This window comes from Streptococcus cristatus (assembly GCF_003944225.1).
In the GTDB taxonomy this organism is placed as follows: Bacteria; Bacillota; Bacilli; order Lactobacillales; family Streptococcaceae; genus Streptococcus; species Streptococcus cristatus_K.
In genome coordinates, this window is sequence record NZ_RJPN01000005.1 from 57,672 (window position 1) to 115,342 (window position 57,671).

The 57,671-nt window shown below is 43.0% G+C and carries 55 protein-coding genes (2 of these 55 cut by a window edge); 45 read left to right on the forward strand and 10 right to left on the reverse strand.

The genetic code is table 11. From position 1 onward, the window contains the following. The 21 genes from D8797_RS06480 to D8797_RS06580 form a co-directional block, all read left to right on the forward strand. On the forward strand, positions 1-26 hold the 3' portion of the coding sequence (locus tag D8797_RS06480; RefSeq protein WP_125379726.1) for a DUF3272 family protein. The gene continues 166 nt to the left of window position 1, outside the view; only the last 26 of its 192 coding nucleotides appear in the window; the start codon falls outside the window, past its left edge; the stop codon is at positions 24-26. Between the two features lie 210 nt (positions 27-236). Continuing rightward, the gene (gene aroA, locus D8797_RS06485; protein WP_125379727.1) at positions 237-1,520 is read left to right on the forward strand and encodes a 3-phosphoshikimate 1-carboxyvinyltransferase; all 1,284 of its coding nucleotides are present in this window, start codon (positions 237-239) and stop codon (positions 1,518-1,520) included. After that, on the forward strand, positions 1,513-1,989 hold the full coding sequence (locus D8797_RS06490) for a shikimate kinase (protein WP_125379728.1): 477 nt from the start codon (positions 1,513-1,515) through the stop codon (positions 1,987-1,989). Before aroA ends, D8797_RS06490 begins: the two co-directional genes overlap by 8 nt. Continuing rightward, complete coding sequence (gene pheA, locus D8797_RS06495) at positions 1,986-2,834, forward strand: prephenate dehydratase (protein ID WP_125379729.1); 849 nt, start codon at positions 1,986-1,988, stop codon at positions 2,832-2,834. Before D8797_RS06490 ends, pheA begins: the two co-directional genes overlap by 4 nt. Further along, positions 2,831-4,168, forward strand: a complete 1,338-nt coding sequence (locus D8797_RS06500; RefSeq protein WP_125379730.1) for an LCP family protein — start codon at positions 2,831-2,833, stop codon at positions 4,166-4,168. The genes pheA and D8797_RS06500 overlap by 4 nt, the downstream gene beginning before the upstream one ends. A 182-nt stretch (positions 4,169-4,350) precedes the next feature. Further along, positions 4,351-5,709, forward strand: coding sequence for a 23S rRNA (uracil(1939)-C(5))-methyltransferase RlmD (gene rlmD, locus D8797_RS06505; protein ID WP_125379731.1), 1,359 nt, complete (start codon positions 4,351-4,353; stop codon positions 5,707-5,709). 127 nt (positions 5,710-5,836) lie between these two features. Beyond that, on the forward strand, positions 5,837-6,643 hold the full coding sequence (locus D8797_RS06510) for an alpha/beta hydrolase (RefSeq protein WP_125379732.1): 807 nt from the start codon (positions 5,837-5,839) through the stop codon (positions 6,641-6,643). Positions 6,644-6,654: 11 nt separating this feature from the next. Beyond that, on the forward strand, positions 6,655-6,783 hold the full coding sequence (locus tag D8797_RS10420) for an ADP-ribosylglycohydrolase (RefSeq protein WP_080937013.1): 129 nt from the start codon (positions 6,655-6,657) through the stop codon (positions 6,781-6,783). 135 nt (positions 6,784-6,918) lie between these two features. Further along, positions 6,919-7,590 carry a CPBP family intramembrane glutamic endopeptidase gene (locus tag D8797_RS06520; RefSeq protein WP_125379733.1) on the forward strand — a complete coding sequence of 224 codons (672 nt, stop codon included), beginning with the start codon at positions 6,919-6,921 and terminating at the stop codon, positions 7,588-7,590. Between the two features lie 263 nt (positions 7,591-7,853). Beyond that, complete coding sequence (locus tag D8797_RS06525) at positions 7,854-9,620, forward strand: glycoside hydrolase family 13 protein (RefSeq protein WP_125379734.1); 1,767 nt, start codon at positions 7,854-7,856, stop codon at positions 9,618-9,620. 113 nt (positions 9,621-9,733) lie between these two features. After that, positions 9,734-10,045: a hypothetical protein gene (locus D8797_RS06530; RefSeq protein WP_048763436.1), complete on the forward strand. Its 312-nt coding sequence runs from the start codon at positions 9,734-9,736 to the stop codon at positions 10,043-10,045. A 228-nt stretch (positions 10,046-10,273) separates the two neighbouring features. Next, positions 10,274-11,155, forward strand: a complete 882-nt coding sequence (locus D8797_RS06535; RefSeq protein WP_125379735.1) for a DUF4300 family protein — start codon at positions 10,274-10,276, stop codon at positions 11,153-11,155. Between the two features lie 54 nt (positions 11,156-11,209). Beyond that, complete coding sequence (locus tag D8797_RS06540; protein ID WP_125379736.1) at positions 11,210-11,401, forward strand: hypothetical protein; 192 nt, start codon at positions 11,210-11,212, stop codon at positions 11,399-11,401. Further along, the gene (locus D8797_RS06545) at positions 11,394-11,849 is read left to right on the forward strand and encodes a hypothetical protein (RefSeq protein WP_125379737.1); all 456 of its coding nucleotides are present in this window, start codon (positions 11,394-11,396) and stop codon (positions 11,847-11,849) included. Before D8797_RS06540 ends, D8797_RS06545 begins: the two co-directional genes overlap by 8 nt. Before the next feature lie 24 nt (positions 11,850-11,873). Beyond that, positions 11,874-12,623, forward strand: a complete 750-nt coding sequence (locus D8797_RS06550; RefSeq protein ID WP_125379738.1) for a CPBP family intramembrane glutamic endopeptidase — start codon at positions 11,874-11,876, stop codon at positions 12,621-12,623. A gap of 287 nt (positions 12,624-12,910) precedes the next feature. Beyond that, positions 12,911-14,338: an AcpB/EbpR/MafR family transcriptional regulator gene (locus D8797_RS06555; RefSeq protein ID WP_125379739.1), complete on the forward strand. Its 1,428-nt coding sequence runs from the start codon at positions 12,911-12,913 to the stop codon at positions 14,336-14,338. Positions 14,339-14,497: 159 nt separating this feature from the next. Then, a complete protein-coding gene (gene glpK, locus D8797_RS06560; RefSeq protein WP_125379740.1) occupies positions 14,498-16,006 on the forward strand; it encodes a glycerol kinase GlpK in 1,509 nt (502 codons plus the stop codon). Between the two features lie 68 nt (positions 16,007-16,074). Then, the gene (gene glpO, locus D8797_RS06565; RefSeq protein WP_125379741.1) at positions 16,075-17,901 is read left to right on the forward strand and encodes a type 1 glycerol-3-phosphate oxidase; all 1,827 of its coding nucleotides are present in this window, start codon (positions 16,075-16,077) and stop codon (positions 17,899-17,901) included. Between the two features lie 71 nt (positions 17,902-17,972). Then, the gene (locus D8797_RS06570; protein ID WP_125379742.1) at positions 17,973-18,677 is read left to right on the forward strand and encodes an MIP/aquaporin family protein; all 705 of its coding nucleotides are present in this window, start codon (positions 17,973-17,975) and stop codon (positions 18,675-18,677) included. 190 nt (positions 18,678-18,867) lie between these two features. Next, positions 18,868-19,905: a M42 family metallopeptidase gene (locus tag D8797_RS06575; protein ID WP_125379771.1), complete on the forward strand. Its 1,038-nt coding sequence runs from the start codon at positions 18,868-18,870 to the stop codon at positions 19,903-19,905. A gap of 119 nt (positions 19,906-20,024) precedes the next feature. After that, positions 20,025-20,975, forward strand: a complete 951-nt coding sequence (locus D8797_RS06580; RefSeq protein ID WP_260471216.1) for an alpha/beta hydrolase — start codon at positions 20,025-20,027, stop codon at positions 20,973-20,975. A 72-nt stretch (positions 20,976-21,047) separates the two neighbouring features. Here D8797_RS06580 and D8797_RS06585 read toward each other — a convergent pair whose 3' ends face one another. Then, entirely contained in the window at positions 21,048-22,496 is a 1,449-nt protein-coding gene (locus D8797_RS06585; protein ID WP_125379744.1) for an alpha-amylase, read from the reverse strand. A gap of 178 nt (positions 22,497-22,674) precedes the next feature. On the opposite strand from D8797_RS06585, the gene D8797_RS06590 reads away from it, so the two are divergent. From D8797_RS06590 to D8797_RS06605, 4 genes are all read left to right on the forward strand, one after another. Further along, positions 22,675-25,638 (forward strand): CocE/NonD family hydrolase, encoded by a 2,964-nt coding sequence (locus tag D8797_RS06590; protein WP_125379745.1) that lies wholly within the window; start codon positions 22,675-22,677, stop codon positions 25,636-25,638. Positions 25,639-25,762: 124 nt separating this feature from the next. After that, positions 25,763-27,376: a M20/M25/M40 family metallo-hydrolase gene (locus D8797_RS06595; RefSeq protein ID WP_125379746.1), complete on the forward strand. Its 1,614-nt coding sequence runs from the start codon at positions 25,763-25,765 to the stop codon at positions 27,374-27,376. Positions 27,377-27,486: 110 nt separating this feature from the next. Further along, complete coding sequence (locus D8797_RS06600) at positions 27,487-28,230, forward strand: ABC transporter ATP-binding protein (protein WP_045497015.1); 744 nt, start codon at positions 27,487-27,489, stop codon at positions 28,228-28,230. After that, the gene (locus tag D8797_RS06605; RefSeq protein ID WP_125379747.1) at positions 28,220-29,860 is read left to right on the forward strand and encodes a hypothetical protein; all 1,641 of its coding nucleotides are present in this window, start codon (positions 28,220-28,222) and stop codon (positions 29,858-29,860) included. Before D8797_RS06600 ends, D8797_RS06605 begins: the two co-directional genes overlap by 11 nt. A 105-nt stretch (positions 29,861-29,965) precedes the next feature. Here the strand turns inward: D8797_RS06605 and D8797_RS06610 are convergent, their stop codons facing one another. The 3 genes from D8797_RS06610 to D8797_RS06620 all read right to left on the reverse strand — a co-directional run bounded on the left by D8797_RS06610 (position 29,966) and on the right by D8797_RS06620 (position 32,008). After that, positions 29,966-30,724: a CPBP family intramembrane glutamic endopeptidase gene (locus tag D8797_RS06610; RefSeq protein ID WP_221760758.1), complete on the reverse strand. Its 759-nt coding sequence runs from the start codon at positions 30,722-30,724 to the stop codon at positions 29,966-29,968. A gap of 191 nt (positions 30,725-30,915) precedes the next feature. After that, positions 30,916-31,563 (reverse strand): PAQR family membrane homeostasis protein TrhA, encoded by a 648-nt coding sequence (gene trhA / locus D8797_RS06615; RefSeq protein ID WP_048791816.1) that lies wholly within the window; start codon positions 31,561-31,563, stop codon positions 30,916-30,918. Beyond that, on the reverse strand, positions 31,547-32,008 hold the full coding sequence (locus tag D8797_RS06620; protein WP_179856437.1) for a DUF1836 domain-containing protein: 462 nt from the start codon (positions 32,006-32,008) through the stop codon (positions 31,547-31,549). The genes trhA and D8797_RS06620 overlap by 17 nt, the downstream gene beginning before the upstream one ends. Before the next feature lie 155 nt (positions 32,009-32,163). On the opposite strand from D8797_RS06620, the gene yaaA reads away from it, so the two are divergent. Further along, the gene (gene yaaA / locus D8797_RS06625; protein ID WP_125379749.1) at positions 32,164-32,892 is read left to right on the forward strand and encodes a peroxide stress protein YaaA; all 729 of its coding nucleotides are present in this window, start codon (positions 32,164-32,166) and stop codon (positions 32,890-32,892) included. Positions 32,893-33,171: 279 nt separating this feature from the next. Here the strand turns inward: yaaA and D8797_RS06630 are convergent, their stop codons facing one another. The 4 genes from D8797_RS06630 to coaA form a co-directional block, all read right to left on the reverse strand. Then, a complete protein-coding gene (locus tag D8797_RS06630) occupies positions 33,172-33,900 on the reverse strand; it encodes a TraX family protein (protein ID WP_125379750.1) in 729 nt (242 codons plus the stop codon). Positions 33,901-34,201: 301 nt separating this feature from the next. Then, positions 34,202-34,720: a DNA topology modulation protein gene (locus tag D8797_RS06635; protein WP_125379772.1), complete on the reverse strand. Its 519-nt coding sequence runs from the start codon at positions 34,718-34,720 to the stop codon at positions 34,202-34,204. A 67-nt stretch (positions 34,721-34,787) separates the two neighbouring features. Continuing rightward, the gene (gene rpsT / locus D8797_RS06640; protein ID WP_001274000.1) at positions 34,788-35,024 is read right to left on the reverse strand and encodes a 30S ribosomal protein S20; all 237 of its coding nucleotides are present in this window, start codon (positions 35,022-35,024) and stop codon (positions 34,788-34,790) included. A gap of 70 nt (positions 35,025-35,094) precedes the next feature. Continuing rightward, entirely contained in the window at positions 35,095-36,015 is a 921-nt protein-coding gene (gene coaA, locus D8797_RS06645) for a type I pantothenate kinase (protein WP_125379751.1), read from the reverse strand. Between the two features lie 93 nt (positions 36,016-36,108). Here coaA and D8797_RS06650 point away from each other — a divergent pair, with 93 nt between their 5' ends. The 8 genes from D8797_RS06650 to D8797_RS06685 all read left to right on the forward strand — a co-directional run bounded on the left by D8797_RS06650 (position 36,109) and on the right by D8797_RS06685 (position 43,876). Next, positions 36,109-36,696 (forward strand): class I SAM-dependent methyltransferase, encoded by a 588-nt coding sequence (locus D8797_RS06650; RefSeq protein ID WP_125379752.1) that lies wholly within the window; start codon positions 36,109-36,111, stop codon positions 36,694-36,696. Between the two features lie 2 nt (positions 36,697-36,698). Continuing rightward, the gene (locus tag D8797_RS06655) at positions 36,699-37,976 is read left to right on the forward strand and encodes a pyrimidine-nucleoside phosphorylase (RefSeq protein ID WP_125379753.1); all 1,278 of its coding nucleotides are present in this window, start codon (positions 36,699-36,701) and stop codon (positions 37,974-37,976) included. Between the two features lie 17 nt (positions 37,977-37,993). Then, positions 37,994-38,656, forward strand: coding sequence for a deoxyribose-phosphate aldolase (gene deoC, locus D8797_RS06660; protein ID WP_125379754.1), 663 nt, complete (start codon positions 37,994-37,996; stop codon positions 38,654-38,656). Next, a complete protein-coding gene (locus D8797_RS06665; RefSeq protein ID WP_005590143.1) occupies positions 38,643-39,032 on the forward strand; it encodes a cytidine deaminase in 390 nt (129 codons plus the stop codon). Before deoC ends, D8797_RS06665 begins: the two co-directional genes overlap by 14 nt. Before the next feature lie 71 nt (positions 39,033-39,103). Then, positions 39,104-40,159 (forward strand): BMP family lipoprotein, encoded by a 1,056-nt coding sequence (locus D8797_RS06670; RefSeq protein WP_005590144.1) that lies wholly within the window; start codon positions 39,104-39,106, stop codon positions 40,157-40,159. A 136-nt stretch (positions 40,160-40,295) separates the two neighbouring features. Further along, positions 40,296-41,810: an ABC transporter ATP-binding protein gene (locus tag D8797_RS06675; protein ID WP_045497051.1), complete on the forward strand. Its 1,515-nt coding sequence runs from the start codon at positions 40,296-40,298 to the stop codon at positions 41,808-41,810. Between the two features lie 13 nt (positions 41,811-41,823). Continuing rightward, positions 41,824-42,918: an ABC transporter permease gene (locus tag D8797_RS06680; protein ID WP_061422956.1), complete on the forward strand. Its 1,095-nt coding sequence runs from the start codon at positions 41,824-41,826 to the stop codon at positions 42,916-42,918. Position 42,919: 1 nt separating this feature from the next. Beyond that, complete coding sequence (locus tag D8797_RS06685; RefSeq protein ID WP_125379755.1) at positions 42,920-43,876, forward strand: ABC transporter permease; 957 nt, start codon at positions 42,920-42,922, stop codon at positions 43,874-43,876. Positions 43,877-43,977: 101 nt separating this feature from the next. On the opposite strand, the gene D8797_RS06690 is transcribed toward D8797_RS06685, so the two are convergent. Beyond that, positions 43,978-44,910, reverse strand: coding sequence for a polysaccharide deacetylase family protein (locus D8797_RS06690; protein WP_061911261.1), 933 nt, complete (start codon positions 44,908-44,910; stop codon positions 43,978-43,980). 132 nt (positions 44,911-45,042) lie between these two features. Here D8797_RS06690 and D8797_RS06695 point away from each other — a divergent pair, with 132 nt between their 5' ends. From D8797_RS06695 to D8797_RS06730, 8 genes are all read left to right on the forward strand, one after another. Beyond that, the gene (locus D8797_RS06695; RefSeq protein WP_125379756.1) at positions 45,043-46,329 is read left to right on the forward strand and encodes a homoserine dehydrogenase; all 1,287 of its coding nucleotides are present in this window, start codon (positions 45,043-45,045) and stop codon (positions 46,327-46,329) included. A 1-nt stretch (position 46,330) separates the two neighbouring features. Then, the gene (gene thrB, locus D8797_RS06700; protein WP_125379757.1) at positions 46,331-47,197 is read left to right on the forward strand and encodes a homoserine kinase; all 867 of its coding nucleotides are present in this window, start codon (positions 46,331-46,333) and stop codon (positions 47,195-47,197) included. A gap of 165 nt (positions 47,198-47,362) precedes the next feature. After that, on the forward strand, positions 47,363-48,265 hold the full coding sequence (gene murB / locus D8797_RS06705) for a UDP-N-acetylmuramate dehydrogenase (RefSeq protein WP_125379758.1): 903 nt from the start codon (positions 47,363-47,365) through the stop codon (positions 48,263-48,265). A 203-nt stretch (positions 48,266-48,468) separates the two neighbouring features. Next, positions 48,469-49,626 carry an ABC transporter ATP-binding protein gene (locus tag D8797_RS06710; protein ID WP_045497085.1) on the forward strand — a complete coding sequence of 386 codons (1,158 nt, stop codon included), beginning with the start codon at positions 48,469-48,471 and terminating at the stop codon, positions 49,624-49,626. After that, positions 49,607-50,413: an ABC transporter permease gene (locus D8797_RS06715; RefSeq protein WP_048763122.1), complete on the forward strand. Its 807-nt coding sequence runs from the start codon at positions 49,607-49,609 to the stop codon at positions 50,411-50,413. Before D8797_RS06710 ends, D8797_RS06715 begins: the two co-directional genes overlap by 20 nt. Then, a complete protein-coding gene (locus D8797_RS06720; protein WP_005590157.1) occupies positions 50,410-51,183 on the forward strand; it encodes an ABC transporter permease in 774 nt (257 codons plus the stop codon). Before D8797_RS06715 ends, D8797_RS06720 begins: the two co-directional genes overlap by 4 nt. Then, on the forward strand, positions 51,180-52,250 hold the full coding sequence (locus tag D8797_RS06725) for an ABC transporter substrate-binding protein (RefSeq protein WP_005590161.1): 1,071 nt from the start codon (positions 51,180-51,182) through the stop codon (positions 52,248-52,250). The genes D8797_RS06720 and D8797_RS06725 overlap by 4 nt, the downstream gene beginning before the upstream one ends. Before the next feature lie 134 nt (positions 52,251-52,384). After that, positions 52,385-53,536 (forward strand): iron-containing alcohol dehydrogenase, encoded by a 1,152-nt coding sequence (locus D8797_RS06730; RefSeq protein WP_125379759.1) that lies wholly within the window; start codon positions 52,385-52,387, stop codon positions 53,534-53,536. A gap of 113 nt (positions 53,537-53,649) precedes the next feature. On the opposite strand, the gene D8797_RS06735 is transcribed toward D8797_RS06730, so the two are convergent. After that, positions 53,650-54,465 (reverse strand): Cof-type HAD-IIB family hydrolase, encoded by an 816-nt coding sequence (locus D8797_RS06735; protein WP_125379760.1) that lies wholly within the window; start codon positions 54,463-54,465, stop codon positions 53,650-53,652. Positions 54,466-54,602: 137 nt separating this feature from the next. Between D8797_RS06735 and proB the strand changes: the two genes are divergently transcribed. From proB to proC, 3 genes are all read left to right on the forward strand, one after another. Next, the gene (gene proB, locus D8797_RS06740; RefSeq protein WP_125379761.1) at positions 54,603-55,712 is read left to right on the forward strand and encodes a glutamate 5-kinase; all 1,110 of its coding nucleotides are present in this window, start codon (positions 54,603-54,605) and stop codon (positions 55,710-55,712) included. 96 nt (positions 55,713-55,808) lie between these two features. Beyond that, positions 55,809-57,071 carry a glutamate-5-semialdehyde dehydrogenase gene (locus D8797_RS06745; protein ID WP_125379762.1) on the forward strand — a complete coding sequence of 421 codons (1,263 nt, stop codon included), beginning with the start codon at positions 55,809-55,811 and terminating at the stop codon, positions 57,069-57,071. A 2-nt stretch (positions 57,072-57,073) separates the two neighbouring features. Then, positions 57,074-57,671: the 5' portion of a pyrroline-5-carboxylate reductase gene (gene proC / locus D8797_RS06750; RefSeq protein ID WP_125379763.1), read on the forward strand. The gene runs 203 nt beyond the window's last position; the window shows 598 of its 801 coding nt (coding positions 1-598); its start codon is at positions 57,074-57,076; the stop codon falls past the right edge of the window.

Below are 57,671 nucleotides of genomic sequence, written 5' to 3' on the forward strand. Positions count from 1 at the left end.
TTGATAAGCATCTAGGACACAAATAATGGCTAAATCAGAGAATGACTAGAACAAGAATCTAGCACTCTCGTGATTTTGATAAGGAATAAAGGGAGGCTGAGAGACGATTGTCGCAGCCTCTTTTATGATGTATAAAAGTAGAAAGAAGGAAGAAGTCGGAATGAATACAAGAATTTTTTAGAAAATTGCTATTTTTATGATAAAATAGAAGTTAGTAGCAATTGAAAGGGGCATCTATGAAGTTAAGAACAAAGGCAAAAGGCCTGAATGGTCGCATCCGTGTACCAGGCGACAAATCAATCAGTCACCGTTCGATTATGTTTGGGAGCTTGGCCAAGGACCTTACAGTGGTTCACGATATTTTGAGAGGTGAGGATGTCCTTTCTACGATGCAGGTCTTTCGTGATTTAGGCGTCAAGATAGAGGATGATGGAAAGACTGTTAAGATCCACGGTGTTGGGTTTGATGGTCTCAAGGCGCCGCACAATAAATTAGACATGGGAAATTCAGGAACCTCTATCCGCTTGATTTCGGGTGTCTTGGCAGGTCAGGATTTTGCAGCAGAGATGTTTGGGGATGATAGTTTGTCCAAGCGTCCGATGGATCGGGTAACCCTGCCTCTTAGTCAAATGGGTGTGGATATTTGTGGTCAGACAGAACGAGATTTACCGCCACTTCACATCCATGGCCGAAAAGATTTAAAGCCGATCCATTACCAGCTGCCAGTGGCTTCCGCTCAAGTCAAATCAGCCTTGATTTTTGCGGCTTTACAGGCTCAAGGCGAGTCAGTCATTATTGAAAAGGAAATCACCCGTAACCACACAGAGGATATGATTGTTCAATTTGGGGGTCAAATTGAGGTCAAGGGCAAGGAAATTCGTGTGCAGGGTGGTCAGACCTTTACAGGGCAAGAAGTGAGAGTGCCTGGTGATATTTCCAGTGCAGCCTTCTGGCTGGTTGCAGGCTTGATTCTGCCCCATTCCAAAATCGTTCTTGAAAATGTTGGAATCAATGAAACTCGGACAGGGATTCTTGATGTTATCAAGGCAATGGGCGGTAAGATGACCCTTTCGAATATAGATGAGGTGGCTAAATCCGCTACGATTACTGTTGAGACTTCTGAGCTGAAGGGAACGGAGATTGGCGGAGAGATTATTCCGCGCTTGATAGACGAGCTTCCGATTATTGCCCTTTTAGCCACCCAAGCTGAAGGCAGAACGGTGATCCGAGATGCCGAGGAGTTAAAAGTCAAAGAAACCGATCGAATTCAGGTTGTTGCAGATGCTTTAAATAGCATGGGAGCAGCCATTACTCCCACAGCAGATGGCATGATTATCGATGGAAAAACGCCTCTTCATGGCGCAACCGTCAATACATTCGGCGATCATCGTATTGGAATGATGGCAGCCATTGCGGCTCTATTAGTTTCGAATGGTCAGGTGGAGCTGGAGCGGGCAGAGGCTATCAATACCAGCTATCCTAGCTTCTTCTCAGACTTGGAGGACTTGGTGAATGGCTAAGATTTTACTTGGCTTCATGGGAGCGGGAAAATCAACGATTGCGAGAGCCTTGTCAGCAGATTTTCTGGATATGGACGAGCTGATTGTCCAAAAAATCGGTATGTCCATCCAAGAGTATTTTGCTCAATACGGAGAGTCAGCCTTTCGGAAAATTGAAGCTGAAGTTTTGGCTGAGTGTATCCAGCAGGACGTCGTGCTTTCTACGGGAGGCGGTGTTGTCTTGAGTCCCCAAAACCGTGACTTATTAGCTAAAAATCCCCAAAATATTTATCTGAAAGCTGACTTTGAGACCCTCTTTCGTAGGATTGAGGGAGATCAGGAAAATCAGCGTCCCTTGTATCTGACCAAGAGCAAGGCAGATTTGAAGGAGATTTTTGAACAACGGCAGGCTCTCTATAAGGCAGTCGCGACACAGACAATTGACGTGGTAGGAAAAACGCCACAAGAAATTATTGAGGAAATTCAATGAAAGTAGCTTTTTTAGGACCCAAGGGATCTTTTTCCCACCATGTTGCCCAAGAAGCCTTTCCCCAAGCAGACTTGGTGCCTTATCAAAATATCACAGAAGTGATGAAGGCCTATGAAGGGAAAGAGGTGGATTATTCAGTTGTTCCCGTGGAAAATTCGATTGAAGGAAGTGTCCATGAGACCTTGGATTATCTTTTCCATCAGGCTGAGATCCAAGCGGTAGCAGAGATTGTTCAGCCCATTAAGCAGCAGTTATTGGCGACCAGTTTGGACAAGCCCATTGAGAAAGTTTTTTCCCATCCTCAAGCGCTTGCTCAGGGGAAAGGCTATATTCGCCAGCATCATCCAGAAGCAGCGATTGAGATTACAGCTAGTACAGCCTATGCGGCTCGCTTTGTGGCTGAGCATCCTGACCAACCTTTCGCCGCTATTGCACCGCGGACTGCGGCAGTCGAGTATGGTTTGCAAGTGGTGGCTCAGGATATTCAGGAAATGGAGGAAAATTTTACTCGTTTCTGGATTTTAGGACAGACCACTCCCACTCTTAGGCTTGTAAAGCAAGAGGAAAAACAGAGTTTGGCTTTGACTTTACCGGATAATCTGCCCGGTGCTTTGTATAAGGCCTTATCAACCTTTGCTTGGCGTGGCATTGACCTGACAAAGATCGAAAGCCGTCCTCTTAAAACAGCCCTAGGGGAATATTTCTTTATTATAGATATTGATAATGAACGGAAAGAATTAGTGGATTTCGCTTACCAAGAGCTTACTACACTTGGTATCACCTTTAAAATTCTAGGCAGTTATCCCGTTTTTCAAATTCAGGATTATAGATTGGAGCAGAGATGAGAGAAACAGAAAATCTGAGTCGACACGAGCAGTTAAGGCTGGATTATCTCCATACAAACTATTACTATCTTAACGAACATGAAAAAGAGGAGTATAATTACCTCCGCCAAAAGTCGAAAGGACGGTCAGATGTTGCGCAAAAGCCGTCTACCAAGCAGACCGTGCAGGCTTCTCCAGAGGATTCGAAGACGGACTCATCCGGTTTGTTACCCAAATACCCGGGTAAAGGCTCTCTTAGCAGAAGTCAAAAGAATTCCCGTAATTCTTTTAAGCAAGAAACGAAAAAATCAACTCAGAAAACTCCGAGAACCTACAAAAAAATTCGTCCAAAGCGCGTGCTGATGTGGCTCCTGATTTTTGTGCTTCTGGTTGTTTCTGGCATGCTCTTTATGTTTTTCAAAGGCTTAAATACAGCGAGACCAGGAAATCTCAAAGCGGCTGATGTTGAGTACTTTGATGGCCATGATGCTCGAGATGGGATTAATATTCTTGTTTTAGGGACGGATGGCCGAATTGGAGAAAATTCAACGGAGACTCGGACCGATTCAATCATGGTCTTGAACGTTGGCAATAAAGACCATAAAATGAAGTTGGTCAGCTTTATGCGTGATACCTTGATTCATATTGACGGCGTCAGCAATTCCTACACGGAGCCAACTGATGATGATTATTATGATCAAAAGTTGAACGCTGCCTATACTTTGGGTGAACAAGACAATCACCGTGGAGCTGAAGCAGTACGCCAAGCCTTGAAGGACAACTTCGATATTGACATTAAATACTATGCTCTAGTGGACTTTAACACCTTTGCGACTGCGATTGATACCCTCTTTCCAAATGGTGTATTTATGGATGCTAAATTTTCGACCATTGATGGAGAAAAAGTCACAGAAGTGGAAGTTCCAGATGATTTGAACATGAAAGATGGAGTGGTTCCTACTCAAACCATCAAAGTTGGTCGTCAGCATATGGATGGTCGAACGCTCTTAAACTATGCCCGTTTCCGTAAGGACGATGAGGGTGACTTTGGACGGACACGCCGCCAGCAAGAAGTTTTGACTGCTATCATGCAGCAGATAAAAGACCCTACGAAGCTTTTTACAGGATCTGAAGCATTAGGAAAAGTTTTTGCCTTAACCTCAACCAATGTACCTCAGAGTTTTATTTGGTCGCAAGGCTTATCCTTGGTGCTTGATTCACGTAATGGGATAGAGCGCCTCACTATACCAGAACTAGGCGATTGGACGGACACCTATGATATGTATGGTGGTCAAGGACTCTTGATTGATTTTGAAGCCTATAAAGAAAGATTGAAACAAATGGGCTTAAGATAGGGCTCTTATGATATAATGGGAAGTGGCAGATTTTGTCTCTTCCCTTTCTTTTTGGAAAATAGCAGAGCAGAAATGTGAACATCTTTTCCAATAGGAAGAAAGAAATAAACAGTAGAAAATCCTGTGATTCCCTGCTTTAGTATCATTGCAGTTGAGCGCAGGATTGATTAGAAAGTAAAGAAATGTTAAAAAAGAACGATATTATTGAAGTAGAAATTGTAGATCTGAGTCATGAGGGAGCGGGTGTGGCTAAGGTAGACGGCCGCGTCTTTTTCATTGAAAATGCCCTGCCGAGTGAAGTGATTCGCATGCGTGTCCTCAAGGTCAACAAAAAGATCGGCTTTGGCCGTGTTGAGGAATTTGTGAAGAAGTCTGACCAGCGCAATGAGCATGTCGATTTGGCCTATCTGCGGACTGGGATTGCTGATTTGGGACACTTAGCCTACCCAGCCCAGCTGGTTTTTAAAGGCAAGCAAGTGCAGGACTGCATTTATAAAATAGCTGGCATTTCGGACGTAGAAGTGATGGAAACACTGGGCATGGATCAGCCACTGGCCTACCGTAATAAAGCCCAAGTGCCAGTCCGTCGTGTCAATGGACAGCTGGAAACTGGCTTTTTCCGGAAAAATTCCCATGATCTCCTGCCGATTGAGGACTTTTATATTCAGGATCCAGTTATTGACCAAGTCATCGTTTTTGTACGCGACTTGCTACGCCGCTTTGACCTCAAGCCTTACGATGAAAAGGAAGGTACTGGCCTGATCCGCAATCTGGTTGTTCGCCGTGGCCATTATTCGGGTGAAATCATGGTGATTTTGGTGACCAGTCGGCCTAAGATTTTCCGAGTGGAGCAGCTGATTGAGCGTTTGACAGAGGCTTTCCCAGCAATTAAGTCTATCATGCAAAATATCAACGACCAGCCGGGCAATGCTATTTTCGGTCGGGAATTTCGGACACTCTACGGCCAAGATTTCATCACTGATAGCATGTTGGGCAAGCAGTTCCAGATTGCTGCGCCAGCTTTTTACCAAGTCAATACTGAGATGGCAGAAAAGCTGTATCAGACGGCCTTTGACTTTGCTGATTTTAGAAAAGAGGATATTGTGCTGGATGCCTACTCAGGTATTGGCACCATTGGCCTGTCGCTGGCTGACCGAGTCCAGCAGGTCTATGGAGTCGAGGTCATTCCTGAGGCCGTGGAAAATAGTCAGCGCAACGCAGAACTCAACGGTATCACCAATGCTAGCTATGTTTGCGCCCCTGCAGAACAAGCCATCCAAACTTGGCTGGATCAAGGAATCAAGGCGGATGTCATCCTAGTCGATCCACCGCGTAAGGGCTTGACAGAGAGTTTTATCACTTCTAGTGTCAGCATGGAGCCACAGCGGATAGTCTATATCTCCTGCAATCCTGCCACCATGGCGCGTGATATCAAACTTTATCAAGAGTTAGGATATGAGTTGAAGAAAGTCCAGCCGGTGGATCTGTTTCCTCAAACGCACCACGTCGAGTGTGTGAGTTTGTTAGTGAAACGTAGTTAATCCTCAAAAGGTTCACCCAAACCTTTTGAGTCCCACAAACGCATCATGTTGAGGCGGTATCACTGCTTGTACGAGCTGATTAAACAAGGGTGTAGTTAGTGAAAGTCCTACAGTAAGGAGTTTAAACATGAAATTCCATGAATTTGGTGATAAGAATTTGCCTCCTATTTTACTGATACATGGTGGTGGCAGTTCTTGGTGGAATTATCTTCGTCAAGCACGAATCTTGTCAAAAGAATACCGTATTATTCTACCCACTTTGAATGGCCACGGTGAGGAATATCAACTTGATTATGTTTCTACTGAAGATTCTGCTTTGGAGATTCTAGACTATATCAAAGCAAACTGTGGTGGGAAATTGTTTGCAATCGGTGGTGTTTCACTTGGTGGTCAAATTGCCATGGAGCTTTTGTCTTTAGACAGTGAAATTGCTGAGAAGGCCATCATAGATGGAAGCCTCTGTATTCCTCAACCAAGGTTAGCTAAAATCAGCATCTTTCTACTGTCTCTATTTGGTAAACTGATGTTCAATAAATTCTCTTGCAAACTTCAGTTAAGCATGATGAACAAACTCTATCCTAAACTGGCTTTTCCAGAGGAAATAAAAGCTTATTATTTGGAGGATTTGCCAAGGACCCCTGTCAAAACATTGGTGACCATTTACAAAAACTATATGGGATGTTACAAGCTGAAAGATGTGATTTCTGCTAGCAAGGCTCAGGTTCTGTATATCTATGGTGAAAAAGAATTGAATTGTGTGAAAGAATCAGCGAAATTATTTCATCAGCTACATTCAAATACAATTTTGTATGAAGCAAAGGGCTATAATCACGGCTATTTATCAGCTTACCTGCCTTATGAGTGGATTGATTTGGTGGTGCCATTTTTAAAGAGTGACTCATTAGAAATGTGTAACGAATCTGATATGCCATAAGGAGGAAACGTATGCTAGGAGCAATAGTTGGAGACATTGTAGGTTCAGTATACGAATGGAACAATATCAAAACGAAGGATTTTCCTTTATTTCGTGAGGATTGTTTTTTCACGGATGATACGGTAAGTCCGAACCGCTGAGTGTGTAGCTCTACTCGTGAAAGCCTAGGAGACCTTTTGGCGAAAGTTTTTTTAGTCTTGAATTGTGCACTTAATTTGACAATTCAAGACAAAAGAATAACCATGTCGCCCTACTAACGTTAAGGAGAAATATTTATGCTTGATTTTGCTAAAATAGATAAAAAGTCTGTATATACTACAATCATTGGTTTGTTTCTAATGGCAGTATTGTCTTTGACAAAGATAATACCTGAACTTTCTTTATCAGGTCTCACCGTACTGATTGGTACTCTCTTTTTCTTTGTTCTTGAACATTTTGATAAAAAATCACATATAGAATCAGGTTTGCGCTTTAAATCATTTTTCAATGATTTGAAAAAACAAGGGGTAATTCTTTTGGTTTTACTCCCGATAGGAACCGCTGTAGTAACGTTAATTATTGGTGATTTTATATTTAAGGGTGCGTTCACCAGTCATATTGTTGGAAGAACGGATTCTATGTTATCTTTCGATAAAATACCACTCCTTATGGTTCAAGTAATAATTGCGGCTTTAGGAGAAGAAATTGCATGGCGAGGTTTCTTTCTTGGTAAGTCAATGACAATGTTTCCATTTTGGCTTTGTGCTATTGTGTCGTCTTTATTGTTTGCGGTAGCCCATATTGCTAGTGGAAGTTTTGAACTTGTTAGCTATGATGTTTTGATGATTTTTATTGATAGCATCATCTATTCCGTTATTTATAAAAAGACTAAAAATTGTTTGATTACAACTTTATCGCATATTCTAGCCAATACAACAGGTATTGTTTTTCTAATGTTTCATATGTAAAATATCTACTTAACTATGGACTTCACTCTAGGATAGAGACGATAACTGTCGCATACATTTCTTGCGTAATATAGTTCATGTAAGTATAGAGTAAGCTTCTTAAAAAATCTAATTAGTAAAAGCCTTGGCCTCAAGGCTTTTTACTATATCCCCCAACAAACACCTTGCATTCATTTTTTTAAAGTGATATACTAGGGCTAGATTTTGAAATCGTTTGCACAATGTTGCGATGAGTTTATAAAGAGAAATCTAGGAGAGAAAATATGGAATTGTCAGCTATTTATCACAGACCAGAGTCGGAGTATGCTTATCTTTATAAAGATAAGACAATGCACATTCGCATTCGGACGAAAAGGGGAGATATCGAAAGTATAGCCTTGCACTATGGAGATCCTTTTATCTTTATGGAGGATCATTATGAAGACAGCAAGGAAATGGTCAAAGTCACCTCCGATGCTTTGTTTGATTATTGGCAGGTGGAGATTTCAGTTGGTTACGCGCGACTCCAGTATCTCTTTGAGATTAAGGATAAGCAAGGCCAGAGTATCTTGTATGGCGATAAGGGTTGTGTTGAAAACACGCTAGAAAACCTTCATTATGAAGGAAACGGATTTAAAGTTCCTTATATTCATGAGATTGATGCTTGTCATGTTCCTGACTGGGTAGCAGAGACGGTATGGTACCAGATTTTCCCAGAACGCTTTGCTAATGGCAATCCTGAGATTTCACCAGATGGTTCTCTAGCTTGGGATTCGGCAATCACGCCTAAAAGTGAGGATTTCTTTGGTGGAGATTTACAGGGGATTATTGACCATCTGGATTACTTGCAGGAATTGGGCATTACAGGCCTTTATCTCTGTCCAATCTTTGAATCCCCGAGCAATCACAAGTACAATACGACGGATTATTTCGAAATTGACCGTCATTTTGGAGACAAGGAAACCTTCCGTAAACTGGTGGAGCAAGCCCATCAACGTGGCATGAAGGTGATGCTGGACGCTGTTTTTAACCATATCGGAGACCAATCTCCACAGTGGCAGGATGTCCTTAAATACGGCGAAAATTCAGCTTATAAAGACTGGTTCCATGTTCAAGAGTTCCCGGTGACAAAGGATAAGCTTACGAATCCAAGAAAGCTCCCTTACCATACCTTTGCCTTTGAGAGCTATATGCCAAAGCTCAATACGGCCAATCCTCAAGTGAGAGACTATTTGTTGAGCGTTGCGACCTATTGGATTGAAGAGTTTGACATCGATGCTTGGCGCCTGGATGTGGCCAACGAAGTCGACCACCAGTTTTGGCGAGAATTCCGTAAGGCTGTCTTGGCTAAAAAGCCTGACCTTTATATTCTTGGTGAGGTCTGGCACACTTCTCAGCCTTGGCTAAATGGCGATGAATTCCACGCGGTCATGAACTATCCTCTCTCTGATAGTATCAAGGATTATTTCTTGCGTGGGGTTAAAAAGACGCCTCAATTCATCAATGAGATTAATGGTCAGTCCATGTATTACAGACAGCAGATTTCAGAAGTGGTGTTCAATCTTCTGGATTCGCACGATACGGAGCGCATTCTAGCTACTGCCAAAGGAGATGCTCAACTTGTTAAGTCTGCTCTAGCCTGCCTCTTTTTACAAAGGGGAACACCATGTTTCTACTATGGAACTGAGTTAGAATTAGGCGGCGGGCCAGATCCAGATTGTCGTCGTGTGATGCCTTGGGAACGTGTTTCCAGTGACAATGACATGCTCGATTTCATGAAGAAATTGATTCAGCTTCGTAAGAGTGTTTCAGACATTATCCAGCATGGGAAATATAGTCTAGAAGAAATCAAGCCCGATGTGCTGTCTCTGGAATGGGATCATGATGGTCAAAGGGTTCGAGCAATTTTTAACCAATCAACAGAAAATTATCTTGTAGAAAGTGATTCTGTGGATCTAGCAAGTCATTGCCAAATCTCGGACGGGCAACTTCTTATCTTACCAAAAGGCTTTGTAATCTTTGCGGAAGTTTTGGAAACTGCTGCAAATTAATTTTTGGAAATTTGACTGAAAGACTTGTCAGGGTTACTCAAATTTCAAAAACCTAATCTAAGAGCAGTCTATTTAAGAAGAGCAAGTAACTTACTAGAAAAGAGGAGTTCAGAATGGAATTAAAAGATTTTACCGAAAAAGAGCAGGAGCAGATCAAAGAGGGGCTTAGTACAGCTGTCATTAGCGATAAGGAAGCAGCTAAAAAGATTTTGGCCCTTGTGCCACAAGAATGGCTTAAGCGAATTCCTTTCCTTGTGAGAGGGCATGCAACGACCAAGACGGTTGAGCGAGTTGCCAAGCAATATCCAGAACTTTACGCTGTAGCTAAGCAAGCAGGAGAGCTTCCTGAAAAGGAGCGTGAAGAATTGCGCGCTATCATGACAGCTATTTTTGAAGAAAAGATGAACAAGCATAAGATTAAGTAGACTTACCAGTTTATAGCGAGTACATTCTTTAAGTTGGCTACTCTACATTATTCATCTATTCATAAATCAAAGTGACTGCAGTTGATAAAAGTGCAGTCATTTTTTATGACTTAAGGGAGTTTCTATCCAAGATAGATTTTTCCTTTCTGTTTTCCAGTATTTCTTGATATAATAACAAGAGGAATTATTTGTAGATGAATATAGGAAAAATGTAAAAAGGACGAAAGAATGAAGAAAGTAAAAAAGATTATGTTGATGAGTGCCTGCACCTTGGCAATTCTTGGCCTAGCTGCATGTGGGAAGACGCAATCAAACGGCGCTCAAGAGAATCCAACAGTTGGTCAGACTAGCTCGGAAAAATACCCCTGGAAGGCGACTTATTCAAATTTAAATAGTCAAAAAAGTGTCGAAGAAGTTAAGAGTTTACTAGCTGCCGACTTGGATAAAGACAGTGTCGCTAGCTTTGTCAATCTAGTCAATGACTATAACGGTCTTGTTGGCTCGACTGGTTTAACAGGCGATTTCACTAAATTTACCAAAACAGAATATGACGTAGAAAAAATCAATCCTCTATGGCAGGCAAAGAAGGGCGATTTTATCGGAACAAATTGTCGGATCAATACCTATACTTTGCTGAAAAATAGCATCGAAATCCCTCAAATAGCAAAGGACGACGAACTCTTGTTCATAGATAATGATTCGATTGACAAGGGCAAGCTCTTTGATGCTAAGGATAAGGAAGATTTTAATATCCTGTTTTCAAGAGTCAAGACTGAAGCGACTCAAGATGTAAAAGTCCATGCTAAGAAGATGGAGGAATACTTCAAGCAGTTCAAGTTTAGTGAAAAAGCAAGGATGCTTTCAGTCATTGTCCACGATAATCTTGACGGTGATTCTCTCTTTGTAGGGCATGTCGGTGTCTTGGTTCCAGATAAAGACGGCTATCTGTTTGTCGAAAAGCTGACCTTTGAAGAGCCATACCAGGCCATCAAGTTTGCGACCAAGGAAGATGTCTACAAATATTTGCAGACCAAATATAAAGACTACACAGGAGAAGGTTTGGCCAAGCCCTTTATCATGGACAATGATAAGTGGGTAGAGGGGAAATAGAATTTTTAGCCAGTTAAGTTTTATGTAAACTCTAGTTAAGGGAGGGACATAAAAATGGATAAAAAACAGACCTTTTTTTCGATTGCCCTTGTTCTTATCGGTTTTCTACTTGTGGAATCAAGCATCTATATCATACCCTACATTGAAGAATTAAAAGAATTAGAAATAGCTGTTTTTGTAATTGGAATTCTTATTTTACTAGGTGTCATCATCTTATTAGCAAGGACTAAGAGGCATCATGATTAAAGAGCAGTACTCACGAATAAAAGATTTAGAAATTATTTTATGGGAATTTATTGGTCATCAATTAGAGGAATTGTCTGTCTTCAAAGCATTATCTGAGAATTTTCCCTATCTTAATAGAGAAAAACTCGATATGATTGATTCATCCGAAATTCATGATAGCGACGGTCTTACTATCTTAGACTTGCAGCAGAATGGTAGGGAATTATTCATTTGCTTTGAAATGGACTTTCAACTAATGGGCTGGGCATCTGCTAGCAATGACTATGCAGCTTATATACAAGCGAGTCTTGTCGGAAGTTGTCGAATTGATTTGAAGGAAAGGCTCCCTTTCTCTGACAAGAATGTAAATTCTCTCACTAAAGCTCAATTATTGGAATATGGCGAAAAATTGATTTTGGATTTAGAATTCCAATATCGAGATGTTGAAGGTTCTGAACACTATGGATGATGAAACCTTTAAAGGAATTATGATATGAATAGAAAGCAAGCACTGTCTATTTATTTGCTAGGTACCTTTGCTCAACTAATGCTAGTGAGTCTCCTAGTTTGGTTTTTAAGGGCAGGAAGAATGAAAGTTGATTTTACGTCAACAATTGGAATAATTGCTATTGTTTTAGGTGGCTTATCATCTGCTTTTTGGGGCAGTCTTGCCAGTATTGGCTACCATCAATCTAGTTTCAAAAAACTTTTAAAAGATTTTTTTCAAGTCAAAGATAGTCTAGCTAATTATTGTTTGGTCTTAATTTTCTTAGTTCTAGACTTTTTTCCATTTATCTTAGGTGGTAAGATAAATACTCAATCGTTGCTCTTACCAGTGGCGCTCTTTTTCAAGGCTCTTCTTTTTGGCGGAGTTGAAGAAATTGGCTGGCGTTATTTCTTTCAGCCGACCTTGCAGGAAAAAATACCTTATCTATCAGCTACTCTTATTACTTTTTTAGCCTGGTCTAGCTGGCATCTTTTTTACTTCTACATTGAAGGTTCTTTCGGTGTCATTCAGTTACTCCCTTTTCTAGTAGGTCTACTAACCAACTGTTTTATCTTATCGGCTTTGTATCATAAAACACAAAACTTATGGATTTGTGTCATGACTCATGCTTGGATCAATTCCTTGTCTCAGATTTTAGTGAATGAAGATATATGGCTTTCTGTAGTCAGTAAATTACTTATTGTCAGTTTAGCCATCATCATTGCAAGAAAGAAGTATGTAAGGGAGGAAAAATGACAAAATTTATTTCAAAATAATCAGTCGCTATCTGGTATGCATTGATTGCCTCCTTGATGATCTTTTAATAGGGCAAGTTATCCTTTGTTTTTTTTCCAGATGGGAGTAGTACAGAGCCTCTCTCCTTGTATCCTCGCTCACATGGTGATTGATGGTTTAGCTGTTATTATGCTGGTTCAGGTTTCCTTTTTGTTTAGTCTTAGAAAGATGTAGCAGATGAAGCAGATTGCTTCGTCTTTTTTTCTTTTTGTGTTAAGCTAAGATTAGTAAACTGAAAGGGTTTTCGAATGTATCTAGCAGACTTAATGGAAAAGAGTGAAGCGGGGCAGTTTATTGTCCTGTCTTATTTACAGCAGCATTCTACATCCAGTTTGAAGGACGTTATGTATGAAACCGGTTTCTCGAAAGCAACTTTGACCAAGTACATTAGCTTGATTAACGACAAGGCTGCGGACCATCATGCAGCCTTATCCATCCAGCTTCAAGCCGAAACGTTCAGTCTGTCTGTTGGACCGGATACCAAGGGACGGGACATTCGCAGACTCTTTTTGGGCAATGCTGTCAAATACCAGATTTTAAACTACTTGCTCTATCACCAGCAGTTTTTAGCTCACCAGTTAGCACAAGAACTTATGATTAGCGAAGCGACCCTCGGGCGCCATATAGCTGGTCTAAATCAGATTTTATCAGAGTTTGATATTTCTATCCAAAATGGTCGCTTGAAAGGGCCTGAGCACCAGATCCGCTATTTTTATTTCTGCCTCCTTCGCAAGGTCTGGTCCAATCAAGATTGGGGAAAGGAACTTCAAAAATCAGAAAGAAGGCAGGAAGTTGCTGTCTTAGAAGAACTCTGCGGAGCCCAGCTCTCGCAAGGGCAGCGATTGGACTTGGCCCTTTGGGCGCATATCACCCAACAGCGTCTGCGGGTCAATGCCTGCCAATTCCAGAACATTGAGCAGAAGATGCAGGGCTATTTTGAAAATATCTTCTACCAGCGCTTGCATCGCAGAACAAATGATTTCTTTGCCGGACAGCACATCACTCTGAGCCAGGAAGACGGGGAAATGATGATTTTCTTTTCATTTCTGCTTTCTCATCGGATTTTACCTCTGCACACCATGGAGTATATCCTGGGCTTTGGCGGTGAAATTGCCAGCCTGATTACGCAACTGATTCAAGAGATGAAGTCTCAGGACTTACTAGGTGACTACATCGAAGACCAAGTGACCTACGAACTCAGTCAGCTCTGTGCCAGCGTCTTTCTTTTCCGAGGCTATCTCTTGCAAGACAAATACAAGCATGATCTGGAATTGCGCCATCCTTACTTATGGAGCGAAGACGATTATCGACAAGTGGCAGACACTATTTTTAGCAAACTGCCTATTTTTCAGCAGGGAACATCTCTGGATAAGAAAGTTTTGTGGGAATGGCTCCAGCTGATGGAGTACATTGCTGAAAATGACGGCCAAGTCATCAAGATAGGCATGGACTTGACGGATAGCTTTATCGTTGTTTCTAGGATGACAGCCATTTTAAGACGCTATTTAGAGTACAATCGTTTTATTAGCATTGAAGCCTACGACCCAGTTAAAAATTATGACCTCATTATCACCAATAATCCTATTCATCAGACCCAGCAGATTCCCGTTTATTATTTAAAAAATGACTTGGATTTGGAAGATTTGGCTCAAATCCGTCACATGATATTTCATTAAGAAACCTGGAGAAATCTAGGTTTCTTTGTGATTTTCACACAATCTCCTCAAATTTTTTTAAAATTTTAAAAAAATTGATGAACAAGAAAGCGCTTTATTTTATATACTAGTTACTGTAAAGAGGAAATCTCCTCAAGACTTTAACCAGGAGGACAGTACATGTCACAAGAAAAATACATCATGGCCATCGACCAAGGAACAACTAGTTCCCGCGCCATCATCTTTAACAAAAAGGGAGAGAAGGTCAGCTCTAGCCAAAAAGAATTCACTCAGATTTTCCCTCAAGCAGGTTGGGTTGAGCACAATGCCAATGAAATTTGGAACTCTGTTCAGTCAGTAATCGCTGGAGCCTTTATCGAAAGTGGCGTGAAACCAAGTCAAATCGAAGCCATCGGGATTACCAACCAACGTGAAACAACTGTTGTCTGGGATAAGAATACTGGACTTCCTATCTACAATGCTATCGTTTGGCAGTCTCGTCAGACAGCTCCTCTGGCTGAACAGCTGAAAAGCCAAGGCTATGTGGAAAAATTCCATGAAAAGACTGGTTTGATTATTGATGCTTATTTCTCTGCTACCAAGGTTCGCTGGATTTTGGACCATGTAGAGGGAGCGCAAGAAAGAGCTGAAAAGGGCGAATTGCTCTTTGGTACCATTGATACTTGGTTGGTTTGGAAATTGACCGACGGCGCGGCTCATGTGACCGACTACTCAAATGCAGCCCGTACCATGCTCTATAACATAAAGGATCTTAAATGGGACGATGAGATTTTGGAAATCCTTAACATTCCAAAAGCTATGCTTCCAGAAGTTCGTTCTAACTCAGAAATCTATGGTAAAACAGCAGCCTTCCATTTCTACGGTGGGGAAGTGCCAATCTCAGGTATGGCTGGGGACCAACAGGCTGCTCTCTTTGGACAGTTAGCCTTTGAGCCTGGTATGGTCAAGAATACTTATGGAACTGGTTCTTTCATCATCATGAATACTGGTGAAGAGATGCAGCTGTCTGAAAACAACCTCTTGACAACCATTGGCTACGGTATTAACGGAAAAGTTTACTATGCTTTAGAAGGTTCTATCTTCATCGCAGGAAGTGCCATTCAATGGCTGCGCGACGGTCTTCGGATGGTGGAGAGCTCACCAGAATCTGAAAAATATGCTCGTGATTCTCACAATAACGACGAAGTCTATGTCGTACCTGCCTTTACAGGTCTGGGCGCTCCGTATTGGGATCAAAATGCACGTGGTTCTGTCTTCGGCTTGACCCGCGGAACTAGCAAGGAAGACTTCATCAAGGCTACTCTGCAATCCATCGCTTACCAAGTACGTGACATCATCGACACCATGCAGGTGGACGCCAAGACTGCTATTCAAGTCCTCAAAGTCGACGGCGGTGCTGCTATGAATAACTTCCTCATGCAGTTCCAGGCTGACATTCTGGGAATCGATATTGCCCGTGCTAAAAACTTAGAAACGACTGCTCTCGGGGCAGCCTTCCTAGCAGGACTGTCAGTAGGCTACTGGAAAGACTTAGACGAACTCCGCACTCTCAATGAAACTGGAGAACTCTTTGAGCCATCGATGAACGAATCCCGCAAGGAACAACTCTACAAAGGATGGAAAAAAGCCGTTAAGGCAACTCAAGTCTTTGCAGAAATCGACGACTAATACTGATTCATATTTTGATAATCAAGTCAGTAGAAGCATGAAATGACTAAGTTAGAAAGTGTGTAATTATGGAATTTTCAAAGAAAACACGTGAATTATCGATAAAAAAAATGCAGGAACGCACCTTGGACCTTCTGATTATTGGTGGTGGGATTACCGGTGCTGGGGTAGCCTTGCAAGCGGCAGCTAGTGGACTGGAGACCGGTCTGATTGAAATGCAGGACTTTGCAGAAGGGACTTCTAGTCGTTCTACCAAATTGGTCCATGGTGGCCTTCGTTATCTTAAGCAATTCGACGTAGAGGTGGTGTCAGATACAGTTTCTGAGCGTGCTGTGGTACAGCAAATTGCCCCTCATATTCCAAAACCAGATCCAATGTTACTTCCTGTCTACGAAGAAGAGGGCGCTACTTTCAGTCTCTTCCGTCTCAAAGTGGCTATGGATCTCTATGACCTCTTGGCTGGTGTTAACAACACTCCTGCTGCCAACAAGGTCTTGAGTAAGGAAGAAGTGCTAGAACGGGAACCTGAACTCAAGGAGGAAGGCCTGGTCGGCGGCGGTGTCTATCTTGACTTCCGCAACAACGACGCACGCCTCGTGATTGAAAATATAAAACGCGCCAACCAAGACGGTGCCCTCATTGCCAACCACGTCAAGGCAGAAGGCTTCCTCTTTGATGAAGCTGGAAAGATTACGGGCGTTGTTGCGCGTGACCTCTTGACAGATGAAGTCTTTGAAATCAAGGCTCGCCTAGTCATCAACACAACTGGACCTTGGAGTGACAAGGTGCGCAATCTGTCAAATGATGGTGAGCAATACTCACAAATGCGTCCAACCAAGGGAGTTCACTTAGTAGTTGACTCTAGCAAGATCAAGGTTTCTCAGCCAGTCTACTTTGATACAGGCTTGGGAGACGGCCGGATGGTCTTTGTCCTTCCGCGTGAAAATAAAACCTACTTTGGTACGACTGACACCGACTACACTGGCGACCTAGAGCATCCAAAAGTAACACAAGAAGATGTGGATTACCTCTTGGGTATTGTCAATAATCGCTTCCCAGAAGCCAACATCGCGATTGACGATATCGAAAGCAGCTGGGCAGGTCTGCGTCCTCTGATCGCAGGAAACAGCGCGTCTGACTACAACGGCGGAAATAACGGAACCATTAGTGACGAAAGCTTCAATGCACTGATTGCGACTGTTGAGAGCTATTTGGCTAAAGAAAAATCTCGTGAGGATGTCGAAGCGGCTGTTACCAAACTCGAAAGCAGCACTTCTGAAAAACACTTGGATCCATCTGCCGTGTCTCGCGGTTCAAGCTTAGAACGCGATAACAATGGCCTCTTGACCCTTGCTGGTGGTAAGATTACGGACTATCGTAAGATGGCTGAAGGCGCTATGGAGCGTGTCGTTGAAATCCTCAAAGCAGAATTCGACCGTAGCTTCAAGCTCATCAACTCTAAGACCTACCCTGTTTCAGGCGGAGAGCTCAATCCAGCAAATGTGGATTCCGAAATCGAAGCCTTTGCGCAACTCGGTGTATCACGTGGATTGGACAGCAAAGAAGCCTTCTATCTTGCAAACCTTTATGGTTCCAATGCTCCTAAGGTCTTTGCTCTCGCTCACAGCATCGAGCAAGCGCCAGGACTTAGTCTAGCGGATACCTTGTCACTCCACTATGCGATGCGCAATGAGTTGGCACTCAGCCCAGTGGACTTCCTCCTTCGCCGGACAAACCACATGCTCTTTATGCGTGATAGTTTAGATGCGATTGTAGAGCCCGTTCTGGATGAAATGGGTCGATTCTACGACTGGACAGAAGAAGAAAAAGCAGTTTATCGCGATGATGTACAAGCTGCCCTTGCAAATAACGATTTAGCCGAATTGAAAAAATAGAAAATAGAAGAAGAGGTGGCGGATCAGTTCTCCTGTCTAACCCCCCCCTTCTTTTAAATGGAGTAATATAGATGATGAAAGAAATATTTGGTGAATTTTTAGGGACCCTGCTCTTGCTCCTTTTGGGGAATGGCGTCGTTGCAGGCGTGGTGCTTCCCAAAACTAAGAGTCACAATTCTGGCTGGATTGTGATTACCATGGGATGGGGGATTGCCGTTGCCATCGCTGCTTTTGTATCCGGCAACCTTGGACCAGCCCATCTGAACCCAGCCCTAACTATCGGAGTAGCTCTCAAAGGTGATTTGCCTTGGACATCTGTTCTTCCTTACGTCCTTGCTCAGTTTGCAGGTGCTATGGTCGGACAGTTCCTCGTCTTCCTACAGTTCAAACCTCACTATCTGGCTGAAGAAAATCCGGCTAATATCCTTGGGACATTCAGCACTGGCCCAGCTATCAAAGACACCTTCTCGAACCTGATTAGCGAAATCCTTGGAACTTTTGTCCTTGTACTGACTATCTTCGCTCTAGGACTTTATAAGCTGCAAGCAGGCATTGGCACTTTTGCAGTCGGAACACTCATTGTCGGGATTGGCCTCTCACTTGGTGGAACGACTGGTTATGCCCTCAATCCGGCTCGTGACTTAGGACCTCGCATCATGCACAGTCTTCTTCCGATTCCGAATAAAGGAAATGGCGATTGGAGCTATGCTTGGATCCCAGTTGTCGGACCAATCATCGGTGCCGTCCTTGCAGTAGTAGTCTTCTCCCTATTTTAGAATAAAATAAAGCATCCTCTTCTCTAAGATTGATACATGCTTGGAGAAGAGTATTTTTGTATAGATTTTCAAATTTCATCGAAGACTTTGCTAAATCAATCTAAAATCAGGAGAAAAGAGCCAGTCAGGACGATATTTGACAGAGGATTTATGCTATAATTGACAGTATAAATGATCTAAAGGAGTTATGATGAATCAAACTGTTCAATATTTACAAGAATTAACGGCTATCCCTTCTCCAACAGGCTTTACAGCTGAGGTGGCGGATTATCTGGTAAAAACGCTGGAAGAAATGGGCTATGAGCCTGTTCGGACCAATAAAGGCGGCGTTCATGTCGTGGTTAAGGGAGAAAATGATGCCCAGCATCGAGTCGTGACGGCCCATGTGGACACCCTTGGAGCTATTGTACGTGCGGTCAAGTCTGACGGTCGCCTCAAGCTGGATCGGATTGGCGGTTTCCCTTGGAACATGATTGAAGGAGAAAACTGTCTGGTCCATGTGGCCAGCAGTGGCAAGACTATCAGCGGTACTATCCTAGTTCACCAGACTTCCTGCCATGTCTATAAGGACGCTGGGACGGTTGAACGTACTCAGGACAATATGGAAGTCCGTTTGGATGAAAAGGTGACAAGTGAGAAAGAAACGCGGAATTTAGGAATCGAAGTCGGCGATTTTATTTCCTTCGATCCGCGTACCACAGTTACCAAGTCAGGCTTTATCAAGTCTCGCTTTCTGGATGACAAGGTCAGCGCAGCTATTTTGCTCAATCTTTTGCGCGTCTACAAAGAGGAAAAGATTCAGCTGCCAGTGACGACTCATTTTGCTTTTAGCGTCTTTGAGGAAGTCGGCCACGGGGCTAATTCCAGCCTGCCTGAGCAAGCGGTAGAGTATTTGGCGGTTGATATGGGGGCTATGGGTGACGACCAGCAAACAGATGAGTACACAGTTTCCATCTGTGTTAAGGACGCTTCAGGCCCTTATCACTATGGCTTCCGCCAGCATTTGGTAAATTTAGCCAAGAAGCAGGACATTCCTTACAAACTGGACATCTATCCATTTTACGGGTCAGACGCCTCTGCAGCTATGAGCGCAGGAGCAGAAGTCAAGCATGCTCTGCTAGGTGCCGGTATTGAATCCAGCCACTCTTACGAGCGCACGCATATTGATTCAGTAGTCGCGACAGAGCGTATGGTGGATGCTTATCTGAGAAGTGCCTTGGTGGAGTAAGAGTAGGACATTTAGCTTTGAATAAAAGGCAGAAATATGAGTATCCTGTGGGAAGCAGAATGGCTGTTCTTGTTCAATTGGTTAAGTCTTCGTAGATGCTTAAAGATATTTGGAAAGTTATGATGTTCAGGTATTTGAAGAAATTCTTTCTGTGTTTGCTTTTTACAATCATCAGCGCTCTGGTCTTAATCTTTACTTATCATCAAATCTGCCTGACTAAAGAGCAAAAATTGCTTGATAATCTCTCAGGTCGGCTGGTTCAAGTAGATGGCAAAAAAATGAATGTCTATGTAACTGGTCAGGGAGAGCAGACGCTGGTCTTTTTGGCAGGTGGTGGCACAACGTCCCCCTTTCTTGACTTTAAGACCCTCTATTCAAGATTGGAACAAGATTATCGCATAGTTGTGGTGGAGCGCTTAGGTTATGGCTTTAGCGAGGACAGCCAAGGGGATAGCAGAGATATTGACACGGTACTTGCCCAGACGAGGCAGGCTTTGAAAAAGGCTGAAATCACAGGCCCATATACTTTGGTAGCACACTCTATGGCTGGGCTAGAAGCGCTTCATTGGGTTGCAACATATCCAGAAGAAGTCCAAGGCATTATCGGACTGGATATGGCCTTGCCAAGTTCTTATACTGATTTGAGTCTCTATCCATTGGTTTATAAAGGCTTACAAGTGGCTGCTAATCTAGGCTTAAGTCGGATATTTTATGATGCTGACAAGCAGGTTCCCGCTCTTGCGTCTGGTGATTTGACAGCAGAAGAAAAGCAAGTATACAAGGCTCTTTTCTATCGTCGCCCATTGGCAAATGCTGTTTATGAAGAGGTCACCCAGGTCAAACAAAATGCTGAGCTAGTTTCGAGGGAAAAGCTTCCTGAACTGCCGATCTTGCTCTTTTCTTCAAATGGCCAAGGGACTGGCTATAGTCAGGGAGAATGGCAGAGCTTCCAGAAGGATTTTGCAGCAGCGCATTCACAGACAGAGTTAATTCTACTAGACTGCCCTCATTATGTGCATGATTACGCCAGTGATGAGTTGTCTGAAAAAATAAAGCAGTTTCTAAAATAGCAAGTTTTATAGGAGCTTGAAATACGAGAAAACCGAGAGGGAAAAATTCCCTCTCGGTTTTGGATATACAAATTATTTGACAGACCAGACACTGACTGACTTTTCCTCCACTGGAAATTCTCCCCAGCCTTCTTCGTCGATGGTCACGATTTGAGAGCTATTGCCCAGATAATCACTGAATTCTTTACCAGCCCATTCTGAACCGACCAGCATACTTTTGCTGCTGGCTTGGTCATTGCTGACAACAACAGCGATTGGTTGACCACCGTCCTTTCCTTGGCGAGTCCAGCCGATACAGTTGGCATCGTCAAAGTAGTCAGTCTGCTCGCCGTAAGCTAGGTTGAGACGAATATCCAAGAGCTTGTCCAGCACTTCTTGGAAGCTCTCTTGAGCAAATTCTCCACTAATACCATAGTAGTCGCCATAAAAGACGCAAGGCAGTCCCTCCTCTCGTAGCAGGATGAGAGCATAGGCTGCTGGCTTGAACCATTCTTCGACGGTGGACTCCAGAGCTTGACCTCGCTGGGTGTCGTGATTGTCCACGAAGGTCACGGCTGATTCAGGATGATTCTTGGCAAGCGTCTGATCAAAAATCGTCCGTAGGTCAAAGTCTGTCCCAGCTATGCTAGCGTCAAAGAAATTATGGTGGAGCTTGACGTCAACAAGATCAAAGCGGTATTCAATATTTTTTAGATAGTCGTTATTAGCCGTCTCATCGCTATTCCAAAATTCCCCAAAGACATAGAAATCCTCACCGTATTTTGCAGTTATATCGCGGATAAAATTTCTCATGAAGAAGGAGTCAATGTGCTTAACAGCATCTAAACGAAATCCTTGAACGCCTGTTGTTTCGATAAACCAGTAAACCCAGTCGTAGAGGTTTTGAATAACCTCTGGATGCTTGAAGTCAATATCGGCATACATGAGATAGTCATAGTTGCCGTTTTCATTATCCACAAGCTCATCATCTGCCCAGCCTTTATTGTCTCCTTGGATAAGGAAAATACCTGACTTGTTGTTTTTGGCATCATAGTCCGTACCGGTAAAGTGGTACCAATGCCATTCAAAGTCATTGTAGGTTTTATTGCGGCCTGGGAAGACAAACTTAGTCCAGCCTTTGATTTCGAAAGGTTCTGACAAAACCTTTGTTCGGTCGTTAGGATCCACTTCAACGACAGTAAATCGCTCTTTGTAATCCGCAGCTGCCTTGTGATTGAGGACTACATCAGCCATGGGTTCAATGCCATTGGTTTTGAGAGTTTGGATAGCATTTAGGTAGTCTTCCTTAAAACCATATTTGGTGCGGACAGTTCCTTTTTGGTCAAACTCGCCTAGGTCGAAGAGATCATAAACTCCATAGCCGACATCATTTGAGCCTGTTGCTTTGAAAGCTGGCGGCATCCAAATTTTGCGGATGCCTTTTGATGCTAGATGAGGAGCATCCTCCGCCAAGCGATTCCAATGTTGTCCATCATTTGGTAAGTACCATTCAAAATATTGCATTAATGTTTGATTTTCCATACGAGATACCTCACATTCTTGGGATGGGTCTATTTTACCAAAAGAAGAATGATGACACAAACGTTTATACAAGTTAATTTTATATTTTTTGATGATGAGCTAAAACTAGCATTGAATTTAAAACGTTTACATAGTATAATGGACAGGTAATAAACTTAAAAAAGGAAAGGGGTTCTTTATGAGAAAGAAAGGACTAGTTAGGTTACTCTTATCAGTCTCGTTATTTGCGCCTTTGGCCCTAGGCCGGGTTGTTCAAGCCGATGAGGCGAGTCAGGCGAATGTCGAAAGCAAGGAAATTCTTCAAACAGAAGCTGTCGCAAAGCCATCTGAACCGGTATCTTCAGTCCAGCAGCCAGCAGTTTTAGAGGTTGAAAGCAAGGAATCGTCGGTTACTGCAAGACCAGAAAAGCAAGAAGAGGAATCGGTCACTGCTGAAAAACCAGTTGTGGACTCTGAAAAGCCTACTTCATCATTGGAGTCGCCACCTTTAGCTTGGGCTCAAGATGCTAGCTTAGTGCCTTCTGCTGTGCCTGCTAGTGCCAAAGGACAAGACCTGTCTGCTTATACGGGGAGTCTTTCAAATCCAGCTTTAGCTGATAAGGAACTGACCCTGCAGGAAGCAGTCGATGAGCTACTGAAATGGGCAGCTGTCAATGAATCTCAGCTAGGTACCAGTGCCCAAGATAGGGCGAATCTAGCCAAGAGCATGGGAATGATTGACAAAGAGGCTGATTTGACAGCCCGTGTACAGGGAAGTAATCTGCAGGCCATGTATGCAGTTGCTAAGCGCCTGCATGATGCCTATCGTGCCGAAAAGAAAGCACCGCTCTTTTTGAATGGTCGGGCGCAGCCAATTTTCCCATACAGCAGTGGAGCTAAGGAAGATAAAGACTATTCGTATGAGAAAAGCGATATCGTCCGTTTTCCTGTTTATGTTGAAACAGATCATGATACGGATGGAGATGGAAAGCGGGACCTCGTCAAGGCTATCGTACAACTTCCGAAAGCAGTAGCCCAAGGCGATTTTAAGGCTTCGACAATTTTAGAAGCTCGTCCTTACGTTGCAGGGACTTTGGATGAAAACTATGTGACCTTGGAAAGTCTTAATCTGCCGACAAACGGTTCTTATGATATGAAGAGTTTGTACAATAAGCCTGCTAAGCGCCAACCGGTGTCTAGCATGAGCAGTATTGATGCGGCGAAGAAGGCCAAAGCGTCAGATTGGTACTATTATAGCCCTTATGAAGGGATTCATGATTACGAGAATTTGAACTGGTATGATTACTTCCTAGTGCGCGGCTATGCCTTTGTTTCCAGTGCTGGTCTGGGTACTAAGGGTTCAGAAGGCTTCAATACAACTGGATCTGATTTGGAAGTAGAAGCCTTTAAAAATATTGTCGAATGGGTCAACGGTAAACGGACGGCCTACACAGACAGAACTAGCAATATTGAAATCAAGGCTGACTGGGCCAATGGCAAAGTCGGCATGACTGGCCTATCTTGGGCCGGTACGACAACTTTCGGTGTGGCAACAACGGGTGTAGAAGGCCTGAGAACCATCGTTCCAGCTGCTGGAATTGCCAGCTGGTATGATTATTTTAATAGTCAAGGAACAGCCTACAGCAATCCGCCATACAGTGATCTGTCTTGGCTGTCACTCTACGTTTCTACTCGGATGCTTGATCAAGACGATTGGGCTTCAATCTGGAACAAGTATGCTGACTACATCAATCAGCTAAACAAGGACCAAAAAGCTCACGGTCGTAATTATAGCCAAGTTTGGCGGGAACGCGATTATACCCTAAATTCAGGAAAGATAAAGACTAGTGCCCTGCTGGTACATGGCTTAAATGATGATAATGTCAAAACCAAACAATTTGAGCTCATGTATGATGTCTTGAAAAAAGCGGGACAAAACGTGAAACTCTACCTCCACCAAGGAGACCATGTCCATCCAGCAGCTATCTCTCGAGGTTATGGCATTAAAGCCAACAATCAAGATTTCTACGACTTGCTCAATACTTGGTTCTCTCATTATCTTTACGATGTCAAGAACGATGTTAGCAAGCTTCCTGCTGTTTTGTCACAAAATAACTACGATCCAAATAAATGGACGAGCTATGACAATTGGAAAAGCACTAATCGTTTGATTTTGACAGCTAAGTCCAAACGTCTAGAAGAAACCATTTCCAGTGACTATGCGGCTGCTGGGATTGACACTAGCAAGCGAGATGAAACTGTCAGTCAAGGATCTTCTAAGGCTAACATGACATTTATGACAGAAGTCAAAGAAGATACGACTATCAAAGGCCATATTCCAGTTCACTTCAAGGCAGCTTTGGCCAAGGGAAGTAGCAAAAACTTGCAGGTCAATGCACTCTTGGTAGATGTATCAGACCAAGAGTTTGATGTTGTTGGAAATGGTGCTGCTAGTGATGATAGCAAGGCTGGTGACTTCTGGATGGGGAGCAATCTCAGCAATCTGGATGTTAAAAATTTTGCAACAACCAAAACCAAATACAAGGTCATTGCTAAGGGCTGGCTAAACTTAGCCAATCCAGAATCAAGCTATACACCGTCTAGTTCAGAAAAGAGTATTAAGCCCAAAGTCGGCCAATTCCATGATTATACCATGTATTTGCAGCCGAATCTTTACATGGTGAAAAAAGGCCACAAGCTGGCTCTGGTCTTCAATACTTATGATCCTAGCGACCTGACGATTAAGCGTCAATATGCGGTGACTTTCAAGACGGATTCTATAAGTGCGCTAGTACCGACTGTGGAATCTAGTCGGTCACAAAAAGCTGATTATGTAGCAAGTGCCCTTGATACGGAATATGCTAACTTACCTGAAACTCTTGGTAAAAAGCTAGTTGCACCAGAAATCAGAGAAGTTCCAGAATATATCTTTGATAGACAGGAGCCACAACAAGAAGCTCCGTCAGTCGATTCGAGGGTTGGACGTAAAGAAGAGCAGCAAGGAACGACTGACCATGTGCAGCAATTGGCTAGTCAACAAGCTCCAGCTTCCTTGCCAAAAACTGGTAGCCATTCAGAAAAAGGAATGTTCTATCTAGGCTTGGTGCTTCTTGTCAGCACATTCGGCATGTCTGGCCTTGTTAAAAAATATTCTCGTCGTTAGTCATTACAAGATAAAAGCAGCCAAACATTCCTGACTAGGTAAAGATTGGCTGCTTTTGCCTTATCGTCTTTCAGCTGGCCATAGCCTGCAAGTCAGAAGTGCCAGCAATATAGAGGTAGAAAGAATGAAACAGTATATTCAAGATATTTTTGACCAAAGTATGGCGATTGAAAGTTTTACCCATACTAGTTCTGAGCGGAAGATTGAAGCCTTTCTTCAGGAGCGGATAGGAGAGATTCCTTATTTTCAGGAGCATCCTGAGCTGTTTGGCTACTATCAGATTCCGAATGATTTTTATGGCCGTAGTGTTAACTGGGCTCTGGTCAAGCGAGATACGGCTGATACCGTTATTCTTTTTCATCATCATGATACAGTGGATATTGAGGACTTTGGCAGTCTCAAAGACTGGGCTTTTGATAATCAGTACCTCAAAGAAAAATTACCCTCCATTTCTTCAGATTCAGATCTTTTAGCAGATATTGCGTCGGATAAATGGCAGTTCGGTCGGGGATCTTGCGACATGAAAGCGGCTCTGGCCTTGCAGCTAGGAGTGGTGGAAAGATACAGTCAGATACAGTCTGGTCAGGTTAATTTGCTCTATCTGTCGGTCGGAGATGAGGAATCCTATTCCCAAGGCATGCGGGCAGCAACAGCCTTGCTTGCTGAATTGAAGGAGCGCTTCCAACTTCATTACCTTCTGGCTGTGGATTCTGAGCCTTTTGAGAGCCAGTCAGCGGAGGAAAAGGTGCTTCATGTAGGAACAGTCGGCAAGTTGATGCCAGTTGTCGTGACTCAGGGTATCCTTTCGCACATGAAAGAGCCACTCAAGGGGATCAATGCGCTATCCTTGCTGGCCAAGGTTGCTGAAAAAATTGACCTCAATCCGGCTCTATCCGACATGGCCAACGGCGAACGCTCGCCACTGCCATCTTGGTCTTATCTACGTGATTTGAAGGAAAATTACGATGTATCAACAGTGCTGCGTGCTGCTGGCTATTTCAGCGTCCTTTATCTAGAAAAGAGTCCAAGTGAGCTGCTGGCGACCATAAAGAATCTCAGTCAGGAAGCAGTAGATGGCTTTTATCAAAACTACTGTCAGCTTCAGAAAGTCTATCAAGAAAGCAAGCTTGTAGCGAAACCGCGCGTGCTGACCTATCAGGAATTACTGCAAGAATGCCAAGAAAAAATCGGTTTTGAAGGTACCTTGAAGAAAATTTGTGAAGAAGCACAGCAGGCTCTGCAAGAGGGTGCCTCCTATCAGGAAATCAGCATTCAAAATATCCAGAAGGTTTTAGATTTCTACGACCGTAAGGAAGCTTTGGTTGTCTTAGCGATCGCGCCGCCTTACTATCCATCTATGAATTGTCGCCGCTTGTCAGATAGTCCGATTATGATTGATAAGGTCGTTCAACTTTATGGGGATTATCTGGACAAGGAAGCTGGTTGTCAGCTCCAAGTGGATGAATTCTTCATGGGAATCTGTGACCTTAGTTACTGTGCCTTGGAGAAGCCTGCCGCTGAATACCAGGACCTGATTGCCAGTATGCCTGTTCCTGAGAATCTCTATCATCTGGATTTCCCAGAAATTGCGGCCAATCATATCCCCGGCATCAATCTAGGCCCATGGGGGAAAGATTTGCATCAGCTGACTGAGCGTGTCTATGAGCAGGACATGCTGGAAACCATTCCTAATTTCTTACTCTATCTGCTGGAAAATACTCAAGCTTTCAAGGTCTAAAGGATGGTTCTGGCTTATTTTAAAGCAAAATCCGAACTTTTTCGCTCATTTTAAGACAAATAAGTTTTAAGATAGTATAATAAGCTTAAAACATAGTAAAGGAGTTTCTCATGATTGAATTTAGAGATGTTACAAAAGACTATGATGGCAAGCTGGCGCTTAACCACCTGAACCTGACCTTGGAAAGCGGTGAGATTGTCGGTCTCATCGGTCATAATGGAGCGGGTAAGTCAACGACCATTAAATCTTTGGTCAGTGTCATCAATCCGACACAGGGACAAATTTTTGTGGACGGCAAGGAACTATCCAGTAATCGTCTAGAAATCAAGAAAAAAATCGGCTATGTAGCTGATTCTCCTGACCTTTTCTTGCGCCTAACAGCCAATGAATTTTGGGAGCTAGTGGCGACTTCCTACGACATGACCACGGCAGAAGTAGAAGCTCGTTTGGGTGAGCTGCTGGCTATCTTTGACTTTGCTAGTCATCGCTATGAAGTAATTGAGTCGTTTTCACACGGTATGCGGCAGAAGGTCTTTGTCATTGGTGCCCTTTTGTCCGATCCAGATATCTGGGTCTTGGATGAGCCTTTAACGGGCTTGGATCCTCAGGCAGCTTTTGATCTTAAGCAGATGATGCGTGAGCATGCTAACAAGGGCAATACAGTTCTGTTTTCAACCCACGTGTTAGAAGTGGCTGAGCAGCTATGCGACAAGATTGCCATTCTCAAAAAAGGAGAGCTGATATTCTACGGAACGGTTGAAGACCTGAAAGCCCAGCATCCAGACCAGTCCCTCGAAACCATCTATCTAGGTCTGGCTGGCCGCAGAGAAGAGGTGAGTTCAGATGCGCCTTAAAGCGATTAAAAAATTAGTTGATATCAATATTCTTTATGCGATTCAAGCATCGCAGTTGCAACAATACCGCAAGAAGCAAGAAAAAAATCCAGAGGTAAAAGTCAATGTCTCCCTGCAGGCTATTCGAATGTATTTGATTTTGGGTTTGGTCTACTTGTTCTTCTTTGGTATCATGAGTGCTTTCAATCACATGGTGGGCAATCCAGGACATTTTGCCAATATGGTCTCCATATTTGCTGTATTTTCTATGTCGCAGGGCTTCCTCGTTTTCTATAATGTCTTTTATGAAAGCAAGGATTTGCAGTCCTATCGGCCCTATGCCTTTAGTGAGTCAGAAATTATTGTCGGAAAGAGCATCTCTGTTGTCCTGACTCTCTTGATTGCAATTCTGCCCATGTATAGCTATTTCATCGTTCTAGGTCTTCAAGGCGGAAATCCTTTAGTCGGCCTGCCTATGGCCTTGATTTCGATTGTCATTTTAAGCTCGGTTATAACTTTTGTCATTTTGATTTTGGTGCATTTTATCACCAAGACAGCTTTCTTTAGAAAGTATAAGACCATCCTATCCAATGTGATTCTGGGTCTAGTTTCCCTAGGCTCGGTAGGTCTCTATATCTTTATCAATCAAATGAACAGTCGTAGCATCGCCAGCAATACAGTAGCCACACCTTATTTTCCACCAGTTGTAGCCTTTTACGACTTTATCATCAATCCTCTCAGCTTAACTGCGATTTTAGGAATTCTAGCTTGGATTGCCGTGGTGGTTCTGCTCTTCTTGGTGGTTAAGTTCAAGGTTATACCAGAATTTTATGAAGCAGCCTTGATGACAGGAGCAGCAAGTGGCAAACGCGAGCGGGTGCACGATATCAATATGGACGAGGCCAAAAATTTTAAGAAATTCGTCTGGCGCTACCACATTCGGCTGCTGAGTGAAGGTTCGGTCATCTTGCAGGCTCTCTTTATGTCGGCACTGATACCTTACATCATCATTTTTAGTATGGTCATGGGGGCGATCAATGCAGGTCTGGATGTTAGCCCGTTCTTGATTCCACGATTTTTACTTCCGCTTATCTTCCTATCTATGTTTATCGCTACCCTCAATTCGGGTGGGAGTAATCTGACCTCTATTGGTTTATCCTTGGAGCGGGAAAATTTTGATTATCTGAAGGTTTTGCCTTTTGAGCTCAGAAAATATGTTCGTCTCAAATTTTGGTATCTCTTTGCTATTCAGTCCATTCTACCAGTGATTCTTCTTTTGGTGACTAGTCTTATCTTCCATGTTCATTTGGTGACGTTTCTCGTTATGCTGCTGGTTTGGTTTATGGCTAGCCTAGCTTGGAGCGCTTGGGGCTATCATCGGGATTATAAGCATTTGGTGACCAACTGGTCCAATGTCAACGAGCTGATGACTCGAGATAACAGTATGGGTAAGACCCTATTGGCACTAGCCTTTACCATTGGAGTGATTATCGTGATTGGCGTTCTCTATGTGATTTCATACTCCCTGCCGATCATGTTACTTTATCTCCTTTCCCTTCTGCTGATTTTGATTTGTGGACTTGTCTCTTATCTGATCTATCGCTACTATATGAAAAAACTTGATAGTGAGATTGCTAGTTTTAATTGCTAATTGACCATAATAAAAAGCTTAGCAGCGAGGTTACTTGATACCTTGTTTCTAAGCTTTTTAGTTGCGATTTATTCTACAGTTTTTTGTTAGCTGATATTTATCCTTTTAGGAACGCCAATTAATCAGAACGTACATCAAGCTGGAGCCAAACATGTCCGCCAAGGCGTGCATGAGGAAGAAAGGCAGGAGATTCTTGACCTTGTACTTGTAAAGGAAATAGTAAAAGATACCATAGACCACTCCGATAACCAAGGCCCAGAGCATTCCTTGATAAGTATGGAAAGAAATCCGAATGATGGTAGAGTAGGCCAGTGCCCACCACTTATACTTATCCTTGACTGAGGTCATGAGGCCAAGAAAGAAGAATTCTTCATAGAAGCCATTGAGCAGTCCATAGAGGATAGTCATGGGTGTCAAATCAGCAAATTTCCGGAAGATTTCTAGCAAATCTATATAAGACCAGAGAGTTGGATCAAAGTAATTATACTCGCCGCTCAGTGTCGTCACAATGTCACCAAAGAATCCCATTGCTATAAAGATAAGAGGTGTCCAGAGGAGAACCGACCAAGTCAGGCGGATGGGAAGCTGCTTAAAGTCAAAGCGCCGAAGCAATAGATAAAGAATGGTCAAGACCAGCATCAGAAGCTGAAGATTGAAATTGCTTGAGAATGCTGCACCTTCGCTAGCTGTGTTGCTGACCGTTTCAGTAGCTGCTGTCGTCGCTGTTGTTGAAAAACTAGCTAGGTAAAGCTCAGTTGATCGGTAGATGAACTGACCAAACATGAGCAGAGTAATCACAAGAATATCGAACCATTTCAGCTCTTTCAGAGGCTGCGATGGGCGGATTTTTGATAAAATAGTCATTCGTTTTCCTTCCATAACTGGCAGATTCATTTGCCAGAGATCATCTTTTCTATCCTTATCTTAGCAGGGAAAGCTTAAATTTATATTATTTCAAAGCTCTTACTTTTGAGAGGTGGTTAGTGCAGACCTGTTGAAGGCTTGGTTGAAGAGCTGCATTATGCTATAGAAAAAAACTGCTTTGAAAAGCAGTTTTACATGAAATAAACAATTGCTAGGTACTGGAGAGCAGAAGCGGCTAGGATGAAGAGGTGCCAAATCATGTGGAAGTAGGGCTTCTTTTTGGCATAAAAACCAGCGCCGACTGTGTAGCAAAGACCGCCAGCTAGCATAAGACCCCAAAACACTGGTCCAGTTTGTCCGATAATTTGCGGGATGATAAAGATCACCAGCCAACCCATAATTAGATAGAGAGCCAGGCTGAATTTCTCATTGACCTTTTTGGCAAAGATTTTGTAGAGAATACCAAAGATGGTCGTTCCCCACTGAATCGCGATAATCAGATAGCCCCTCCAGTCATTCATGAGTGAAAGGACGACAGGCGTATAGCTGCCCGCGATAGCGATATAAATCATGGAGTGGTCAATAATCCTTAGGATGTATTTGTGGGTAGAGCCGTAGGACATGGAGTGGTAAATGGTAGAAGAAAGAAACATGAGGAAAAGGCTAATGACAAAGATAGAAGTGCCAACAGCAGAAACGAGGCCATGCCCTTCATAACTGTAAATAGCAGAGATGGGCAGGAGAATCAGCATCAAAACAGCTCCGACGGCATGAGTGACAGCATTGGCAATTTCCTCTCCAAAAGAGAGTTGTTTACTGAGTTTAAGCGCGTAGTTCATCGTTATCGGCCTCCTTTTCGGGTACTTGGATAAAAGCAAGGGTTTGTTGGTAGAGTTTTAAGGTCTGACAGGCACTGGCAATAATGGGAGTCACTTCAAGTTTCCGTCCGTTCATATAATCCACAAAGTCATTGTAGAGCTCTTCAGACTGGGTCTCAGCGTTGAGCATATCTAAAGTAGCAGCAATATCTTGAATAGAAAAAACAGTTTTCAAGCTTGTAATGGCAATCAAGCGGGCAACTTGCTGGCGATTGTATTTTTTCTTTAGAGGTTTTTCAAGGTAGGCATGCTTGACATAATTATTGATCATGGATGCCGTCAAGCCTTTGTCGGATGCAGTAAAAGCTGGCTTGCAGACCTTGTTGACGTAGAGCAGGACTTGGTCCAGATACAGGTCAAGAACAGGTAATTCATCCCATCTCGGGAACAGATTTTTCGTTTCCAAATTTCAAACTTTCTAATATCTAGTCTTGATAACTAGATATTATCATTTTTGAAAATTAAAGTCAAGAATAAATCCAATTTGTCCAAAATTTGCTATAATCATGAGTAGGGAAAACAGGAAAATGGACTCTGAATCCAAGATGAGAAAGGTAAAATATGAAGATTTTAATTCCGACTGCCAAAGAAATGAATGAAAATCAGAGCTCGCTGGGGCGCTCCCAGTTGACGCCTAAAAGCAAAATTATAATAGAAGAGTTGTTGCAATTCTCAGCCGAAGAGTTGGAAAAATTATATAAAATCAGTCCGCAAATGGCTGAAATAGAATACCAGCGAATTCAAAACCTGAGCAAGAATGAAGCGGAGACCTATCCAGCCTTGCACTTATTTGACGGGCTTATGTATCGCAATATCAAGCGAAAAGATTGGACACAAGAGGAGAAATCCTACATTCAAGACCATTTGCTTTTAACTTCTAGTCTATATGGGGTCATTCCTGCTCTGAGTCCGATTGCCCCTCACCGGCTGGACTTTTTGGTGGGACTGAAGCCCAATGGTCAAACGCTGAAAACATTTTGGCGGGAAGAGTATACAAAAGCGGTAGCGGATGAAGATATGCTGCTTTCTCTCTTGTCCAGTGAATTTGAGGATGTTTTTGATAAATCCGTCAGAGAGAAGATGCTTCGGTTCAAGTTTTTAGAAGAAAAATCTGGGAAACTTAAAAGTCATTCTACTATTTCTAAAAAAGCGCGTGGGCAGTTTTTGACTGCTTTGATGGAAGCCCAGGTCGATAATCTTAACCAAATCAAACAGCTCTCTTTTGCAGGTTTTGCCTATCGAGCGGATCTTTCAGATGATAAAGAATTAGTTTTTGTAAAAGAAGAATAAGAAAAGGAGGCTGGGACAAAAGTCCGACCTCAAATATAGAAAGCGAACAAAACTAGTTTTCTGGTAATCAGAATTCTACTTTGTTCGCTTTTCGCATTTAATTATAGATTTGAAGGGCTTAATAATTAAGATTTTTAAAAATTGAAATATTTTTGTCCCAAACTCTTTTTTGTAGCAAAGAGACTATTGTCCCAGACTCTTTTACTCTATTATTTAGACTTATCAAAAGAAAAATTAACTTAACAGGTATTCTACTGCAACTTTTAATACATTCATTAACTACATTAGAAATAAGAGAAAGGCAATTCGAAACAGAGACAGGGCGAGCAAATGAAGGGGATAAAACCAGTAAAATACTTTTCCAATATTGGCCCCTTTTTGACCATTGTAGAAAGAGGTCACGAGGAGAAACAGAAGACAGGTAGCAGCCAGATCAGCCAGACCATCATAGGAGAAATTGAAGGCCAAAATTAGGATTTGCACACTGTTCAATGCCAAGACACCGCCAATTTTTCGGAAGATTGGGTCTTTAATCTTTGCAAAGGAATAGATACCAAAAACTCCTCCCGTCAGTCCGCCGTCAGCGATAATGGACAGAGTAAAACAGAGTAGAATAATTAGAACTTTTCTCCAGGTTGCTGTTTGCTGATCACTGTAATAAAGAGCACAGAGCCCCAAAAAGAGAGTAACAACCGTATTTTGCATGATAAAGCCAAGGCCAGTCACCCAGCCCATCAGAGAGAAAGGGATGATACTGATAAGAGCCAGCAGCCCCAATCGTCTCATATACTTGCTCACATCATGACTGTGCCGATAGCCTTCCGCAATACAAAAGGCAAAGACTGGAAAAGCCAAGCGGCCTATTATGTGCATACTATTGGCCAGCCAGTTAGGAGAGAGAATATTCATATTGGTAGCCAGTGGAAAAGATATCCAGGCGATATGGTCAATCAGCATTGCAAGCATAGCAAGCAGTTTCAAACTGCTATTGTCAATCATTTTTTTCATAGGATACTCCTTTTTCCTTTCCTATGATACAAGAAAGAGTTTCTTCTTTCCATTTCTTTAGCTTACATTTCTCTCATTTTTCTTACAATTTTGTAAGTTGGAATTTCACCTTTTTACCTCATCGATGAATACTTCTGATTTTTCTTGACAAATAAGACTGAACGAGGCTGGGACAAAAAGATTTTGATTTTAGGGATTCTTTATTATAAATTTTTAAAATTGATAGATTAGACAAAAAAGTGAACAAGACAGAATTCTGAGTGTCAGATAACTCCGTTTTGTTCGCTTTTTATATTTAAGGTTAGACTTTTGTCCCAGATTCTTTTACATAGTCTGATAATTGCTTTTGATTCTGCAATTCGATAAATTTCTCAGGATAGGTCTGACGAACCTTTTGATAGAGATTTTTAGTCTCTCTTGTCCTGCCATCCCAAAGGATCCAGCGGATGAATTCCCAATCCAGTCTTTCAGTACAGCCAGATGCCATACTCTCTCGTACTTGATTTCGATATTTTAGATAGCGTTTAAAGGCACGATAGAGGCAGTTCCAGCGAGAAAAGTTCATAAAGATAATCTGGTCAGCCTGAGCCATCCTTTCCTCAAAGCGGGCGAAGGAGTAGTTGCCATCGATGACCCAGGATTGTTCTCGCTTGAGGAAATCTGCTAAATCAGCCTTGACTTGGTCATGGCTACGAGTCCGCCAGTTTTCTTCAAACTGAATCGTGTCCAGATGAAGCACAGGAATATGGTGAAAGTGGCCTAACTGCTGGGCTAAGGTTGACTTGCCAGAGCCTGAGTAGCCGATGATAGCAATCTTTATATACATTCTCCTAATTACAGTGAGCAACAAAAAAAGCTCCGTGGAGCTCCTTTGTATGCGCGATGCATTATTTAGCAAGTTTAGCTGAAAGACGTGCTTTATCGCGGCTTGCTTTGTTTTTGTGGATCAAACCTTTTGTTTCTGCTTTATCGATAGCTGAGCTAGCAGCACGGAAAAGTTCTTCAGACGGGTTTGCTTCAAATGCTTTGATTGCAGTACGCATAGCTGATTTTTGAGCTGAGTTTTTTTCGTTTTGTTTAACGTTCAATTCAGCGCGTTTGATAGCTGACTTAATATTTGCCAAGTTATTCACCTCCATTGAAAATACTAACTATCTAATTATATATGAAAAGTTGTGATTTGACAAGTCTAAATTATTTTTTTAGATAGATTTCGTCAATTTCATGATTTCTAGCCTTGTGCAAAATCACTTCGGCCCTATTACGAGTTGGCTCAATATAGTCTAATAGGTTCACCAGATTGATTGTTTCCCAGATATTATGGGCCAGCGCCATGACTTCTTCTTCGGGCTGGGTCGTAAAGCGATGATAGTAGTTATTCGTGTCGTGCTTGGCTAGTGCCAATAATTTTTTAAAGCGATCCAGATACCAAGACTCAATATTTTCGATTTCGGCATCTACGTAGATAGAGAAGTCGAAGAAGTCAGTCATATAAAGGCGTTCATTTTGCGGATTTTGGAAAACATTGATACCTTCCACGATGACAAAGTCAGCTGCCTTAATCTCCTGCTTATCATTTGGGACAATATCATAAATTTCGTGCGAGTAGACGGGAATTTCATAGTTTTGACCATTTTTAATGCGGTCTAAAAAGTCCAGCAAGAGTTCCATATTATAGCTTTCAGGGAAGCCTTTGCGATTTAAAATCCCCGTTTCAATCAGAGTTTGATTAGGATAGAGAAAGCCATCTGTCGTCACTAATTCAACGGTGGCATTTGTAAAAGTCCGTGATAGGAGGATTTGCAATAGGCGGCTAATCGTTGATTTTCCAACGGCAACACTGCCAGATACTCCGATGATAAAGGGTTGCCTTTTACTCTCCTTTTGTAGAAAAATACCTTTTGAAAAGGCGAGATCTTCTTTGGAACGTTTATAAATCTGAATGAGATTTGTCAGAGGAAGATAAACATCTGTTACATCCTGTAGACTGATTTTGTCATTGAAACTCTTGATAGAATTGAGCTCGGACTCAGTGAGCGGTGGATTTTTCTTTCGATGCAGATTCTGCCAAGTTTGGCGGCTGATTTTTTCAAAATGAAGAAATTCGTTTGTCATAAGTTACTCCTATATGATGGATTTTAGTATAACATACTTTTGGAGAAATGAAAACGATTTACAAATCTAGAAAATTTATGATAAAATGATTTTATGACTAAAATGTATTTTGCAGAAAATCCGGATGCCAAACATGACATTCATGAATTAAAAGTGGAATTATTAGGACAACAGATGACCTTTTTAACAGATGCTGGTGTCTTTAGCAAAAAAATGATCGACTATGGCAGTCGAGTGTTGTTGTCTGCCTTGGAATTTAACAAAAAAGAAACGCTGCTGGATGTGGGTTGCGGCTATGGAACGCTGGGCCTGACTCTGGCTAAAGTGCAAGAGCTGGAAGTTACTCTCGTGGATATCAATCAGCGAGCGCTAGACTTGGCTAGAAAGAATGCGGATGCGAACCAAGTATCTGCAGATATTTTCCAGTCCAATGTTTACGAAAATGTGACCGGACAATTTCATCATATTATCAGCAATCCACCGATTCGCGCCGGTAAGCAGGTGGTGCATGAAGTTATTTCAGGTAGCTATGATCACTTGTTAGCGGATGGGGATTTGACGATTGTCATCCAAAAGAAACAAGGGGCTCCTAGTGCTAAAGCCAAGATGGAAGAAGTGTTTGGCAACTGCGAGACTCTCAAGAAGGACAAAGGCTATTATATCCTAAGGAGTGTGAAGTAAAGATGCGGGCAGTTGATATTATTCAAAAGAAACGAGATGGACTAGAATTGTCCAGTCAAGAGATTGAATGGCTGATTGAGGGGTATGTAGCTGGAACAGTGCCAGATTACCAGATGTCTGCCTTTGCTATGGCTGTTTACTTTAAAGGCATGACTACTCGGGAAATTTCAGATTTGACCATGGCCATGGTGGGGACAGGCCAGCAGTTTGACCTGTCAGCTATTTCAGGGATTAAGGTCGACAAGCATTCGACTGGTGGAGTGGGAGATAAGGTTACCTTAATCTTGGCTCCTCTAGTAGCTAGCTTTGGAGTACCCGTTGCTAAGATGAGCGGTCGAGGCTTAGGCCACACGGGCGGTACCATAGACAAGCTCGAGTCTGTCAAGGGCTACCAGGTAGAGCGCAGCCAGGAAGATTTCATCAAGCAAGTTCAGGATATTGGTGTATCCGTCATCGGTCAGTCAGACCAGCTGGTCAAGGCAGACAAGCTTCTCTATGCTCTACGTGATGTGACCGCTACAGTTGATACCATTCCTTTGATTGCCAGTTCGGTTATGAGCAAGAAAATCGCCGCTGGTGCGGATAGCATTTTGCTGGATGTGACCGTCGGTGAAGGTGCCTTTATGAAAAATCTAGAGGATGCCCGTCTCCTAGCCCGTACCATGGTAGATTTAGGCAAGGCTGTCGGACGTAGAACGGTTGCAGTCATTACGGATATGAGCCAACCTTTAGGTACTAGCATTGGCAATCGTTTGGAAATCTTGGAAGCACTGGAAATCCTTCAAGGAAAAGGACGCGAGGATATTACGGAGTTTATCTGCGAGCTCGCTCGGATTATGCTTGATTTGGCAAATGTTGAGAAGTCAGTTTCTGAAATCAGAGAACATTTAACAAATGGAGCAGCATTGAAAAAATTTGAAGAGATGATTGCGGCTCAAGGTGGAGATCTAGAGGACTTGTATCGACCATCCCAAGCGGCTTATGTGGCTGAAGTGAGAGCAGAGCAATCTGGCTTTATCACAGAGCTTCCAGCTATGGAATTTGGCTTGTTTGCGATGAGATTAGGAGCAGGCCGAGCCGTCAAATCTGATAAACTAGATTATGAAACTGGAATTGTGTTCGAAAAGAAGGTTGGAGAAACAGTCGAAATTGGGGAAATTGTCGCAAAAATTTACGCAAATGAAAAAATTTCTCAAGAACTAGTTACAGAATTCCAAAAAAATGTTAGAATAGGTAGTGAAAGCGTTGCAGTAAGCGAGATTGTCGAAGTGATCGCTTAATTCTAGGAGAATCCAACATGAAATTAAACAAATACATTGACCATACGCTTTTGAAAGCTGATGCAAGTAAGGAGCAGATTGAAACCTTAATTGAGGAAGCAAAGAAATACGACTTTGCGAGCGTCTGTGTCAATCCGACTTGGGTGAGTTTTGCTGCGCAAGTATTGAAAGGGACAGATGTTAAAGTCTGTACGGTCATTGGTTTTCCTCTGGGAGCAAATACTCCGGAGCTCAAAGCTTTTGAAACGAGTGATGCCATCCAAAACGGAGCGGATGAAGTCGACATGGTCATCAATATCGGCGCTTTAAAGTCTCGAAACTTTGACTTAGTTGAAAGAGACATTCGAGCTGTTGTGGAAGCTGCTAAAGGAACCTTGGTCAAGGTTATTATTGAAACCTGCCTCTTGACAGATGATGAGAAAGTGAAAGCTTGTCAAATTGCTCAGAAAGCTGGTGCGGATTTTGTCAAGACATCTACTGGTTTCTCAACTGGTGGTGCAACCGTTGAGGACGTAGCTTTGATGCGTAAGACAGTTGGGCCAGATATGGGAGTCAAGGCTTCTGGCGGTGCCCGTTCTTACGAAGATGCACTTGCCTTTATCAAAGCTGGTGCGACTCGCATTGGAGCATCCTCTGGTGTAGCGATTATGGAGGGAGACGTGGCTAATGGCGACTACTAATTTGATTGATTTAGTTGTAGAAACCACGAAGAATGCCTATGTTCCATACTCTCATTTCCCTGTCGGAGCCGTTTTAGTAGCTAAAAATGGACAAGTTTTCACAGGTGTCAATATCGAAAATGCTAGTTTCGGTTTGACCAATTGTGCAGAGCGAACAGCCATTTTCAAAGCTGTTTCTGAAGGCTTTTTAGACTTTGAGGAATTAATTGTTTACGGAGAAACGGAAAAACCGATCTCTCCGTGTGGTGCCTGCCGCCAAGTAATGGCAGAGTTTTTTAATCAGGATTTACCAGTGACTTTGGTCGCTAAAGATAAATCGACGGTCGTGATGACGGTCAAGGAGTTACTTCCATACTCTTTTACAGACTTAACTTGAGTCTGTTGCTGGTCAACTGACCAAAATTAAACTTGCAACTAAGTTGCACATCTTATATAGGAGGTTCAGAAATGAACAAGAAACAATGGCTAGGTCTTGGTCTAGTGTCTGTCGCAGCAATCGGACTTGCTGCATGTGGGAATCGTGCGTCTAAATCAGATAGCTCTAACGCTAAAACTGATTTAAAAGCTGCTATCGTAACCGATACAGGTGGTGTTGATGATAAGTCATTTAACCAATCTGCATGGGAAGGTTTGCAAGCTTGGGGTAAAGAAAATGGCCTTTCAAAAGATAACGGCTATACTTACTTCCAATCAACAGACGAGTCACAATACGCGAACAACCTAAACCAAGCTGCTACGGATGGTTACAACTTAGTATTTGGTATCGGTTTTGCCCTTCGTGATGCCGTTGAATCTGCTGCAAAAGATAATTCAAGTATTAACTACGTTATTATTGACGATGTAATTGAAGGTCAAAAGAATGTTGCTTCAGCAGTCTTTGCAGATAATGAAGCAGCTTACCTTGCTGGTGTTGCAGCTGCAAAAACGACTAAGACAAAACAAGTTGGTTTCATTGGTGGTATAGAAGGAACTGTTATCACACGTTTTGAAAAAGGTTTCGAAGCTGGTGTGAAATCAGTTGATCCATCTATCAAGATTAAAGTGGACTATGCTGGCTCATTTGGCGATGCAGCTAAAGGTAAAACAATTGCTGCTGCTCACTATGCTGGTGGTGCGGATGTTGTTTACCAAGTAGCTGGTGGTACTGGTGCTGGAGTATTTAACGAAGCTAAGTCAATCAACGAAACAAGAAATGAAAATGAAAAAGTTTGGGTACTTGGTGTTGACCGTGACCAGACTGAAGAAGGTAAATACAAATCTAAAGATGGTAAAGAATCTAACTTTGTTTTGGCATCAAGCTTGAAACAAGTTGGTAAGACTGTCCAAGACATTGCTAACCAAACTGCTAAAGGTAAATTCCCAGGTGGTAAAACTACAACCTTTGGTTTGAAAGACGGTGGTGTTGATTTGACAACAACCAACCTTTCTGAAGATGCTAAAAAAGCTGTTGAAGAAGCGAAAGCTAAAATCCTTGACGGTAGCATTACAGTTCCTGATAAATAATTGAATGTTGAGCGATCCGACCTACTAGGGTCGCTCATTTTTAAATTCTGACGCCTTTGCATCGATTAAGCCTACTAGGATAGGAGTCCGAGGAGGTTATATCGACATAAAATGAAATTCTGGAAAGGAAAGAGCCATGACACATGAAAATGTCATTGAAATGCGAGAAATTACCAAGATTTTTGGTGAATTTGTGGCCAATGATAAAATCAATTTGGAACTCCGAAAAGGTGAAATTCACGCTCTTTTAGGAGAAAATGGTGCCGGGAAGTCAACCTTGATGAATATGTTGGCCGGCCTACTTGAGCCGACTAGTGGTGAGATTGTAGTAAACGGAAAGCCAGTTAAGCTGGACTCTCCATCAAAGGCGGCCTCACTTGGTATCGGGATGGTGCATCAGCACTTTATGCTTGTGGAAGCCTTCACTGTTGCTGAAAATATTATTCTTGGAAGTGAGATTACAAAAAATGGTATCTTAGACTTGAAACGCGCTACGCAAGAAATTAAGCGTTTGTCTAAGAAATATGGTTTGTCGGTCGATCCATCTGCCAAGATTGAAGACATTTCCGTCGGAGCACAACAACGGGTTGAAATTTTGAAGACCCTTTACCGTGGTGCAGATATCCTAATCTTTGACGAACCAACAGCTGTTTTGACACCATCTGAGATTGATGAATTGATGAAAATCATGAAAAACTTAGTCAAGGAAGGTAAGTCTATTATTCTTATTACCCACAAGCTGGATGAGATTCGTGCAGTTTCTGACCGAGTGACCGTTATTCGTCGAGGAAAATCGATCGAAACAGTTGAAATTGCTGGTGCAACCAACCAAGACTTGGCGGAAATGATGGTGGGACGTGCCGTTTCCTTCAAGACTGAGAAGAAACCTTCTAATCCGCAAGAGACGGTTCTTTCAATCAAGAATCTTGTCGTTGAAGAAAATCGCGGCGTTCCAGCTGTTAAAGGACTTTCGCTGGATGTTCGTGCTGGTGAGATTGTTGGGATTGCTGGTATTGACGGCAATGGTCAAACCGAGTTGATTCAAGCTATTACAGGACTTAGAAAAGCAAGCTCGGGTGAAATTTTGATCAAGAACCAGTCCGTGATTGGTAAGAAACCACGTCAGATTACAGAGATGAAGGTCAGTCACGTCCCTGAAGACCGCCATCGCGATGGTTTGGTGCTGCAGATGTCCATTTCTGAAAATATTGCTTTGCAGACTTACTACAAAGAGCCGCTTAGCAAAAACGGCATCTTGAATTACAATAATATTTACTCTTACGCGTGCAATCTGATGAAAGAGTTTGACGTGCGGGCAGCTAGCGAGTATGTACCTGCTTCAGCCCTTTCAGGAGGAAACCAGCAGAAGGCTATCATTGCTCGGGAAGTGGATCGTGATCCAGACTTGCTGATTGTCAGTCAGCCAACCCGCGGTCTTGATGTCGGAGCAATTGAGTATATCCATAAACGCTTGATTGAGGAGCGTACTCAAGGTAAGGCAGTTCTTGTTGTCAGCTTTGAGCTAGATGAAATACTCAATCTTTCTGACAGAATCGCCGTTATCCATGATGGCAAGATTCAAGGAATTGTGACTCCAGAGAAAACCAATAAGCAAGAACTTGGTATTCTCATGGCTGGTGGTAAGATTTAGAAGGGAGATTCAAATGTCTAAAAAAACACAGCAGATCGCAGTTCCCTTAATCTCAGTTCTTTTAGGGATTTTATTGGGAGCGATTGTCATGGCTATCTTTGGCTATGACGCCATCTGGGGATATGAATCCCTCTTTAAAACGGCATTCGGTTCTTTGAGAAGTTTGGGTGAAATTTCTCGGGCGATGGGACCTCTAGTTCTCATTGGTCTGGGTTTTGCCGTTGCTAGTCGGGCTGGATTTTTCAATGTTGGACTTCCAGGCCAGGCCTTGGCTGGTTGGATTCTGGCTGGTTGGTTTGCCCTTTCCTTCCCTGACCTACCTCGCCCATTGATGTTGCTAGCAACTGTAGTGATTGCAGCAGTAGCTGGTGGGATTATTGGTGCTATTCCAGGGGTTCTGCGTGCCTATTTAGGAACGAGCGAAGTCATCGTTACGATTATGATGAACTATATCGTCCTCTTCGTTGGAAATGCCTTTATCCGCAGCTTTCCAAAATCTGTGATGCAGAGTGTTGACTCTAGTAAGCGTGTTGGTGCCAATGCTATTTATCAAACAGAATGGCTGAGAAGTTTGACAGCTAACTCTCGGATGAATATTGGTATTTTCTTTGCTTTGATTGCAGTTGTGCTGATCTGGTATATGCTGAAGAAAACAACACTTGGCTTTGAAATCCGCGCTGTAGGGCTGAACCCGAATGCATCTGAATACGCAGGGATGTCTTCTAAACGGACCATTATTTTGTCTATGATTATTTCAGGCGCCCTTGCAGGACTTGGAGGAGTCGTAGAAGGACTGGGTACTTATCAGAACGTCTTTGTACAAGGAAGTTCATTGAGCGTTGGTTTCAATGGTATGGCAGTTAGTCTTTTAGCAGCAAACTCCCCAGTTGGTATCCTTTTTGCGGCTTTCCTCTTTGCGGTTTTAAGTGTCGGTGCGCCAGGTATGAACGTGGCTCAGATTCCGACAGAATTAGTCAATATCGTGACAGCTTCGATTATCTTCTTTGTCAGCGCCCACTACCTGATTGAGCGTCTGACTGGTAAGACAGTCTTTGAATTATTTAAAAACCGTAAGCAAGAAGCTGGTAAAGTGAAAGGGGGAAACTAGGATGAGTATTGTAACGATATTAGGTTTATTAGTATCATCTATGCTGATTTATGCGGCTCCCTTGATTTTCACAAGTATCGGTGGAGCTTATTCGGAGCATGCCGGAGTCGTCAATGTCGGCTTGGAAGGGATCATGGTAATGGGAGCATTTACAGGTGTTCTCTTTAATCTGACTTTCGAAAGTAGTTTTGGCAGCTTGACTCCGTGGCTTTCCTTGATTGCTGCTGGCTTAGTCGGAGTGCTCTTCTCCCTTATCCATGCTGTAGCAACTATTAACTTCCGTGCGGACCACGTTGTTAGTGGTACGGTTCTAAACTTATTAGCACCAGCCTTGGCAGTCTTCCTTGTTAAAGCTATCTACAACAAGGGGCAAACAGACAACATTCAGCGTTCATTTGGTAAATTTAATTTTCCTATTTTGTCTGATATTCCAGTCATAGGAGATATATTCTTCAAACATACAAGTCTGATGGGATATTTGGCCATCGCCTTCTCTTTCCTTGCTTGGTTTATCATGTTTAAGACAAAGTTCGGATTACGCCTTCGCTCAGTTGGAGAACATCCGCAGGCAGCAGATACACTAGGAATCAATGTTTACCTCATGCGCTATTGTGGTGTTATGATTTCTGGTTTGCTCGGCGGTATTGGAGGGGCTATCTATGCTCAGTCAATCTCCGTTAACTTTGCTGTGACAACTATCATAGGTCCAGGATTTATCGCCTTGGCAGCTATGATTTTTGGTAAATGGAGCCCTATCGGTGCTATGTTAGCGAGTCTCTTCTTTGGAGCTTCTCAAAGTTTAGCCGTTATCGGAAACCAGTTGCCTCTTCTTTCAAAAGTGCCAACGGTTTATCTACAGATTGCGCCATACGTTTTGACGATTGCGGTTCTTGCGGCCTTCTTTGGTAAAGCTGTTGCTCCGAAAGCAGACGGTATCAACTATATCAAGTCTAAATAATTTTTTACACTAGTTCTTTGGAACTGGTGTTTTTTGTGATTAGAAGAAGTTGCTATCGGAAATAGAAAAAGCCTGCTTCGTCTGAAGCAAGCTTTCTGAGATTAATTTGTAGCGATTTCGTTTAATAAATCTTCTGCAGTAGTGGTTGGGTTCACTCGAACACGATTGAGCGAGAGTAATCCGTTAGACAGTGAAGCCAGGCCGTTATTGGTCGTCAATCCCATCTTATAACCCAGACTTTCAGCGATCTGCAAGGTCGCATCACTATAGCGGCCAGATGGATAGGCAACAGTCGTCGTCTTCTGTGATAGATTGTCATCTAAAAAGGCTTTAGAATCACGTAGTTCAAGGGTTTGTTGATCAGCAGTAGCAGTTGATAGATCAGGGTGGTTGACGGTATGGTCTTCAAAGGACATTCCCTTTTCCTTCATTTCTTTGATCTCATCTAGCGTCAGCATATCTTCACGGCCAGCTTGGACAAATCCAGTAATGACATTGTTGGTTGCCTTCATCTGGTACTTTTGAAGTAGCGGAAAGGCATTGGTGTAAAAGTCTTTCAAACTATCATCAAAGGTTAGCCAGACTACTTTTTTATTTTCAGGTAGGACATTCTCTGTCAAAGCTTTGTAAGCTTCGTCTGGGGTTAAAGTATAATAACCAGCCTCTTTCAGGGCCTGCAAATGACTTTCAAAAGTAGTTGGATCTACAATCAAACCAGCATTGGCTGCCTCAGAGGGATCCATTACATGGATCGCATGGTACATCAAGATTGGAATCTTAACAGGCTCGTCTTGTTTTACCCACTTGATTTTTGAAGCTTCTTCATTTGTTGAGGTAGAGTCTGGCTTCGAGGTGGATTGCACAGTTTGGTTGCCTGCAGAGGATTGTTTGCTAGGAGAGAACTGAGTCTTCCAAAGATAAATTCCGCCTACGATTAGGGCAAGGAGCAAGAAAAGATTGATAATAGAAAAAAGGAATGCCTTTTTCTTAGCTTTATGTCTTTGCATGCGTCTTCCAATGTGTTTATCTGTCATGGTATCTCCTTCTAATCTCATGAGTTTAAAATTTTTACTTACATTATAACAAATATACAAATAGATTTGTAGGCATTTCTATATATTTTTGTTATAATGTTTTTTATATAAGAAATATTCAAGGAGTTCCTCATGTCTATTAAAATTGCTTTACTTGGTTTTGGAACAGTTGCTAGTGGTGTTCCTTTCTTGTTGAAAGAAAATGGAGAAAAGATTGTTCAGGCTGCTCATTCTGAGATTGAAGTTGCTAAAGTCTTGGTCAAGGATGATGCTGAAAAAGAACGTCTATTGGCAGCTGGAAATGATTATAACTTTGTGACCAATGTGGATGAAATCTTAAATGACGGCGAAATTGCGATTGTAGTGGAGCTGATGGGACGGATTGAACCAGCAAAAACCTTTATCACGCGCGCACTTGAAGCAGGTAAACATGTGGTAACTGCTAATAAAGACTTGCTGGCAGTTCATGGTTCTGAATTGTTAGACATTGCTCAGAAAAATGGCGTTGCTCTTTACTATGAAGCTGCTGTTGCAGGCGGTATTCCTATTTTGCGCACCTTGGTTAATTCATTGGCATCTGACAAGATTACCCGCGTTTTGGGCGTGGTCAATGGAACATCTAATTTCATGATGACCAAGATGGTAGAAGAAGGTTGGTCTTACGAGGATGCTCTTGCAGAAGCGCAACGTTTAGGATTTGCTGAAAGTGACCCGACGAACGACGTTGATGGAATTGACGCAGCCTATAAAATGGTTATCCTCAGCCAATTTGCTTTCGGTATGAACATTAGGTTTGAAGATGTCAGCCACCAAGGTATTCGCAACATCACGCCTGAAGACGTCGCTGTTGCTCAAGATTTGGGCTATGTAGTGAAATTAGTTGGTTCGATTGAGGAAACGCCATCAGGAATCGCTGCGGAAGTGACACCGACTTTTTTGCCAAAAGCGCATCCACTAGCTAGCGTAAACGGCGTAATGAATGCGGTCTTTGTCGAGTCAATCGGTATTGGAGAATCCATGTATTATGGCCCAGGTGCAGGTCAAAAACCAACTGCTACCAGTGTCGTTGCGGATATTGTCCGTATCGTCCGTCGCTTAAATGAAGGCACGATTGGCAAAGCCTTCAATGAATTTAGCCGCGAGCTTGTCTTGGCTAAACCTGAGGATGTTAAGAGCAACTATTATTTCTCTATCTTGGCTCCAGATGCCAAGGGTCAAGTCTTGCATTTGGCTGAAATCTTTAATGCTGAAGAAGTTTCCTTCAAGCAAATTCTGCAAGAAGGTACGGATGGTGAAACAGCACGTGTGGTCATCATCACGCACGCTGTCAGCAAGACTCAGCTAGAAAATGTCGTTGCCAAGCTCCGTGAGGTACCAGAGTTTGAATTACTCAACACCTTTAAAGTATTAGGAGAATAAGATGAAAATTATTGTACCAGCAACCAGTGCCAATATCGGGCCTGGTTTTGACTCAGTTGGTGTTGCAGTCTCCAAATATTTAGAAATCGAAGTCTTGGAAGAAAGTCAGGAGTGGGTTATTGAGCATGACCTCAATCCTCGAATTCCAACGGATAAACGTAATTTACTAATCAAGATTGCCCTGCAATTAGCCCCAGACCTTCAGCCTCATCGCTTAAAAATGACTAGCGATGTTCCGTTGGCGCGGGGTCTCGGCTCTTCTAGCTCTGTTATCGTTGCAGGGATTGAACTGGCCAATCAGTTAGCAAATCTGAACTTATCGGATCATGAAAAGCTAAAAATTGCGACAAAAATCGAAGGGCATCCGGACAATGTCGCACCAGCAATTTATGGAAATCTAGTGATTGCAAGCTCTTTCCAAAATCAAGTTTCAGCTGTCGTGTCAGATTTCCCAGATGTCAGCTTTATCGCTTTTATTCCCGATTATGAGTTGAGAACAGTTGAAAGCCGTCGTGTCTTGCCTAATCGCCTTTCATACAAGGAAGCTGTTGCAGCAAGCTCTGTAGCCAATGTCGCAGTTGCAGCGCTCTTAAAGGGTGATATGAAAACAGCTGGTCGTGCTATCGAATCCGATCGTTTCCATGAGAGATATCGCCAGCCGCTTATCAAAGAATTTTCTGACATTAAATTCTTAGCCAGAAAACAGGGCGCTTTTGCGACTTACATCTCTGGAGCTGGTCCGACTGTTATGGTTTTATCTCCAAAAGACAAGGCTGAACAGATTTATCAGCAAATCAAGGAACAAGACTTTGATGGGGAAGTTTTCCAGTTGCAAGTCGATACTCAGGGTGTACGTGTAGAAAAATAGAAGAGAGTTTGAGGATGACGAACTTGTGGACGCAGTGTTGGTCTACAATCTTCGTTCTCCTCTTTCTTTTTGCTTTGAAAAAGAATCTTTATTTCCCTTAGTCTATCGTAAATATCATTTAATTTTGATATAATAGAGTGTAATTTGTAAAAAAGAGAGTAAGTCATGCAAAACCTAGAAAAATTTTCTGCGGAATTAGAAGGAATCGACATCCGTTTTAATGAACCTTTGAGTCAATACACTTATACGAAGGTAGGCGGAGCTGCCGATTTCTTAGTTTTTCCACGCAACCGTTATGAATTGGCTCGGATTGTCAAGCTAGCCAATCGTGAAAATATTCCTTGGTTGGTGCTTGGAAATTCAAGTAATATCATCGTTCGAGATGGCGGTATTCGAGGCTTTGTCATCATGTTTGACAAGCTAAATAATGTAGCAGTAGACGGCTATACGATTGAGGCAGAGGCTGGTGCCAATCTAACTCAGACTACTCGTATTGCCCTGCATCATAGTTTGACTGGCTTTGAATTTGCCTGTGGCATCCCGGGTAGTGTTGGCGGAGCTGTCTTTATGAATGCTGGCGCTTATGGCGGAGAAATTGCTCATGTGCTTGTTTCTTGCAAGGTCTTGACACCTGTAGGAGAAATTAAGACCTTGGACGCGCGTGATATGCGCTTTGGCTATCGTCATTCACTTATTCAAGAAACTGGCGACATTGTGATTTCAGCTAAGTTTGGTCTGGCACCAGGTGTCCACCAAAACATTCGTCAGGAAATGGAACGTCTGACCTATCTGCGTGAACTCAAGCAGCCTTTGGAATACCCATCATGTGGGTCTGTCTTTAAGCGTCCTCTGGGACATTTTGCTGGTCAGCTCATCAGTGAGGCCGGTTTAAAAGGCTACCGAATCGGTGGTGTAGAGGTTTCAGAAAAGCATGCTGGTTTCATGATTAATGTCGATCATGGCACAGCTAGCGATTATGAAGAGTTGATTGCTCATGTTATTAAAACAGTAGAGGAGCATTCAGGTGTCACTCTGGAACGAGAAGTTCGAATTATTGGAGAAGCATAAGAGTCCGATATGTAATTGTCTGATTGCTTTTCTAAGATTTGTCCAAGTCTTTGGGATAGCCAATATCCATGTGTCATTAGTAAAGGGGGTGAAAGCCTATCGATATCGCAAGTATGCAGGGCCATAGTAGCCCTCGAGAGTTTTTTTGGGTCTGACAGAGCCAAAAATCTGTTAATACATGGAAAAGAAGGAATTTATGCCAATTGAAAAAACCAATTATTGAGTTCAAAAACGTTTCGAAGGTTTTTGAAGACAGTAACACCGTCGTTCTCAAAGATATCAACTTTGAATTAGAAGAAGGAAAATTTTATACGCTTCTAGGGGCTTCTGGCTCTGGGAAGTCAACTATCCTTAATATTATTGCAGGACTGCTAGATGCGACAACGGGAGACATCTTTTTGGATGGTGTTCGCATCAATGACATTCCTACTAATAAGCGGGATATTCACACCGTATTTCAGTCCTACGCCCTTTTCCCGCATATGAATGTTTTTGAGAATGTAGCCTTTCCGTTGCGGTTGCGGAAGGTAGACAAAAAAGAAATTGAAGAACGGGTTACTGAAGTTCTGAAAATGGTTCAGCTGGAAGGATATGAGCGCCGTTCAATTCGGAGACTTTCAGGCGGTCAACGCCAGCGGGTAGCCATTGCTCGTGCCATCATCAATCGGCCACGGGTTGTCCTACTTGACGAGCCTCTTTCTGCGCTAGATTTGAAGTTGCGGACGGATATGCAATATGAGCTCCGTGAACTCCAACAGCGCCTTGGGATCACTTTTGTCTTTGTCACTCACGACCAGGAAGAAGCCCTAGCTATGAGTGACTGGATTTTTGTCATGAATGAAGGGGAGATTGTCCAGTCAGGAACGCCAGTGGATATCTATGATGAACCGATTAACCACTTTGTTGCGACCTTTATCGGAGAATCTAATATCCTGCCAGGTAAGATGATCGAAGACTACTTGGTCGAGTTCAATGGCAAGCGTTTTGAAGCAGTTGACGGAGGCATGCGTCCAAACGAGTCCGTTGAAGTGGTGATTCGCCCAGAGGATTTGCGCATTACTCTGCCTGAAGAAGGAAAACTGCAGGTTAAAGTGGATACCCAGCTTTTCCGCGGGGTTCATTATGAAATCATCGCCTACGATGAGCTCGGAAATGAATGGATGATTCACTCAACCCGCAAGGCCATCGTCGGAGAAGAAATCGGTCTGGACTTTGAGCCAGAGGATATCCATATCATGCGCCTCAATGAAACCGAAGAAGAATTCGATGCTCGGATTGAAGAATACGTAGAAATTGAAGAACAAGAAGCAGGGCTGATCAATGCCATTGAGGAGGAAAGAGATGAAGAAAACAACCTCTAACCTTTTTATGCTTCCATATTTTCTTTGGATTCTGCTCTTTGTCCTAGCTCCAGTGATAATGATTGTCTGGAAATCATTCTTTAATATCGAAGGGCAGTTCACGCTGGAAAACTATCGGATTTATTTCACGTCGCAGAATTTGACCTATCTGAAAATGAGCTTTAACTCGGTATTTTACGCAGGCATCATCACCTTGGTGACCTTGCTCATTTCCTATCCGACTGCTTATTTTTTGACCCAGCTTAAGCATCGCCAGCTTTGGTTGATGCTGATTGTCCTGCCGACTTGGATCAATCTTTTGCTTAAGGCTTACGCCTTTATCGGTATTTTTGGACAAAACGGCTCGGTAAATGAATTTCTGACCTTTATCGGCATTGGTCCCAAGCAGATTCTTTTCACTGACTTTTCTTTTATTTTTGTTGCCAGCTACATTGAGCTGCCCTTTATGATTCTGCCGATTTTCAACGTCTTGGATGATTTGGATCCCAATCTCATCAATGCTAGCTATGACTTGGGTGCCAATCGTTGGCAGACTTTCCGCAATGTCGTCTTTCCGCTTTCAATGAATGGCGTGAGAAGTGGCGTGCAGTCCGTCTTTATTCCTAGTCTCAGCCTCTTCATGCTGACGCGTTTGATCGGTGGAAACCGTGTTATTACGCTGGGAACAGCCATTGAACAGCATTTCTTGACAACGCAAAACTGGGGAATGGGCTCAACCATCGGAGTGGTTCTGATTATTGCCATGCTCTTCACCATGTGGGCAACCAAGGAAAGGAGAGAACGATGAAAAAATTTGCTAATCTCTATTTAGCGATTGTGTTTCTAATCCTCTATCTTCCGATCTTTTATTTGATTGCCTATGCCTTCAATGCTGGCGATGACATGAATAAATTTACTGGCTTTGATCTGGTTCATTTTCAAAAGCTGTTTGAAGATTCGCGCTTGATTTTGATTTTGGCGCAGACATTCTTCTTAGCCTTTCTTTCTTCCCTCATTGCCACGATTATCGGAACTTTCGGTGCTATTTATATTTACCAAGCCCGCAAAAAATATCAGGATGCTTTCTTATCCATCAATAATATTTTGATGGTGGCGCCTGACGTCATGATTGGGGCTAGCTTCCTGATTCTCTTTACCACGGCTAAATTCCAGCTGGGCTTTGTGTCTGTTTTAGCTAGTCACGTTGCCTTTTCAATTCCCATTGTTGTGCTAATGATTTTGCCACGACTGAAAGAAATGAATGACGACATGATTAAGGCTGCTTATGATTTGGGAGCTAGTCAAGTCCAGATGCTCAAGGAAATCATGTTGCCTTATCTGACACCAGCGATCATTGCCGGCTACTTTATGGCTTTCACCTACTCACTAGATGACTTTGCTGTGACCTTCTTTGTAACAGGAAATGGCTTCTCAACTCTTTCTGTAGAAATTTATTCCCGTGCACGGCAAGGAATTTCCTTGGAAATTAATGCTCTGTCTGCTCTGGTCTTTCTCTTTAGTATCGTTTTAGTCATTGGCTATTACTTTATCACGCGTGAGAAGGAGGAAGCAGCATGAAAAAACTCTATTCGTTTTTAGCAGGGATTCTTGCGATTATCCTGATCTTGTGGGGAATTAGCTATCGGATTGAGAGTAAAGCCAATAGCAAGGGCAGTGATAAATTGGTTGTCTATAACTGGGGAGATTATATTGATCCGGAATTGCTGACAGAGTTTACCAAGGAAACAGGCGTGCAGGTGCAGTATGAAACCTTCGATTCCAACGAAGCCATGTACACGAAAATCAAACAAGGTGGCACAACCTACGATATCGCAATCCCCAGCGAGTACATGATTGCCAAGATGATGAAGGAAAACTTGGTGGAGAAATTGGACCATAGCCAGATCAAAGGCTTGGAAAATATTGGTTCAGACTTTTTGGATCAGCCATTTGATCCAGGAAATCAGTATTCCATTCCTTATTTCTGGGGAACGCTGGGCATTGTTTACAATACTAAAATGGTCGAGCACGCGCCTGAGCACTGGAACGATCTCTGGAAGCCAGAATACAGAAACTCCATCATGATGATCGACGGAGCCCGTGAAGTCATGGGGATTGGTCTGAACTCGAATGGTCATAGTCTTAACTCCAAAGATGCTGACCAGCTGCAGGAGGCTGTCGATAAACTCTACACTCTGACGCCCAATATCAAAGCCATCGTCGCTGATGAGATGAAGGGCTACATGATTCAGAATAACGCGGCTATCGGTGTTACCTTCTCTGGTGAAGCTCGTCAAATGCTGGAAGCCAACGAAGATTTGCGCTATGTCGTGCCTACAGAAGCCAGCAACCTTTGGTTTGACAATATCGTTATTCCAAAGACGGTCAAAAATAAAAAAGCTGCCTATCAGTTTATCAATTTCATGTTGAGGCCAGAAAATGCCTATAAAAATGCCCTTTATGTTGGCTACTCAACGCCAAACCTTCCTGCCAAGGCCATGTTGCCAGAAGAAGTGCAGGAAGACGAGGCTTTCTATCCAACCGAAGAAACCATGAAGCATCTGGAAGTCTATCAGCAATTAGGACCAAAATGGCTCGGAACATACAATGACCTCTATCTTCAAGTCAAAATGTATCGCAAATAGCCAAAGAAACCTGAATTTATTCAGGTTTTTTTGTATTTCGACTTGTATAATTCTTTGAAAAGTAGAAGAGAAAGTAGTAAAATTATATTAACATATACAATAGAGCCTTGTGCTCAATTAAGGAGGAAATCATTATGTCAGTTTTCTACGTTCCATCAGTCAATTTGATTGGTAAAGGTGTCATCAATGAATTTGGCGGTCATGTCAAAGAGCTGGGCTTCAAGAAAGCTCTCATCGTTACAGACCACTACATTGCATCCAGTGACATTTTACCAAAAGTCATCAAGCCGCTAGAAGCAGAAGGCATTGAATATGTGGTTTTTGAAGGTGTAGACCCAAATCCATCTTGTAAGAATGTCTACGATGGTTTAGCTACTCTTCAAGAAAATGACTGTGATTTTATCATCAGTGTCGGCGGTGGCTCTCCTCAGGATGCTGCCAGCTGTATTTCCATTATGGCGACAAATGGAGGCAAGCCACAGGATTATGAAGGGCTCCACAAGTCTAAAGAAAAGGGCCTGCCAGTTGTAGCCATCAACTCCACGGCAGGGACTTCTGCTGAAATTACCATCAACTATGTTATCACGGATGAAGAACGCAAGGTTAAGATGGTGATGGTTGATAAAAACAGTCTGGCTCTCATCTCTGTCAATGACCCAGAGCTCATGGTTTCCAAACCAGCTAATTTAACAGCAGCGACTGGGATGGATGCTTTGACCCATGCTGTTGAGGCCTTGGTAACTCCTGGTGCTTATGGCGTGACCAAGAAGTTGTCTATCGGTGCCATTGAGTTGATTAAGGAATATTTGCCGCGAGCAGTTGCTAATGGTCATGATATAGAAGCGCGTGAAGCTATGGTCAATGCTATTTTCCTCGGCGGCATGGCCTTTAACAACGCAGGTCTGGGATACGTGCATTCGATGGCTCACCAGCTTGGTGCGGTCTATCATCTGCCGCATGGCGTTTGCTGTGCTATGCTCCTGCCAGTAGTTGAGCGTGAAAATGCCAAACGTGTGCCAGCAGCCTTTAGAAATGTAGCTAAAGCTTTAGGCTTGCATACCGAAAGTAAAACTGATGAAGAGTGTGCAGCGTATGCCATTTCAGAAATCGAAACCTTGTCTGAAACGGTCGGTATTCCTAAGAAATTGACCGAACTTGGTATTGAAGAAAAGGACTTTGACTTTGAATACCTTTCTAAGAATGCCTTGATTGATGCTTGCGCACCGGGCAATCCTTTCATGCCGACTTTGGAAGAAACCATTGCTTTATACAAAGAATTGTTTTAAGCCAGAGGAAAACAGTTCACTCTCTAAACTTAGTTGATTTATATCAAAAAAAGACAGTTGCTCTCTCTCCTACAACTGTCTTTTTAATTATGGAAATGGGATGATGTACAGGATTAGTGCTCTAGAATAAACTTAGCAATAGCTGTGGCGACACCATTTTCTTCATTGCTATCTGTCACATAGTCGGCCAAGCTTTTGACATAGTTGCTAGCATTCCCCATGGCAACGCCCAAGCCAGCAAACTGCAGCATTTCAATATCGTTATTCGCATCGCCCAGTGCCATGATTTCCTCAGGATTGATCTCTAAGCGTTGTGCTAGACGCTCTAGGGCAAAGGCTTTGGTAACACCTTTTGGCATCGCCTCGTAGATGACAGGCTGGGAGCGGACGCCACTGAATCGTTGGCAGAGTTCTTGAGCGAACTTGGTCTCAAAATCGTCTACCTGCTCTGGATTTCCTAGAAACATAGCTTGGAACATTCGATGCTGGCCGCTGCAAGCTTCTTCAAGGCTGATTTCAGTAGGAGTCGTAAAGACGAGAGCCGCATCGTCTGTCACAATTTTGCTAGCCTTTTCTCCTACGACGAAGTAATGCTCTTCATCAAATAAGGTCAACTGCACTTGGCTCTGTTCCGCTAAACTGACTAAGTAGCGAATGTCATCTGGATTTAATTCTTGCCAGTCGACGACCTGCCAATCGCTAGTCTGATGAATAGCGCTGCCATTGTCTACGATGACATATTCATTTTCATTCTCCAAGCCCAGCTCCTGATAGTAAGGCTTGACACCCACGAGTGGTCTGCCTGTACAGAGAACCAGCTTGACTCCAGCTTGGATAGCTTGGTGGATGGCATCAATATGAGCTTGAGGAATCTTTTTTTCCTCAGTCAGCAAGGTTCCGTCCATATCAAGGGCAATTAGTTTAATCATAGTTTTTCTCCAATAGTATTTGTGAATATTATAGCATATTTTCTATTGCTAGGAGAGCAGAAATGGGTAAAGATTGTTTTTTTAATTTTCCTGTCCTTATGGTATAATAAGAAAATCTAGTAAGGAAAAGAGAAGCTATGAAAGCAAAGCGTATTGTATTTAAAGTTGGAACGAGCTCATTGACACATCCTGACGGCAGCTTGTCGCGGGCAAAGGTGCGGGAAATCACGCATCAATTATCGGTCTTACACGAAGCCGGACATGAGTTGATTTTGGTATCGTCTGGAGCCATTGCAGCAGGTTTTTCTTCTCTAGGCTTTAAAAAACGCCCCACCAAGGTAGCCGATAAACAGGCTTCGGCAGCTGTTGGTCAGGGCCTTCTCCTAGAGGAGTACACCACCAATCTGCTCTTGAAGAAGATCGTATCTGCCCAGATTTTGCTGACGCAGGATGATTTTGCGGATAAACGGCGTTACAAAAATGCTCACCAAGCTCTGTCAGTCCTCCTTAATCGGGGTGCCATTCCCATTATCAATGAAAATGACACAGTTTCTATCGAGGAGCTAAAGGTGGGAGACAATGATACGCTCAGTGCTCAGGTGGCAGCTATGGTTCAAGCAGATCTTTTGGTACTTTTGACAGATGTTGATGGGCTTTACACAGCCAACCCGGCTACTGATCCAACGGCCCAACGTCTTGAAAGAATTGAGACGATCTCTAGCGATTTGATTGACATGGCAGGCGGTGCGGGCTCCAGCAATGGCACTGGTGGCATGCTGACTAAGATCAAAGCAGCAACTTTGGCGACCATGTCTGGTGTACCAGTTTATATTTGTTCGTCACTTAAAAGCAATGCCTTATTGGAGGCGGCGGGCCAGACTCGAGACGGGAGCCTTTTCTTAGCGCAGGATAAGGGCTTGAAAACACAAAAGCAGTGGCTAGCTTTCTATGCCAAGAGCCAAGGTGCCATCTATGTAGATCGGGGAGCGGCACAGGCACTCCGCTACGATGGTAAAAGCCTTCTGGCATCAGGAATTGTTAGGTTAGATGGGCATTTTTCTTACCAAGATACGGTAACGGTGTACGAAGAAGAGACTGGTGCGATTTTAGGAAAGGGGCGCGTGCGCTTTGGTAAACCTGCCCTCAAGGATATGCTGCGTTCTAGCAAGCCAAAGGGAGTCGTGATTCATCGTGACGATTGGATTTCTATTACTCCAGAGCTCCAACTGCTCTTTTCTGAATTTTAAGAGGAAATAGGGGCTTACTTATTTCCTTTACCCGAACTCTCCAAGATCTTTATCAATTATAAAAAGAAATTATTGTATCTTACGAAAGGAGGCGCTATGACCTCAACACAAGAATTATTTGAAATTGTAAAAAAGTCAAAAAAATCCATCAACACAGCTACAACTGCTGAGAAAAATCAAGCATTAGAGGAAATGGCAAAGCAGCTCTGGCTTTCTCGTGCTGATATTTTAGCAGCCAATGAATTGGATATGACCGCAGCTAAAGGTAGGATTTCAGATGTGATGCTGGACCGCCTCTATCTGAATGAGGAGCGGATTGCTGCTATGGCAGAGGGCATTCGCCAGTTGATTGACTTGGAGGATCCTGTAGGGCAAGTCTTAGAAAGAACCGAGCTTGAGAACGGCCTCGTCATCAGTAAAAAGCGAGTGGCTATGGGCGTGATTGGGATTATCTATGAAAGCCGACCTAATGTCACTTCAGACGCTGCAGCTCTGGCCCTAAAGAGTGGCAGTGCAGTCGTTCTCAGAAGTGGCAAGGATGCCTATCAGACAGCGCTAGCTATTGTCACAGCTTTGAAAGAAGGCTTGGCTCAGACGGCGATTTCACCAGATTGTATCCAGCTGATTTCTGACATCAGTCGGGCTTCTGCTCAGGCTATGATGAAGGCTAAGGGTTATCTGGATTTGCTCATTCCTCGCGGAGGTGCGGGACTGATTCAGGCGGTCGTGGAAAATGCGACAGTGCCGGTTATTGAGACGGGTACTGGAATTGTCCATGTCTATGTAGATAAGGATGCTGATCAAGACAAGGCTTTAGCGATTATTGAGAATGCCAAGACCAGTCGCCCTTCTGTCTGCAATGCCATGGAGGTACTACTGGTTCATGAAGAGATTGCAGCTGCATTTTTGCCACGTGTGCAGAAGATGCTGGTGACAGAACGAGATGCTGCGCAAGAAAACCTTGTTGAATTACGTTTGGATGAGAAAGCAGCTCAGTATATCTCAGGAACACAAGCTAAATCGGAAGATTTTGATACCGAATTTTTGGATTATGTCTTAGCTGTCAAGCTGGTTTCCTCGCTGGAAGAAGCGGTGGAGCATATTGAAGCCCACAGCACCCATCACTCGGATGCTATTGTGACGGAGAACGATGCAGCGGCAGCTTACTTCACAGAGCAGGTGGATAGCGCAGCAGTTTATGTCAATGCCTCAACCCGCTTTACAGATGGCGGTCAATTTGGCCTTGGTTGCGAAATGGGGATTTCCACTCAAAAACTGCATGCCAGAGGTCCTATGGGACTAAAAGAGTTGACCAGCTATAAATACGTCATCCAAGGGACGGGTCAAGTGAGGAAATAAAGATGAAAATTGGATTTATCGGTCTGGGAAATATGGGTGGTAATCTCGCTCGTCTAGTTGCCCAAGATGAAAGATACAGAAGCGAATTGCTACTGGCCAATCGCAGTCGTGACAAGGCTGAAAAGATTGCTGCAGAACTTGGTGGTCAGCCGGTCAGTAATGCAGAAGTTTTTGCTCAGGCAGAAGTGATTTTTCTGGGCATCAAACCAGCTCAATTTGCTGACTTGCTGGCTGAGTATCAGGAAGTTCTAGAAAAACGGGACTCTCTTTTGCTGGTTTCGATGGCTGCGGGTCTGAGCTTGGAAATATTAGAAAAATTGACACCTCGCCACCATCGTTGGATTCGAATCATGCCTAATACACCAGTAGCCGTTGGCGAGGGTGTTATTACCTATGCCTTATCCCAGCAGGCGAAGCAAGCGGATGAAGACTTGTTGCGTGAGCTTCTGTCTTCGGCTGGCCTTTTGGTCAAATTAGAGGAAAAACAGTTGGATGCGGCGACAGCTCTTGCTGGCTGCGGACCAGCTTTCGTCTATCTCTTTATAGAGGCTTTAGCAGATGCAGGTGTCCGAGCAGGACTCAGTCGCGACATATCGCTTG

Excerpts from the sequence above, each read along its gene's own strand:
- D8797_RS06575 (WP_125379771.1), top strand. The coding sequence starts at position 18,868 with ATGAATCAAACTGTTCAATATTTACAAGAATTAACGGCTATCCCTTCT.
- D8797_RS06590 (WP_125379745.1), top strand. The coding sequence starts at position 22,675 with ATGAGAAAGAAAGGACTAGTTAGGTTACTCTTATCAGTCTCGTTATTT.
- D8797_RS06520 (WP_125379733.1), top strand. The coding sequence starts at position 6,919 with ATGCTTGATTTTGCTAAAATAGATAAAAAGTCTGTATATACTACAATC.
- aroA (WP_125379727.1), top strand. The coding sequence starts at position 237 with ATGAAGTTAAGAACAAAGGCAAAAGGCCTGAATGGTCGCATCCGTGTA.
- glpO (WP_125379741.1), top strand. The coding sequence starts at position 16,075 with ATGGAATTTTCAAAGAAAACACGTGAATTATCGATAAAAAAAATGCAG.
- D8797_RS06570 (WP_125379742.1), top strand. The coding sequence starts at position 17,973 with ATGATGAAAGAAATATTTGGTGAATTTTTAGGGACCCTGCTCTTGCTC.
- deoC (WP_125379754.1), top strand. The coding sequence starts at position 37,994 with ATGAAATTAAACAAATACATTGACCATACGCTTTTGAAAGCTGATGCA.
- D8797_RS06540 (WP_125379736.1), top strand. The coding sequence starts at position 11,210 with ATGGATAAAAAACAGACCTTTTTTTCGATTGCCCTTGTTCTTATCGGT.
- D8797_RS06585 (WP_125379744.1), bottom strand. The coding sequence starts at position 22,496 with ATGGAAAATCAAACATTAATGCAATATTTTGAATGGTACTTACCAAAT.
- D8797_RS06580 (WP_260471216.1), top strand. The coding sequence starts at position 20,025 with ATGATGTTCAGGTATTTGAAGAAATTCTTTCTGTGTTTGCTTTTTACA.
- D8797_RS06600 (WP_045497015.1), top strand. The coding sequence starts at position 27,487 with ATGATTGAATTTAGAGATGTTACAAAAGACTATGATGGCAAGCTGGCG.
- D8797_RS06535 (WP_125379735.1), top strand. The coding sequence starts at position 10,274 with ATGAAGAAAGTAAAAAAGATTATGTTGATGAGTGCCTGCACCTTGGCA.
- pheA (WP_125379729.1), top strand. The coding sequence starts at position 1,986 with ATGAAAGTAGCTTTTTTAGGACCCAAGGGATCTTTTTCCCACCATGTT.
- D8797_RS06510 (WP_125379732.1), top strand. The coding sequence starts at position 5,837 with ATGAAATTCCATGAATTTGGTGATAAGAATTTGCCTCCTATTTTACTG.
- yaaA (WP_125379749.1), top strand. The coding sequence starts at position 32,164 with ATGAAGATTTTAATTCCGACTGCCAAAGAAATGAATGAAAATCAGAGC.
- D8797_RS06695 (WP_125379756.1), top strand. The coding sequence starts at position 45,043 with ATGTCTATTAAAATTGCTTTACTTGGTTTTGGAACAGTTGCTAGTGGT.
- D8797_RS06525 (WP_125379734.1), top strand. The coding sequence starts at position 7,854 with ATGGAATTGTCAGCTATTTATCACAGACCAGAGTCGGAGTATGCTTAT.
- D8797_RS06670 (WP_005590144.1), top strand. The coding sequence starts at position 39,104 with ATGAACAAGAAACAATGGCTAGGTCTTGGTCTAGTGTCTGTCGCAGCA.
- thrB (WP_125379757.1), top strand. The coding sequence starts at position 46,331 with ATGAAAATTATTGTACCAGCAACCAGTGCCAATATCGGGCCTGGTTTT.
- D8797_RS10420 (WP_080937013.1), top strand. The coding sequence starts at position 6,655 with ATGCTAGGAGCAATAGTTGGAGACATTGTAGGTTCAGTATACGAATGG.
- D8797_RS06530 (WP_048763436.1), top strand. The coding sequence starts at position 9,734 with ATGGAATTAAAAGATTTTACCGAAAAAGAGCAGGAGCAGATCAAAGAG.
- proB (WP_125379761.1), top strand. The coding sequence starts at position 54,603 with ATGAAAGCAAAGCGTATTGTATTTAAAGTTGGAACGAGCTCATTGACA.
- glpK (WP_125379740.1), top strand. The coding sequence starts at position 14,498 with ATGTCACAAGAAAAATACATCATGGCCATCGACCAAGGAACAACTAGT.
- D8797_RS06665 (WP_005590143.1), top strand. The coding sequence starts at position 38,643 with ATGGCGACTACTAATTTGATTGATTTAGTTGTAGAAACCACGAAGAAT.
- D8797_RS06500 (WP_125379730.1), top strand. The coding sequence starts at position 2,831 with ATGAGAGAAACAGAAAATCTGAGTCGACACGAGCAGTTAAGGCTGGAT.
- D8797_RS06680 (WP_061422956.1), top strand. The coding sequence starts at position 41,824 with ATGTCTAAAAAAACACAGCAGATCGCAGTTCCCTTAATCTCAGTTCTT.
- D8797_RS06630 (WP_125379750.1), bottom strand. The coding sequence starts at position 33,900 with ATGAAAAAAATGATTGACAATAGCAGTTTGAAACTGCTTGCTATGCTT.
- D8797_RS06550 (WP_125379738.1), top strand. The coding sequence starts at position 11,874 with ATGAATAGAAAGCAAGCACTGTCTATTTATTTGCTAGGTACCTTTGCT.
- D8797_RS06720 (WP_005590157.1), top strand. The coding sequence starts at position 50,410 with ATGAAAAAATTTGCTAATCTCTATTTAGCGATTGTGTTTCTAATCCTC.
- D8797_RS06555 (WP_125379739.1), top strand. The coding sequence starts at position 12,911 with ATGTATCTAGCAGACTTAATGGAAAAGAGTGAAGCGGGGCAGTTTATT.
- D8797_RS06595 (WP_125379746.1), top strand. The coding sequence starts at position 25,763 with ATGAAACAGTATATTCAAGATATTTTTGACCAAAGTATGGCGATTGAA.
- D8797_RS06545 (WP_125379737.1), top strand. The coding sequence starts at position 11,394 with ATGATTAAAGAGCAGTACTCACGAATAAAAGATTTAGAAATTATTTTA.
- D8797_RS06725 (WP_005590161.1), top strand. The coding sequence starts at position 51,180 with ATGAAAAAACTCTATTCGTTTTTAGCAGGGATTCTTGCGATTATCCTG.
- D8797_RS06735 (WP_125379760.1), bottom strand. The coding sequence starts at position 54,465 with ATGATTAAACTAATTGCCCTTGATATGGACGGAACCTTGCTGACTGAG.
- murB (WP_125379758.1), top strand. The coding sequence starts at position 47,363 with ATGCAAAACCTAGAAAAATTTTCTGCGGAATTAGAAGGAATCGACATC.
- trhA (WP_048791816.1), bottom strand. The coding sequence starts at position 31,563 with ATGAACTACGCGCTTAAACTCAGTAAACAACTCTCTTTTGGAGAGGAA.
- coaA (WP_125379751.1), bottom strand. The coding sequence starts at position 36,015 with ATGACAAACGAATTTCTTCATTTTGAAAAAATCAGCCGCCAAACTTGG.
- D8797_RS06690 (WP_061911261.1), bottom strand. The coding sequence starts at position 44,910 with ATGACAGATAAACACATTGGAAGACGCATGCAAAGACATAAAGCTAAG.
- D8797_RS06685 (WP_125379755.1), top strand. The coding sequence starts at position 42,920 with ATGAGTATTGTAACGATATTAGGTTTATTAGTATCATCTATGCTGATT.
- D8797_RS06490 (WP_125379728.1), top strand. The coding sequence starts at position 1,513 with ATGGCTAAGATTTTACTTGGCTTCATGGGAGCGGGAAAATCAACGATT.
- D8797_RS06610 (WP_221760758.1), bottom strand. The coding sequence starts at position 30,724 with ATGACTATTTTATCAAAAATCCGCCCATCGCAGCCTCTGAAAGAGCTG.
- D8797_RS06745 (WP_125379762.1), top strand. The coding sequence starts at position 55,809 with ATGACCTCAACACAAGAATTATTTGAAATTGTAAAAAAGTCAAAAAAA.
- D8797_RS06730 (WP_125379759.1), top strand. The coding sequence starts at position 52,385 with ATGTCAGTTTTCTACGTTCCATCAGTCAATTTGATTGGTAAAGGTGTC.
- rlmD (WP_125379731.1), top strand. The coding sequence starts at position 4,351 with ATGTTAAAAAAGAACGATATTATTGAAGTAGAAATTGTAGATCTGAGT.
- D8797_RS06715 (WP_048763122.1), top strand. The coding sequence starts at position 49,607 with ATGAAGAAAACAACCTCTAACCTTTTTATGCTTCCATATTTTCTTTGG.
- D8797_RS06675 (WP_045497051.1), top strand. The coding sequence starts at position 40,296 with ATGACACATGAAAATGTCATTGAAATGCGAGAAATTACCAAGATTTTT.
- D8797_RS06650 (WP_125379752.1), top strand. The coding sequence starts at position 36,109 with ATGACTAAAATGTATTTTGCAGAAAATCCGGATGCCAAACATGACATT.
- D8797_RS06605 (WP_125379747.1), top strand. The coding sequence starts at position 28,220 with ATGCGCCTTAAAGCGATTAAAAAATTAGTTGATATCAATATTCTTTAT.
- D8797_RS06655 (WP_125379753.1), top strand. The coding sequence starts at position 36,699 with ATGCGGGCAGTTGATATTATTCAAAAGAAACGAGATGGACTAGAATTG.